Raw genomic sequence first — 57,541 nt, 5'->3', positions numbered from 1 at the left:
GGTGCCGTGGGTGTTGAGATAATCGATCGGCTGGCTGAGGCCTTGCATGGCCATGTGCATGCAGCGCACCGCACCTTCGCCGCTGGGCGCAACCATATCGGCGCCGTCGGAGGTCACGCCATAGCCGAGCAGTTCGGCATGGATGCGTGCGCCGCGCGCGATGGCGTGGTCGTAGTCTTCCAGCACCAGCATGCCGCCGCCGCTGCTAATCACAAAGCCATCGCGTTGCGCATCGTACGGGCGCGAGGCCACTGCCGGGCGGTCGTTGAAGCCGGTGGACAGCGCGCCCATCGCATCGAACATCACGCTCATGGTCCAGTGCAATTCTTCGCCGCCGCCGGCGAACATCACATCCTGCGCGCCATGCCGGATCAGATCCGCAGCCGCGCCAATGCAATGCGCCGAGGTCGCGCACGCGGCAGACAGCGAGTAGCTCAGGCCACGAATCTTGAACGCAGTGGCCAACGATGCAGACACTGCGGAACACATCGTGCGCGGCACCATGTATGGGCCCACCTTGCGCACGCCACGGTTGCGCAGCAGATCGGCGGTTTCCACCTGCCACTGGCTGGATCCGCCACCGGAGCCGGCAATCACGCCGGTACGCAGTGCGCTGACCTGTTCGGCGTCCAGCCCGGCATCGGCGATTGCATCGCGCATCGCCAGATACGCGTACGCCGAGGCATCGCCCATGAAGCGCTTGAGCTTGCGGTCGATCAGGCTGTCCAGATCCAGCGCCACCGCGCCGCCCACCTGGCTGCGCAGGCCGGCGTCGGCGTGATCGGGCAACGCGGTGATGCCCGAGCGGCTCTCGCGCAGTGCAGTGGAGACGGTGTCCAGATCATTGCCCAGACACGAATTGATGCCCATTCCGGTGACGACGACACGACGCATCAGAAATTCTCCGTAGAAGTGAACATGCCTACGCGCAGGTCTTTGGCAGTGTAGATCTCACGCCCGTCCACCAGCATGCGCGCATCGGTCTGCGCCATCACCAGCTTGCGGTTGATCACGCGGCTGACATCGATCTCGTAGCTCACCAGTGTGGCGCTCGGCAGCACCTGGCCGGTGAACTTGACCTCGCCGCAACCCAGCGCGCGGCCACGGCCCGGCGCGCCGATCCAGGTGAGGAAGAAGCCTGTCAGCTGCCACATCGCATCCAGGCCCAGGCAACCGGGCATCACCGGGTCGCCGATGAAGTGGCAGCCGAAGAACCACAGGTCCGGGCGGACATCGAGTTCTGCGCGGATCACGCCCTTGCCGTGTGCGCCGCCGGTGTCGTTGATCTCGGTGATGCGGTCGAACATCAGCATCGGGTCGTTGGGCAGGCGGGCACTGTCGGGTCCGAACAATTCCCCACGCGCGCTGGCCAGCAATTGGTCACGCGAGTACGCACTTTGACGAGTCATGACGAACGTTTCCTGCAAGAAGCGATAAGGCGAAGCCGGCAAGCGTGCATGAGGGCGCGCGGTTCAATCAAACGTTTTATCCGTACGCATGCGTGCTGTGTCCAACCGGTTGCGCGGTGCGGCAAGCGGTCTGTGCAGGCCGGATCAAGGCGTGAGACGCGGCTGATTTATCATGTGCTGACGCTTTTGGAGAGACGCCAGCTTGATGCGCAAGATCGTGCACGTGGACATGGATGCGTTCTACGCGTCCGTGGAGCAACGTGACGATCCATCGCTGCGCGGCAAGCCGGTGGTGGTGGCCTGGCGCGGTGCGCGCTCGGTGGTGTGCGCGGCCTCGTATGAGGCGCGTACCTTCGGTATTCGTTCGGCCATGCCGGCGATGCGTGCCGAACGTCTATGCCCGGATGCGGTGTTCGTGCCGCCGGATTTTGCGCGTTACAAGGCGGTGTCGCGGCAGGTGCGCGAGATCTTTCATCGGCACACCGATCTGGTCGAGCCGCTATCGCTGGACGAAGCCTATCTGGATGTCACGCAAGCCAAGACCGGCATGCAACTGGCCACCGAAATCGCGCAACTGATCCGCACCCAGATCCGCGAGGAAACCCAGCTCACCGCATCGGCCGGCATCGCGCCGAACAAATTCCTGGCCAAGATCGCCTCGGACTGGCGCAAGCCCGACGGGCAGTTCGTCATCGCGCCCAGTCGTGTGGATGCGTTCCTGCTGCCGCTGCCGGTCAATCGCATTCCCGGCGTGGGCAAGGTGATGGATGGCAAGTTGGCCGCATTGGGGATTGTCACCGTCAGCGATCTGCGGCTGCGCCCCCTGGAAGAATTGCAGGCGCATTTCGGTAGTTTCGGACAGAGCCTGTATCGCCGCGCGCGTGGCATCGACGAGCGTCCGGTCGAGCCGGATCAGGAGGTGCAGTCGGTCTCCTCGGAAGACACCTTCAGCGAAGATATCGCACTGGACGCGCTGGATCCGCACATCCTGCGCCTGGCCGAAAAAACCTGGCTCGCCACGCGGCGCACCGAGCGTATCGGGCGCACGGTGGTGCTGAAATTGAAGACCTCGAACTTTCGCATTCTGACCCGCTCGTACACGCCGGAGCAGCCACCGGCCTCACTTGAGGCACTGGCCGAGATTGCATTGGCGCTGACCCGGCGCGTGGAGTTGCCTGCCGACACGCGCTATCGCCTGGTCGGTGTGGGCTTGAGTGGTTTCAGCGATGCGGAAGAGGGCGCGGTGCAGGGCGAGTTGTTCGGCGAGGTGCCGCAGGCGCAGTGAGTGCGATGCGCGGTGCCTGCACTGCTGCGGCGTTGGCGTGATGCATGCAGCAATGACTGCATCGACGCATGCATCCACACTCCCCATCGCTCCACGGTGACACGCTGTGAATCCTGCACTTCGTACACTGCGCCTCGCCCCCCACACACAAGGCAGTCCGCATGTATCCGTATCCGCTGGTGATTTTCGACCTGGATGGCACGCTGGTGGACAGCGCACCGAATATCGCCGAAGCACTCAACGCCACCTTGCAGGAGCTTGGGCTGCAGCAGTTCAGCGAGGCGACGATCCGCAGCTGGATCGGCGAAGGGGTGCACGTGCTGCTCGCCACCGCGTTGCGCGAAGCCGGCGGCACGCACGATGCCGATACCGGAATGCCGGTGATGATGCGGAACTACGAAGCCTGCCTGCTGCACAACCCGCAGGTGTATCCCGGTGTTGCCGAGGCATTGACCGGCTTGCGCGAGGCAGGCGCCACGCTGGCGTTGTGCACCAACAAGCCGTCGCGCTTTATCGCGCCGCTGCTGGAGCATCTGGGCATCGCGGCGCATTTCAGTACGGTGCTCGGTGGCGATTCGCTGCCGCAGCGCAAGCCCGATCCAGCGCCGCTGCTGCACCTGGCCAACCAGTTCCGGCACACCCAGCAGCAGTGCCTGATGGTGGGCGATTCGGCCACCGATGCGGCCGCCGCAAATGCCGCTGCAATGCCGTTGGCGATGGTGCGTTACGGCTATCTGCGTGGGTTCGATGTACAGACCTCCGGCGCGGTGGCCATTGTCGATGACATGCGCGAGTTGCTTGCGTTGAAGTAGCGCGCAGCAGCGCAACCGCAGGTCGACCATTTGAGAATGAATCGCATCTGTGTAGAATGCGCGGTCAATCTTGACTGCGTTGTAGCGCCTTGCACGTACCCAGTGCACGTTGCACGCATCACCCCCACCGTGTCACCTCAAGCCGTCGCCAGAGGTCCATCTCCTGTCGAGAGGTTTGAGAATGTCCGCATCACGCCGGTCATGGATGTCTGTGCCTGCACGCCGTCCCGTGTTGTCCCACCGTCAGCTGGTGCTGGCCATTGCGCTCGGTTGTAGCAGCTGCATTTGCAGCGCATCTGCCGAAGACGCTGTAGCCGATCCGCAATCGCTGGACACCGTGCACGTCACTGCCGCACAGATCGCCCGGCAAGCATTGGGTTCGTCGGTCATCACCGCCGAAGACATCGAGCGGCGCCCGCCGGTCAACGACCTGTCGCAGCTGCTGCGCACCATGCCGGGCGTCAATCTCACCGGCAACAGTGCCTCTGGCCAGTACGGCAACAACCGCCAGATCGATCTGCGCGGTATGGGCCCGGAAAACACGCTGATTCTGGTCGATGGAAAGCCGGTGGGATCGCGCGATGCGGTGCGCATGGGCCGCAGCGGCGAGCGCAATACGCGTGGCGACACCAACTGGGTGCCGGCCGAAGCGGTGGAGCGGATCGAAGTGCTGCGCGGCCCCGCGGCGGCACGTTATGGCTCGGGTGCCTCCGGTGGCGTGGTCAACATCATCACCAAGAAGCCTACCGGCGATCTGACCGGCTCGATGACGGTGTTCGGTCTTGTGCCGCAGCACAGTGCCGAAGGCGGCGGCCAGCGCGCGGGATTCCAGCTCAGCGGCACGCTGTCCGACACGTTCTCGTTCCGACTCTACGGCAACCTCAACAAAACCGATCCGGATTCGCTGGATCTCAATCGCCGCTTCGCCAGCAACGCTGCCGCAGTGCCACCGGCCGGGCGCGAGGGCGTGCGCAACAAGGACATCAACGGCCTGCTGCGTTGGGACCCGATGGACGGCCAGGTGGTCGAACTCGATGCCGGTTTCAGCCGCCAGGGCAATCTGTACGCGGGCGATCGCGCGGTCAGTGCCGACGGCCTGGCCGGCGCGGATCTCAGCGCCTTGTTCGGCAGCGAAACCAATACCATGATCCGCCGCACCGCATCGCTGACCCATCGCGGCACCTGGGCGCTGGGCACCTCGCGCCTCACCGCTGCCTATGAAGGCACCGACAACACCCGCCTCAACGAAGGCCTGGCCGGCGGGCCGGAAGGCTCCATCGCCGCCGGTCTGCTCAACTCCACCGCTACGCTCGATAACCTCAACATCGATGGCGAATTCAACATGCCGTTGCAGGCCTGGGCCGAACAGGTGCTCACGCTGGGCTTCGAGCGCCGCCAGAGCCGCCTCAGCGATGCCTATTCGATGTCGCAGGCCGTCACCGCCGGCGGTGGCTTCCCCGGTCTGGCCGCAGGCGCACGCAGCCCGCGCAGCGAAGCCACGCTCAGCGCGGTGTATCTGGAAGACAACATCTACGCCACCGAGCGGCTGACGCTCACGCCGGGCCTGCGGTTGGATCACCACAGCCAGTTCGGCAACAACCTCAGCCCCAGCCTCAACGTGCAGTACAAACTCACCGAAGACTGGTTGCTCAAGGGCGGCATCGCGCGCGCGTTCAAGGCGCCCAACCTGTACCAGTCCAACGCCAATTATCTGTATTACACGCGCGGCAATGGCTGCCCGGTGTTGTTCCCCAATCTCGGCTCGGGCTGCTATATCCAGGGCAACGACAACCTCGATCCGGAGACCAGCATCAACAAGGAGATCGGCATCGAGTGGGCACCGCAGAGCGGTCACCACGCCTCGCTGACGTACTTCCATAACGCCTACGACGACAAGATCGTTGCCGGTATGACGCCGGTCAATATCACTGTCGACAGACGGGGGCAGGTGTTCCAGTGGACCAACGCATCGGAAGCGATCGTGCAGGGCGTGGAAGGCAATCTCACCTTGCCGCTGCTGGGCGAGCAGGGCCGCGAACTGAAGTGGAATACCAACGTCACCTACATGATCGAGAACAAGAACACCGCCACCGATCAGCCGTTGTCGGTGATCCCGGAGTACACCGTCAACACCACGCTGGATTGGCAACCGACCCAGGCCTTGTCGCTGCTGCTCACCGGCACCTTCTACGGCAAGCAGGAATCGGCCACCCAATCGAGCACCAGCGGCGGCGCCATCGCCCCCGACGCGCGCGACCCCTACGATCTGTGGGGCATCAGTGCGCGTTCCCGCATCACCCGCAAGATCAGCGTGGGGATGGGCGTGGACAACCTGTTCGACACGCGCCTGTTCCGCGAAGGCACCAACAACACCGGCGGTGCGGCAGGTGCGGCTACTTACAACGAACCGGGTCGCGCGTATTGGGCCAGCTTGAGTTTCGGCTTCTAAATAGCGATGCAGCGTCGCGTACAAACGTGCGCGGCGCACGAGGAGAGCGTGCAGTGATGCGACAGTCTCGTTGGCGGCTTGCCTGTGCCGGTGTGCTGATGTGGATCGTCGGCATGACGCCATTGTTCGCGCAGCCGGATCTGAGCCGCACGTTTGGCAGCACCGTCGCCGAGCGTCCCAGCGCCTCGTATGTCTTCAGTGACTTGCGTCTGGACTCGGTCGATGGCCAACGCCGTTACCGCGTGCGGATTGCCACACCCAAGGCAGCGTCGCCCGCTGCGGGATACCCGGTGGTGTATCTGCTGGATGGCAATGCGGCATTGATGGAACTGGATGAGCGTCTGCTTGATAGCCTGTCCACGCATGCCGCTGCGCCGGTGCTGGTGTTCATCGCCGACGACAGTACGCTGCGCATCGATGCGGTGGGGCGCAGTCTGGATTACACGCCTGCGCGTTTTACCGATGGCCGTGTGGAAACCGATCCGCTGAATCCGCAGCGCAGGACCGGCGGCGCTGCCGCATTCGCGCAACTGATCGCCACACGCGTTCGCCCGCAGGTGGAAGCGCGCGCGTCTGTGGATCGTCAGCGGCAAACGCTATGGGGCCATTCGTATGGCGGGCTGTTCGTGCTGCAGGTGTTGCTGACGCAGCCGCAGCTGTTTCAACACTACGTCGCGGTCGATCCCTCGCTGTGGTGGGGCGATGGGTTTATCGTCCAGCAGGCACGGCGCGTGGTGGATCATGCACAAGCAGCTTCTGCAGACATGCAGCCATCGAAGCGTCGTTTGACGCTGATGGCAGGCGAGGGCAGGCCACCGGGACAAGCTGCAGCACCAGATCGCCCCGGGCGGCCGCGTGCAGACCCACGCGCTGCACGGAATCTCGTCACGCTGTTGTCGTCGTTACCCGGCCTCACCGCCGAGTACCAACCGCTACCCGGCCTTACGCATGGTCAGACGCTGGGTGCATCGCTTGCGCCAACGTTACGGGATGCAGCGACGCGTTGATGACGCCATCGAGCGATCGATCGAAGATCGATCGCTAGAGAAAACCAACAATCACGCTGCTGCTGATCGCATCACCATCGCCACGTGCACGCAGCTACTGCAACCCGGCACAGACGCTCAATCGTCGTGCGTCTCGCCTGTTGCCGTATCGTCATCGGCAGCCTCAGGCATCTCGCCATGCGTATCGTCGTTATCGGCCCGCGCGTAGTGCACGGTCTCCACCGGCCCACCCACCGCGCGCCCACGCACCGGCAGCAAGGCGCTGGCCGCTTCGTACTCGGCCAGCAAGGCATGCCGCCGCGCTTCGGGCACTTCCTGCCAATGGCAGTCGGTCAACGCGCCCTCCAGCGAATACAGCAGATTGAGGCTGGGCTTGAAGCCGGCGCGGCGCACTTTGACGAACGCGCCCACCGCACCCGCCGCCTGCAGATCCTCCTGCGTGCGCAGGCCGACCTGACGCAGCCACGCTGCACTTTTCGGGCCGATGTTGCGCAGCCGTTCGGTGGTCACGTCAGCGCGCCGACAAAGACCTGCGCAATGGCTTCCAGGCCGCGCTGGTCGTCCGCATCGAAGCGATCCAGCTCCGGGCTGTCCAGATCCAGCACGCCGATCAGCGCATCGCCCTTGACCAGCGGAATCACCAGCTCCGAGCGCGACGCCGAATCGCAGGCGATATGCCCCGGGAAGGCGTCCACGTCGGCAATGCGCTGGCTCTGCCGGGTGCTGGCGGCCGCACCGCACACACCCTTGTCCAGCGGAATGCGCACGCAGGCCGGCAAGCCCTGAAATGGCCCCACCACCAGCTCGCGGCCGTCGTAAAAGTAGAAGCCGGCCCAGTTGAGCGACGGCAACGCGTTGAAGATCAGCGCGGCCAGGTTGGCCGCATTGGCGATCCGATCCGGCTCGCCATGCACCAGTGCCTGGGCCTGGGCGGTGAGCTGGGCGTATTGTTCCGGCTTGCTGCCGGTCAGCGAAGAAGTTGCGAACATGGTCGAAGTCTAGCAGCGGCCATCCGCAGGGTCGTTGCGACTCAGCGTTCCGTTTGGATCTGCACGCTATGCTGCGCGCCCTCACTGCAACCGCGGCGTGGCCGCAGGAACCAAACGCATGCAGCTTTCGGCGTTCTATGTCACCGGCACCGACACCGGCATCGGCAAGACCATGGGCAGCACCGCGCTGCTGCACGCACTGCGCGCACGCGGGCACACCGCCGTGGGCATGAAGCCCGTCGCCAGCGGCTGCGAGCAAACCGCGCACGGCTGGCGCAACGAGGACGCCCTGGCGCTGCAGGCCGCCAGCGACCCGCAACCCGACTACGCCACCCTCAATCCCTATGCCTTGCCGGCCCCGCTGGCGCCGGAACTGGCCGCCGCCGATGTCGGCGTCACCCTGTCGCTGGAGCCGATCGCCCGCGCCTTCGCGCAATTGCGCGCGCAGGCCGAGGTGGTGGTGGTCGAAGGCGTCGGCGGCTGGGCCGCGCCGCTGAGCGCCGATCTGGACCAGGCCGATCTGGTCCGCGCACTCAAGCTGCCCGTTGTGCTGGTGGTCGGCGTGCGGCTGGGCTGCATCAATCACGCGCGCCTGACTGCCGCCGCCATCGCCGCCGATGGGCTGGACTGCATCGGCTGGATCGCCAACGAAATCGATCCGCAGATGGAGCGCATCGAAGAGAACATCGACATGCTGCGCCAGCGCCTGACGATGCCGTACTGGGGCCGGATCGCATGGCGTTCGGGTGCCGACGCCGCGATTCAGGCGCAAGGGCTGCAGCTGCCGGAATAAGTGGAACCGAGGGTCTGGCGACTGCACAGCGGCCAGACAAGCGCCGCCACGGGCGGTGTCGGCAGCACGCAGGCCAATCGCAGACAATAAAAAAGCCCGACAGAGGGAGGGATCTGTCGGGCCGGATTGCATGGGGGGAGGGACCCATGCAAAGACGCTGAATTTTGGTGGCGGTTACTTGCGCCGGGTGTTGCCTTTGCTCGCTTGCTCGTTGTTGGCGTCGAACTGCTGCTTGGCCAGTTGGCCGAGCGCGTCCGATGCCTTCAACCCCAGGCCGACCACTTCCTGATTGACCGAGGCCAGACGTTCCAGGTTGTCGCGGGCCAGTTGCAGCCCCTTCGGCCAGAGCGTCTGGTAGGCGCCCAGGTCGCGTGCCTGTGCAAATTCACCGAAAAAGCTGGTGGTCGCGCTCACGTTTTGTTCCAAGGTCTTCAGCTGCAGGCCAAACGCGTTTTCTGCGTGTTCCATCGCCAACTGGTTGGCGCGTGCCGCTGCGGAAGCAAAGCTGCTGAAGCCGTTTTCGAACTGCGCCGACATTGCGAACCCCTTGGGGAATGCTGTGACTGTTTGTTGCGTTGCAGCATACGCGGATATTGCTGCGATGCAACACGCTTGCTGAAAATTTCCAAAACCGCTTCAAAAACCTTTTTGAATCAATCAATTATCCAGGCTGCAAAACGACAAGGCCGCCTATTAGGCGGCCTTGCGTCACACGATTGCGCCGGGCGATCAGCCGCGATAGCGGCAGCCGGACGTGCAGGTTTCGTGCACCACGATCTCGCTCAACTGCGGCAGCGCCGGCTTGAGCTGCTGCCAGATCCAGATCGCCAGACGCTCGCTGGTCGGGTTCTCCAATCCCTCGATGTCGTTGAGGTAGTGGTGGTCCAGGCGGTCGTAGATCGGTTGGAAGGCGGCCTTGATGTCGCCGAAATCCATGATCCAGCCGGTCTCGGCACCCGGCTCGCCGCTGACATGCAGTTCGATCCGGAAGGAATGCCCGTGCAAGCGGGCGCACTTGTGCCCGGGCGGCACATTGGGAAGCCGATGCGCGGCTTCGAGCGTAAAGACTTTGAAGATATCCATGCGCGCCATTGTAAGTGCGCCAATGCTTTTCGGGCTGTGCCAATCGCAGCGAGACAGCCCATCTGCGGGCTCTTGAAGACAAACAGCAGCGCGTTGTTCTCGATGTACTCAATCGCCACACGCAGCGCACGACGTCCGACACGCGTCTTACCGCGTCTGGCTGCCAGCGGGTGTCACAGCGCGTCATATCCCTATGCAGTTATGTAATTTTTGTTAATCAATCGCGCGTGGCCCACTGCAAAACCCCCATTCATGGATGCCGTGCGTGAAGCGCCCTACGCCGTACCTGCTGTCCCTTGCCGTTCTCTCGGCGCTGATTCCTCTCGCCCACGCCGACGACGCGACACCCGACACGGGCAAGACCCTGGCCACCGTCAGCGTCACCGGCTCCAACATCAAGCGCACCGACAGCGAAGGCCCGAACCCGGTGCAGGTGATCGACCGCCAGCAGCTGGAGCAGTCCGGCAAGGTCACTGTCGCCGACGCACTGCGCTCGATCTCCGCCAACACCGGCAACGCCACCAACGAGACCACCAATAACGGGTGGGCGTCTGGCTCGGCCGGGATCGGCCTGCGCGGGCTGTCGCAAAAGAACACGCTGGTGCTGCTCAACGGGCGCCGGCTGGCCAATTACGGGTTCCCTGCCAACGGCCTGGGCGACACCTTCGTCAACCTCAACGCATTGCCGCTGGTGGCGGTGGAACGCATCGAAGTGCTCAAGGACGGCGCCTCTGCCGTGTACGGCTCCGATGCGGTGGCCGGGGTGGTCAACATCATCACCCGCCAGGATTTCCAGGGCGCCGAGCTGGGCTTGAGCGGCGGCACCTCCGATCAGGGCGGCATGGACACCCAGCGCGCCACCTTCATCGGCGGCATCGGCGATCTGGACAACGACGGCTACAACATCCTTTTCAGTTTCGACGCCTATAACCGCGATCGACTGGATCAGGACCAGCGCGAACTGACCCGCTCGGGCATCTATACCGATCTTCCCGGCGGGCGCTGGAACGGCTGGTCGGCCAAGGGTGCGCGCTATCTGGTCGGCGGCCGCTCGGTGCCGATGCTGGATGCGCAAGGCAACTGCCCCGCCGGTACAGTACTCACCGCCAGCGCGCCGATCGACGGCCTGGCCGGCGACACCTGCGGCTTCAACCAGGCCCCGTTCACCACGCTGATCCCCTCGACCAAGCGCTATCAGGCCTACACCAATGCCACGTTCCGGCTCAGCGACAACGTCGAAGCGTTTGGCGAGGCGCTCTACAGCGAGGTCAAGGGCGTGTCGATCTTCGGCTCCAGCCCGTACTTCACCCTGGAAGGCGGCCGCTTCGCCTTGAACGCCAGCAGCGGGCTGGCCGAGCCGGTGTCCAACCTGCTGCCGGCCTCCAGCCCCTACAACCCGTACGGCACGGCGGTGCCGATCGAGTACACCTTCTTCGACCTGGGTCAAACGGTCAAAACCAATCGCTCGCAGTCCTACCGCTTTCTCGGCGGCGTGCGCGGCAAGACCGAACGCTGGGATTGGGAGGCGGCGGCGTTCGCTGCGCGCAGCACCGAGCACGAAACCGTCTCCGGCGGTTTCGCCAATCGCTTCACGTTGGCGCAGGCGCTGGCCGACGGCAGCTACAACCTGCTCAACCCGTCCGCCACGCCGCAATCGGTGATCGACGGCATCAACCTCAGCACGCTGCGCCCGGCGCAATCCACGCTGCGCGGCGTCGATGCCAAGCTCTCCGGCAACCTGTTCGAGCTGCCGGCCGGCAGCGTCGGATTCGCCGCCGGTGCCGAGTGGCGTCAGGAAGAATTGGTCTCGCGTAATCCGCTGCAGATCGATCAGGGCCTGCAGATCCGCCCCGCGATTGCCGCGGTGGACGGCGAGCGCAAGGTGTCGGCACTGTACGCCGAGGTCAACCTGCCGCTGCTGCAATCGCTGGAACTGCAACTTGCCGGGCGTGGCGATCACTACGGCGATTTCGGTAATGCGTTTTCGCCCAAGGCCAGCCTGCGTTGGCAGCCGCTCGACGCGTTGCTGGTGCGCGCGGCCGCCTCGCGTGGCTTTCGCGCACCGTCGCTGTCGGAGAATGCGGCCAGCACCAATATCTCCTACGGCTCGGTGGTCGATCCGTTCGATCCGGACGTGCCGGGCTCGCGCCAGAACCCGACCTTCTTCACCGTCGGCAACACCGAGCTCAACCCGGAGCGCACGCGCAGCTACAACTTCGGTGTGGTGCTGTCGCCATGGGCCGACACCAGCCTGAGCGTGGACTGGTACAAGATCGAACTGGAGAATCTGGTCGGCACCGGCAACAACGCCACCATCGTGCAGAACAACGACCCGGCCGATGTCATCCGCAACGAGCGCGGCACGCTGGTGGCGGTGTACAACCGTTATCAAAACCTCAGCGAGCTGACCACCTCCGGTATCGATGTCGAATTGCGCCAGCGCTGGCGCACCGAAGCGGCCGGCAACTTCGGTCTCAATACCGCTTACACCCACGTGCGCGATTACCGCCGCCCCACCGTGGTCGGTGGCCCATTGCAGGATTACGCCGGCAGCAACCTCGGTCCCTCGTTGCCGCGCAACAAGGCGACCACCACGCTGGACTGGAATCTGGGCACCGTCAGTGCCGCGCTGACCTGGTACTACACCGGCGGCTACGACCAGAAGGCCAGCGCGGCAGCGAGTGCATTGCAGTCGCGCGTGGACGACTACAACCAGTTCGATCTGTATCTGGCCTACACCGGCATCGACACCCTCACGCTCTACGCCAAGATCGAGAATCTGGCCGACAAGCAGCCGCCGGTGGATGCCTCGTTCCCGGGTATTCGCGCGCCGTACGACTTCACCCAGTACGACCTACGCGGGCGCTATTTCACCGTAGGCCTGGACTATCGCTTCTGATCGGCGCACGCACGGCCCGTGTGCGGCCGTGCGATGGTGGCTGTGTGCTCGCCAGCGCCCTGTATCAAACCAATCGCCGTTTACCCCGGACACTTTATTCAAGGAACTACGATGACCTCTTCGCAGCACGCCTGGCTACTCGCCCTGGCATTCGTCGCGCCTACCCTGGCCGCACAACCTGCGGCCCAACCCGCCGCGCTGCCCGGTTACGACGCCGACGCCGCACAGGCGCAACGCGCGCTGGAAGCACGTTTCGATAGCGGATTGAAGGACGCCGATTATCGCGGCTGGTTGAAGCAATGGTCGTCGGCGCCGAATCATGTCGGCTCGCCGCATAACCTGGAAAACGCCCGCGATCTGCAGACGCGCTTACGCAGCTATGGCTGGGATGCACGCATCGAAACCTTCGAAGTGCTGTGGCCCTCGCCCAAAACTTCGCAGCTGGAATTGCTTGGGGCCAAGCCGTATGTCGCACGTCTCAAGGAGCCGCCGCTGCCAGGCGACAGCACCTCCTCCCAGACCGAAAACGTCTTGCCGCCATATGTGATCTACGGCGGCAACGGCGATGTCACCGGCGATCCGGTCTACGTCAATTACGGTATCGCCGAGGACTACGAAGCGCTGGCGCGCAACGGTGTGGATGTGCGCGGCAAGATCGTCATCGCCCGCTACGGCAAGGGCTGGCGCGGGCTCAAGCCGCGCTTGGCGCAGGAACACGGTGCGATCGGCGCGATCATCTATTCCGATCCGCGCGACGACGGGTACTTCCAGGATCAGGCCTATCCCGATGGCCCGGCGCGCAACCAGTGGAGCGTGCAACGCGGCTCGGTCGCCAATTTCGCGATCTATCCCGGCGATCCGCTTACCCCGGGCGTGGGTGCAAGCAAGGGCGCCAAACGCCTGAAGATCGAGCAGGCCGGCAGCGTCTTGAAGATTCCCACGCTGCCGATCAGTTGGGGCGACGCGCAGCCATTGCTGGCCGCCCTGGGCGGGCCGGTGGCACCGGAGGACTGGCGCGGCGCCTTGCCGATCACCTACCGCATCGGCGGGGATGACACCGCGCGCGTGCACCTCAAGGTCGACGCGGAGTGGGGCAGCAAGACCATCTACAACGTCATCGCCACCCTACGCGGCATCGAGTATCCGGACCAGTGGGTGGTGCGCGGCAATCACCGCGACGGCTGGGTGTTCGGTGCGGCCGATCCGCTCTCGGGCACCACCGCATTGCTGGCCGAAGCCAAGGCAATCGGTGAGCTGGCCAAGCAAGGGCAGCGCCCCAAGCGCACGCTCGTCTATGCCAGCTGGGACGGCGAAGAAGCCGGCTTGCTGGGCTCCACCGAATGGGCCGAACAGCACGCCGACGAATTGCGCCGCAAGGCGGTGCTGTACGTCAACACCGACGGCAATGGGCGCGGCTTTCTCAATGCCGGCGGCAGCCATGCGCTGCAACGCCTGGTCAACGGGGTGGCGGCGGATCTGCGCGACCCCGACAGCGGCGTGAGCGTGCTCGATCGTCAACGTGCACGTGCCCGCATCGATGCCCTGGCGCCGACCGCCAAGCCGGCGCAAAAAGACATCGCCAAGCAGGTCGCGGCCGGTGGCGACGTGCCGCTCAAGGCGCTTGGCTCGGGCAGCGACTACAGCCCGTTCCTGCAGCATCTGGGGCTGTCGACGCTGGATCTGGGCTACGGCGGGCAGGGCGGCGGTAGCGGCGTCTATCACTCGCTGTACGACTCCTACGATTATTTCGCGCGCTATATCGATCCGGATTTCAGCTATCTGCCGCTGTTGTCGCAGACCGTAGGCCGCACCGTGTTGCGCGTGGCAAATGCACCGGTGTTGCCGCAGCGTTTCGGCGACTTTGCCGATGCGGTGGCCGGTTACGCGCAGGAGCTCAAGCAGCAGGCCGACAGCGATCGCACTGCCGCACGCACGCAGGTCGAGTTGTTGCAGGCCGGTGCCTACGCGGCGGTCGACAATCCCAACCGCCCGCAACGTGCCCCCGAGCCGAAAGCCGCTGTGCCGCAGATCGACTTTGCCGCATTGGATCAGGCGATTACGCGCCTGCAAACCAGCGCCAAGCGTTACGACGGTGCACTCGCATCGCGCGGCGGCAGCCTGGATGCAGGCGTGCGCGGCAAGCTCAATGCCTCGCTGCAACGCATCGATCAAACCCTGCTGGCCGAAGGCGGTTTGCCGGGGCGGCCGTGGTACCGGAACCTGATCTATGCACCTGGGCTTGCCACCGGTTACGAGGTCAAGACCTTGCCAGGCATTCGCGAAGCGCTGGAAGACCGCCGCTGGGAGGATCTGAGCAAATACATCGCGCAGACCGCCGCGGTGCTGGATCGGTATCGCGAGGCGATCGATCGCAATACCGCGTTGATCGAAGGCTAGGCAGCGCGCGCGCGGGCTGGCACGTGTCATCCGTGTGGAAGCAAGCTGCGTCGCACACCTTTGGAATGCGCCGTTAGCGACATGCCCACATTGCCCGGCGTGCGCCCACAAAAAAGCCGCCCCGAAGGGCGGCTTTTTCTTTCAGTTCACCGCATGCCTAAGCGCCGGTTGCACCGGCGCGCAGGATTCAGCGCGTGCCGCTCGGACGCTGGCCACCACGACCACCATCGCGACGGCCTGCGCCGGCGCCGGCGGCAACACCGGCCTGACGCGGACCGCTGCTGCGCTGGCCACCCGGCTTCTTCGGGCCGGCATGCGCATGCGCCTGACGCGGTGCATCGCCATGCGGACGACGGGCGTGGCTCTTGCGCGGCGCGCGATCGCCACCCGGCTGTTCGGCACGGCCCGGGGCGCTGTTGCCCCAACGGATCGGGGTCTGCGGCTCGTAGCCCGGCACGTCGCGGATTTCCACGTCGCGGCCCAGCATGCGCACGATCTGGCGCAGCAGCTTGGCTTCGTCCTGCGCCACCAGCGAGATCGCCTCGCCGGTGGAGCCGTTACGGCCGGTACGGCCGATGCGGTGCACGTAATCCTCGGCCACCATTGGCAGGTCGTAGTTGATGACCTTCGGCAGCTCGTTGATGTCGATGCCGCGCGCGGCGATATCGGTGGCCACCAGCACGGTCACGCGGCCGGCCTTGAAGTCGCTCAGGGCACGCATACGCTGACCCTGGCTCTTGTTGCCGTGGATCGCCGCGGTCTTGATGCCGGACTTTTCCAGGAACAGCGCCAGCTTGTCGCTGCCGTGCTTGGTGCGCGCAAAGACCAGGGTCTGCTCGCGGCTGTCCTGCGCCAGCAGGTGCAGCAGCAGGTCGCGCTTGCGGGCGCCATCGACCGGGTGCACGCGGTGGGTGATGCTCTCGGCCACGGTGTTGCTCGGGGTGACCTGGATCTGCATCGGGTTGCGCATGAATTCCAGCGCCAGCTGCTTGATGTTCTCTTCGAACGTGGCCGAGAACAGCAGGGTCTGACGGTCCTGGCGCGGCAGCTTGGTCAGGATGCGCTTGATCGACGGCAAAAAGCCCATGTCGAGCATGCGGTCGGCTTCGTCCAGGATCAGCACTTCGATGCCGGACAGGTCCACGCTGCGACGCTCGATATGGTCGATCAGCCGGCCCGGGCAGGCGATCAGCAGATCCACGCCACGACGCAGGGTGTCGAGCTGGTTGCCCATGCCCACGCCGCCGTAGATCACCGCGCTGGGAATACGCAGGTACTTGCTGTAGCCGCGCAGGCTGTCATGCACCTGGGTGGCCAGCTCGCGGGTGGGGGTCAGGATCAGCGCGCGCGGCTTGCGCGGGCCGTTGACCGGCTGCGGCGTGGTGCCCAGGTGCTGCAGCAGCGGCAGGCCGAACGCGGCGGTCTTGCCGGTACCGGTCTGTGCGCCGGCCAGCAGGTCGTGACCTGCCAGCACCAGCGGGATCGCCTGCTGCTGGATCGCGGTGGGGGTTTCATAGCCCTGCTCGGCCAACGCGCGCAGCAGGAAGGGCGCAAGGCCCAGGCATTCAAAAGACATCAGGAAGCTCCAAGTAAAGCGTCGCCACCAGGCGAAGCCCGGAGCGCAGACGCATTGCAGATGCAAAAAAGTGAGGCTCGGAGCGTTCCCGTGAACCGCGCTGCGAGATGGTGGAACAACCCAATCAAAGAGCGATGGGTTTGTCGGCACCACGAAAGGCGTCGGGTGGGGCGGGCGAGCGGATCGATCGATCCTGGCCTCGCCGGCTGTCCCTAAGGGAAACGGACGGCCGCATGCAGACCGGGCCAGTGTACGCGCGTTTGGCGCGCTGCACAAAAGGCGAGTTCATCGGTTGGGCTACGGGTCAGTTGTTTCAACTGCAACCAGTGTTGCAGCAGGCCGTACAATCGAACGATCAGCCACAGCACAGGATGGTCATGAAGCTAGGTTCCCTGAAGGAAGGCGGCCGCGACGGCAGCCTGATCGTGGTCTCGCGCGACCTGCGCACGGCGGTGCGCGCCACCGGTATCGCGCCCACGCTGCAGCGCGCGCTGGAAGACTGGAGCAATGTCGCGCCGCGGCTGAATGCCTTGTCCGCCTCGCTCAACGAGGGCAGTGCAGATGGCGTGTTCGATCTGGATCTGCAGGCACTGGCCGCGCCGCTCCCGCGCGCCTACGAGTTCGTCGATGGCAGCGCCTACCTGCCGCATGTGGAGCGGGTGCGTCGTGCGCGCAATGCCGAGGTGCCGGAGAGCTTCTATACCGACCCGCTGATGTACCAGGCCACCAGCGCCGGCTTCTACGGCCCGCGTGACGCCATCAAGGTGATCAGCGAGGAGCACGGCATCGATCTGGAAGCCGAGCTGGTGGTGATCACCGACGATGTGCCGATGGGCGCCTCGCCCGAGCAGGCCGCCGCGCATATCCAGCTGGTCGGCCTGGTCAACGATGTGTCGCTGCGCAATCTGATCCCGGCAGAGCTCGCCAAGGGCTTCGGCTTCGTGCAATCCAAGCCGCGCTCGGCGCTGTCGCCGGTGTTCGTCACCGTGGACGAGTTGGACGAAGCATGGCGCGACAACAAGGTGCATCTGCCGCTGGTCACCCACGTCAACGGCGCCTGGTTCGGTGCGCCGGAAGCCGGCAACGACATGCAGTTCGACTTCGCCCAATTGATCGCCCACGCTGCCAAGACGCGGCCGCTGTCGGCCGGCACCATCGTCGGCTCCGGCACCATCGCCAATCAGGACACCACGCTGGGTGCCTCGTGTTTTGCCGAACAGCGCGTGGTGGAAACCTTGCGCGACGGCAAGCCGAGCACGCCGTTCATGTCCTTCGGTGACGTGGTGCGGATCGAAATGTTCGATGCCGATGGCACCAGCATCTTCGGTGCGATCGAACAGCGCATCGAACGTCAGCCTCTGCCATGACATCGGCAAAAGCGTCTGCGAAGTTCGCTACGAACAACTGCACGCGGGGCAGGGCATGAGCGCACCACTGGAATTGTTTTCGTACTGGCGCTCCAGCGCGGCGTATCGCGTGCGCATTGGCCTGCAGTTGAAGGCGCTGGCCTACATCGCGCATCCGGTGCACCTGGTGCGCGATGGCGGCGAGCAGCACGCGCCGGCGTATGCGCAGCTCAATCCGCAGGAGCTGGTGCCCACGTTGCGGCATGGCGCGGTGGTGATTCCGCAGTCGCTGGCGATCCTGGAATATCTGGAGGAGGCGTTCCCGGACAGTGCGCGGTTGCTACCCGCCGCGCCGGCCGAGCGCGCCCGCGTGCGTGCATTGGCGCAGGTCATCGCCTGCGATGTGCATCCGCTCAACAATCTGCGCGTCGCCAAGTTTTTCGAACGCGAATGGCAACTGGCTGCCGCACAACGCCAGGAGTGGACGCAGCACTGGATGCAACGCGGGTTTGCGGCACTGGAAGCGCAGTTGGGCAATGACCTGCACACCGGCGCGTTCTGCCACGGCGACATGCCGGGTCTGGCCGATTGCGTGCTGATTCCGCAGCTCTACAACGCGCGCCGTTTCGCCGTCGATCTGACGCCGTATCCCATCCTGCAACGCATCAAACAGGCCTGCCTGGCACTGCCGGCGTTTGATGCGGCGCGGCCGGAAACGCAGCCTGACGCGGCAGTGTAGATGCGGGGAGTTGCCGGCCGCATCTGCCCTTCGGGCAGCCTCCCGCAATGCCGGGGCGCGCAGAGCGATCGACGCGCGTGCGGCCGCTGATGCTCACGCCGGTCTACTGCAGGGTGCTGATCTGTGGCTTGGCTGCAGGGCCCTTGCCCGCCCACCCTCGCGGGACACGCCGCAAGTACGTCCGTGTAGGCTCTTACGCGGCATCCATGCCGCGTAAGCTCCCGCGACGGTGGGCGGGCAAGGACCAGTCGAGATGGTCGGTATGCATGTTTTCAACAAAGCAGCCGACTAACTTTCTGGTGCGGTGTCCTCGCCGCTTGCGGGACCGTGTGGCGGCATGGATGCCGCCACCGAGCCTACATGGACGTACTTGCGGCGTGTCCCGCGAGCGGTGAGGGCAACGCGCCCTCGACCCGACTAGGCCTGTTGATCTGGACTTTTGACTGCAACCAACAAGATGCGACCAGCAAAACCACTGCGCTCACCGCCAGGCGGTCGCACGCTACATTTTGTTGGTCGCTCTAAACAAACCCGTGGCTGATCTTGGGCGCTGCGGCGGTCTCGTAATCCGCGTACGGGTCGTGCTCACCGGAGCCGCCTTCGGACAGGCGGAACTTCAGCGCCAGACCATCGCGCGAGTCGGCGGCGCGCAGCGCTTCCTCCTGCTCGATTTCGCCGGATTTGACCATGCGGAACAGGCATTGGTCGAAGGTCTGCATGCCTTCTTCCAGCGACTCTTCCATCGCCGCCTTGACCTCGTGCACCTGCCCGCGTCGCAGCAGGTCGCGAATCATCGGGGTGTTGAGCAAGACTTCGGTGGCGGGGCGGCGGCGTCCGTCCTGGCCCTTGACCAGGCGTTGCGACACCACCGCACGCAAATTCAGCGCCAGATTCATCAGCACGTTCTTGTGCGCGCTTTCCGGGAAGAAATTGAGAATGCGCTCGATGGTCTGGTCGGCGTTGTTGGAATGCAGCGTCGCCAGACACAGGTGACCGGTTTCGGCAAATGCAATCGCCGCCTCCATGGTCTCGGCATCCAGGATTTCGCCGATCAGGATCACGTCCGGCGCCTCGCGCATCGCGTTCTTCAGCGCGCTCTGGAAGGTGTGGGTGTCCAGGCCGACTTCGCGCTGGTTCACGATCGACATCTTGTGCTTGTGCAGGTATTCGATCGGGTCCTCGATGGTGAGGATGTGCCCGGTGGTGGTGCTGTTGCGGTGGTCGATCATCGAGGCCAGCGAGGTCGACTTGCCGGAACCGGTCGAGCCGACCAGCAGTACCAGGCCGCGCGGCGTCATGATGACGTCCTTGAGCACCTGCGGCAGGTTGAGTTCTTCGATGCTCGGGATCCGGCTGCGGATGGCGCGGATCACCATGCCCGCTTCGCCGCGCTGCTTGAACACGTTCACACGGAAGCGTCCGGCGTCGGGCAGCGAGATGGCCATGTTGAGTTCCAGGTCGCGCTCGAACTGCGGCACCTGGCCCTCGTCCATCAACGAGTAGGCGATTTTCTTGACCATCCCCGGCGGCAACCCCGTATTGCCGAGCGGGTAGAGCTTGCCTTCGATCTTGATGTACACCGGCGCGCCGGTGGTCAAAAACATGTCCGAGGCATTCTTTTCGGTCATCAGCTTCAGGAAGTAGCCGATATCCATGCGCAATGGTTCCCCAACAAACAGCAGCGTCTCGTTGCAAGTCCGCCGCAGGCTTCCGACAATGGCCGTGCTCGAGACTTCTCGCTACGGCTCCCCTAATGACGGCTAGCTTCGCATACTTGCGGCGATCCCTGTATGGCATCGCCTGTTTCATGGTTCTTTCCTCTCCCGCCGCCGCCCAGGTGGCACCGGAGCTCACCGCCGCCGAACAGGCCGTGCAACGCGCCACCCAGGCCGATGCCGACCAATACGCCCCCGATCTGGTCAATCTGGCCCGACAGGAATTGATGCAGGCCCAGCAGGCGCAACTGGACAAGCGCCAGCGCAAGCAGGTGCCGCAGATCGCCTTGCGCGCTGCTGCCGATGCCGATCTGGCCAAGGCCCGCAGCGAAGAAGCGGTGGTCACCGCCCAGCTGGAACAGCGGCGCAAGGAAGTGGCGCAGCTGCAGAACAGCCTCAACACCGGGGAGGGTGGCCGATGAAACTGCGTCCTCTTGTCTATATCGGTGTAATGAGCCTGGCCACACTGCCGTCGCTGGCCATGGCCGCCAAGGACGACCCGCAGGCCGACGCGCTCAACCGGCGCCTGGCCGCGCTGCAGAACGACCCGCAGACCAATGAGCTGGCCCGCTTCGAGCGGCTGCAGGCGCAGCAGATCGTGGCGGCGCTGGCCGAAGCCAAGCGGCGCGACCGCGACGAACTGGTATTTCTGGCCGACCGCCGGGTCGAAATCGCCGAACGCACCGCCCGCACCGCACTGGCACGGCGCGAGCTGGATCGGCTGGAAGGCACTCGCAACGACCTGCTGATCGAAGCCAGCCGCCGGGATGCCTCACGCGCCCGGCAAGAGGCCGAGCGTCTGCGCGTGCAGGCGCAGATCCAGGCCGAAGAGGCCGAGCGCATGCGACAGGCGGCCGAGCAGGAAACCCTGGCCCGCCAGGACGCCGAGCTGGCGCTGACCAGCGTGGCCGGCAAGCAGACTGCCAAGCTCAATGCGGCCCAGCAAAAAGCCGTGCAACTGGCGCACGAAGAAGCCGAACTGGTGTCCGGGGCCAAGTTGCCCTCCGCCAGGTTTGAACCCCGCGGCGAAGTGTTTTCGTTGGGTAGCGGCGCGTTCGGCGGCAAGACCGCGCTGTCTGGCGATGCTGCAGGGCAGGCCAAGGCGTTGGCCGAATATCTGAACATCGGCAAGAAGGGTCGGGTGAGCATTGTCGGCTTCGACAGCGATGCAGCCACGGCCAAGAAGCGGGCCGAAGCGGTGCGCGATGCGCTGGTCGCCGCCGGGGTGGCCAGTGCACGCTTGCAGGTCAGCGGGACCAAGGCTGCCGCCAGCAAGACGCGCGCTGCCGAGGTGGTCGTCTCGCCGTAATGCAAGTGGTTGGAAGTTAAGGTCTTTTAACCCGGGCATGACGCCCGGTTGAACCGCGGTCACTGATTGACACAGGGAACGGCAAAAGCAGCCGTTCTGGCCTTGAACCCCCTCCGCGACCGGCGTAGGGTCGTACTCCCGGGTAGCACTCCGCTGCCTGGAAGTACGGAGGGCCGGGCCAGTGACGCAAGGGCACGCAATAATGCAATTCGGTGGAAAGGTTGTCGGTTCCGCCAGTGCGCCTGCCATTGTGGTCCGCGAGTCTTCCATCCCCAAGCTGCGCCCCGTGCCATCCGTGGCCGGGGCGTTCTTGTTTTAAGTGAAGTAAGTGAAGGAGGTAACGCCATGTTCGAAGGGCAACCGCAGACCGAAATCGACGCATTGGTCAAGTCCGATCCCGAGTTCAAGCAGCTGTACCAACGCCACAAGCTCTTGAACAAGAAATGCATGGATGCCGAACTCGGGGTGCTCCCGATCGACGACGTGACCTTGGGCCAGATGAAACGCGAGAAATTGCAGGCCAAAGAAAAGCTCACCCGGATGTACGACCAGCTCACGCACTGATCCTTCCCCACATCCAGAACAAGTTCACCGCCGCGGGCGGTGGCAGCCTCCTCGTCGGCTCGCCACCGTCCGCGTCTTTATGTGTGCGGCCGTTGGAGCGGCGGCTGAGCACGCTCGTTCATAGGCGAGCGCGATCGTTTCCAGTCTGAATGAGCATTCCCCAGCCGTTCGTCGGATAATGGGCGGCCTAGCCCACGCGGCGCAGCGACGATATCCCGATGGCGATCCACTCCTCCGTACTCGAACTGATCGGCAACACGCCGATCGTCAAGGCACAGCACCTGGACACCGGCGTCTGCGAGCTGTTCTTCAAGCTGGAGGCGGCCAACCCCGGGGGATCGATCAAGGACCGTATCGGCCTGTCGATGATCGAAGCGGCCGAACAGCGCGGCGATCTGACCCCTGGCGCCACGCTGGTCGAAGGCACGGCCGGCAACACCGGCCTGGGCCTGGCGCTGGTGGCGCAGCAGAAGGGCTACAAGTTGATCCTGGTGGTGCCGGACAAGATGAGCCGCGAGAAGATCTTCAACCTCAAGGCCATGGGTGCCCAGGTGGTGCTGACGCGCTCGGACGTGGCCAAGGGCCACCCGGAGTACTACCAGGACCTGGCCGCCAAGATCGCCGCCGAGACGCCCGGCGCCTATTTCATCAACCAGTTCGGCAACCCGGACAACCCGGCCGCGCACGAATTCGGTACCGGCCCGGAAATCCTGGCACAGATGGACGGCAATCTGGACGCGATCGTGTTCGGTTGCGGCAGCTCCGGCACCATGACCGGCCTGTCGCGTGCGTTCGCCATCGCCTCGCCGCACACCGAGCTGGTGCTGGCCGACCCGGTGGGTTCGATCCTGACCCAGTACATCGAAGAGGGCACCGTCAGCGAAAAGTCCGGCAGCTGGCTGGTCGAAGGCATCGGCGAGGATTTCCTGCCGGATGTCTCCGATTTCTCGCGGGTCAAGAAGGCCTATTCGATCACCGATGCGGAAAGCTTCCATACCGCGCGCGAATTGCTGGCCAAGGAGGGCATTCTCGGCGGCTCGTCCACCGGCACCTTGCTGGCCGCGGCGCTGAAGTATTGCCGCGAGCAGACCACGCCCAAGCGCGTGCTGGTGTTCGTCTGCGATACCGGCAACAAGTACCTGTCCAAGATGTACAACGACTACTGGATGCTGGACAACGGTTTTCTGGAGCGCCCGCAGCACGGCGATCTGCGCGACCTGATCCTGCGCCCGTACAACAAGCGCGACACCGTGGTGGTGGGCCCGAAAGACCTGTTGACCACTGCCTATCAGCGCATGAAGTTGTACGACGTTTCGCAGCTGCCGGTGATCGACGACGGCGAGCTGGTCGGCATCGTCGACGAAAGCGACGTGCTGCTGCATGTGTACGGCGACGAGGCGCGTTTCCGCGACCCGATTTCCACCGCCATGGTCAGCAAGCTCGATCGTCTGGATGTCGCCTCCCCGATCGAAGCGCTGCTGCCGGTGTTCGACCGCGGGCAGGTCGCCATCGTCATGGACGGCAATCAGTTCCTGGGCCTGATCACCCGTATCGACCTGCTCAACTACCTGCGCCGCCGCGTGCAGTGATCGCATGCAGTGATCGGGTAGCGCCGCGCGCCCGGATGAGACGCGCGGCACCGGCCATTCAGACCTGCTTGTTACAATTCGCCACTTTTTCCGGGAACCTCCATGTCCAATCGCACCACAACCAGCCACGATAGCGAGCGCGAACTCTCGCTTGCCACGCTGGCGATCCATGGAGGACAGTCGCCGGATCCCAGCACCGGCGCGGTGATGCCGCCGATCTATGCGACGTCCACCTATGCGCAGTCCAGCCCGGGCGAGCACCAGGGCTTCGAGTACTCGCGCACCCACAACCCCACGCGTTTCGCCTATGAGCGCTGCGTCGCGTCGCTGGAAGGCGGCACGCGCGCGTTCGCGTTCGCCTCCGGCATGGCCGCCACCTCAACGGTGATGGAGTTGCTGGATGCCGGCAGCCACGTGGTGGCGATGGACGATTTGTATGGCGGCACCTTCCGCCTCTTTGAGCGCGTGCGTCGCCGCACCGCCGGCCTGGATTTCAGCTTCGTCGACCTGACCGACCCGGCCGCCTTCGAAGCGGCGATCCGCCCCGACACCAAGATGGTGTGGATCGAAACCCCGACCAACCCGATGCTCAAGCTGGTCGACATCGCCACCATTGCTGCCATCGCGCGCAAGCACGGCCTGCTGATCGTGGTCGACAACACCTTCGCCTCGCCGATGCTGCAGCGCCCGCTAGCGCTGGGCGCTGACATCGTCGTGCATTCGGCCACCAAGTACCTCAACGGCCACTCCGACATGGTTGGCGGCATCGCGGTGGTCGGCGACAATGCAGAACTGGCCGAGCAACTGGCGTTCCTGCAGAACTCCATTGGCGGCGTGCAAGGGCCGTTCGACAGCTTCCTCGCCCTGCGCGGCCTCAAGACTCTGCCGCTGCGGATGCGCGCGCATTGCGAGAACGCCCTGGCGCTGGCGCAGTGGCTGGAAACCCACCCCGCGATCGAAAAGGTGATCTACCCCGGCCTCACCTCGCACCCGCAGCACGCATTGGCGAAGACGCAGATGTCCGGCTTCGGCGGCATCGTCTCGATCGTCCTTAAGGGCGGCTTCGATGCGGCCAAGCGTTTTTGCGAACGCACTGAACTTTTCACCCTGGCCGAATCGCTCGGTGGCGTGGAAAGTCTGGTGAATCATCCTGCGGTCATGACGCATGCCTCCATTCCGGTCGAGCGCCGCGCGCAGCTTGGTATCAGCGATGCACTGGTGCGGCTGAGCGTGGGGGTTGAGGATGTTGGGGATTTGCGGGGGGATTTGGAGCGTGCGCTCGAGGCTTCCGGTTCTCCATGACGGCGTCTCCGCAACGTCAGGGCATCCTTGCCTTCTGGCGCACCGGGCTGGCTGGATTACATCTGCAGTCGTGGGTGCGTCAGCAGACTTGGCTGCAGCGCATCTATCGGGCGTTCCCGCAGCATTTGCGTGATCGCGTATCTGCTTCGCTGTCCGCTCGCTCCCTGACACAGACACGCTTTCAGCGAACAGAAGCCTGGGAGTTAAGTTCGAAAGACAGCGATGCGTCCCTGCGGTGCGCGAATGAGGACATTGCACCCGCGCTCGACGCCGCGATGGGAGTCAATATTCTCGGTTATATCCGCGGCGAGTTCGGATTGGCAGAAAGTGCCAGGATGTATTCACGCGCGCTGATCAATGCCGGTGTTCCTGTGTCGCTCTATGACTTGGATATGGGGTTGCCCCATTCCTGGCTGGACCGGAGCATGGATGCCTTCATTGATCAGCGAATGCCGCATCGGGTCACCATCGTGTTTGTTAATCCGGATTACCTGGAAGCCGCATTTGAGCAGGTCGGTCGCGCGCGGATGGATGGACATTACATTATTGCGTGCTGGTTCTGGGAGCTTGAAACGATACCAATGAATTGGATGAGCGCCATTGAGCTCGTGGACGAGATCATGGTTGCCTCACAGTTCATCGAGAATGCCTTCCGTCGAATTACCGATAAGCCGATCATGCGACTGCCTCTACCGCTGTCCGACTGGCGCGATAGTGGTTTGCAGAGGTCGGACTTTGGGCTGGATGTCGATAAGTTCGTATTTCTTTTTACTTTTGATTTTCATTCTTTCGTCACCAGAAAAAATCCTCAAGCTATTGTGCATGCCTTTCAACAAGCATTTCCACATGACCGTGACGACGTTCGTCTTGTTTTGAAGTCTAGCAACGGCCATCTGTACGCCGAGCAGATGCGTGAGCTCCTTACCCTTGTGGTGGGAGATTCACGCATCCTGCTGCGTGACGAGGTGATTGAGAAAGTACATGTGCGTGCACTTCAGCGATGCTGTGATGTCTATGTTTCGATGCACCGTGCGGAAGGCTTCGGATTGGGTCTTGCCGAGTGCATGTCGATAGGTAAGCCGGTGATCGCTACCGGATGGTCGGGCAACATGGAATTTATGACCGAGAGTAACTCCTGTCTTGTAGAGTACGATCTGGTCCCCGTTGCAGGTGGATACCCGGATTCGGACGGCACGCACTGGGCCGAGCCGCGAATCGCAAGTGCGTCTGACGCCATGCGCCGCCTTGCGGATGATCCTGCATACGCGCGCGCGCTCGGTGAGGTCGCAAAGAAAGATATCTGCTCGCAACTTTCACCAGGCAGCGTGGCGCGGCATCTGCTGGCAAAAATTGTGGAGGTCAATGAGGTCACGGACTGACCGCACAGGCAATGCATTGATCTCATGTCGGCATACAGCGGTTGGTGTTTATCCCGCTTCACGAAGATAGTAAAACATTCAGAGGTAGTAACGTTGGACATGATCAGGTCCGTATGGGCTTTCCGGTACTTCATCCTGTCATCGATCAGGAATGACCTGCGCGTCCGTTTTGTACGGAGCAAGCTGGGCGCGCTGTGGATGATCATCCATCCGCTCATGCAGGTACTGATCTTTGCGACGATCCTCTCCGAGGTCCTGGCGGCCAAGTTGCCGGGCGTCAACAACAAGTTTGCTTACGCGCTGTACCTGATGGCCGGAACGCTTTGCTGGACCCTGTTTGCCGAATGCATCGGTAAATGTGCTTCGTTGTTTGTGGATAACGGCAATCTCATGAAGAAGCAGGCCTTTCCCCGGATCTGTCTTCCGCTCATTGCCGGCGGTACCGTCATGGTCAACAACCTGCTGCTGTTCCTGGCGATCATCGTCGTTTTTGCCGTCTTGGGTCATACCTTGGGGCCGCAGGCAGGCTGGCTCCCGCTGTTGATGCTGCTGACGCTGGCATTTGCGATGTCGATCGGATTGCTGCTCGGGGTTTTCAATGTGTTCGTACGGGACATTGGGCAGGTGGTGCCAGTCGTCCTGCAGGCGTTGTTCTGGGTGACGCCTATCGTCTACACCATTGATATCCTTCCTGCGCAGACTCAGAAACTCTTCACGCTCAACCCGCTGTTCCCGCTTGTGAGCGCATATCAGGGGGTACTTCTTTACGGACGTTCCCCGGCGTGGATCGAGCTTATCCCTCTGATGCTGGCGACCCTCGTCTTGTGTGCCCTGTCGTTGGTGATTTTTCGCCGCGCGAGTGCCGAAATGGTGGATGCCCTATGAGCCCGGTGTTGATGGTTGAAGGGCTTGGGAAGTCCTACCGTGTCTGGGGTAGCGAGTGGCTGCGCGCTGCAAGTTGGTTCGGGTTGAAGGTCAAGCCGCGAGAGGAGCATTGGGTTCTGCGGAATGTCGGGTTTTCGGTCGTTCCGGGTGAGTCGATCGGGATCATGGGGCGTAATGGCGCTGGAAAGAGCACATTGCTCAAGCTGATCACAGGTACATCGCAACCCACCGAAGGGCGAATCATCCGGCATGGCCGTATCGCCGCAATTCTTGAGCTCGGCATGGGTTTCAATCCGGACCTGAGCGGCCGGGAGAATGCCAAACATTCTGCGGGGCTCATGGGTTACACATTGGAGCAAATCGATAAGGTATTGCCCGAGATACAGGAGTTTGCCGAAATCGGAGAGTACTTCGATGAGCCGGTACGCACTTACTCAAGCGGTATGCAGGTGCGCGTCGCATTTGCAGTGGCCACCGCATTTCGGCCCGATATACTCATCGTCGACGAAGCATTGTCAGTAGGCGACGCGTATTTTCAGGCGAAATGCTTCAAGCGCATTCAGTCTTACAAGGACGAGGGCATGACGCTCATCCTCGTCAGTCATGCGGTCGGAGATGTCGTTAAACACTGCGATCGTGCCATTCTGATCAAGGACGGTAGCGTTCACGCAGATGGGCCGTCGCGAGAGGTATCAAACCTTTATCTGGACGAGTTGTTCGGCAAGAAGCCTGCATCGCTTCAAGCGCAGGCAGATGACGCACCAAGCCAAATGCGCGCTGGCGATGAGGATATCTTCCATACACGGCCCTACTACAATACGGGCGAGCATCGTTGGGGACAGGGCGGCGCGCGAATTCTCGATTATGTCGTTGTCAGTGGTGGGGAGGAGTTTCCTGCTCGCGTGGAGAGTGGTGCCAGGACGGCATTTTACGTCAAGATCTCATTCGATCAGGATTTTGACAGCGTAGTTCCAGGGTTTTTGGTCAAGACACTCGAGGGTCTATTCCTTTACGGCACCAATTCCTTCCTTTCCAGTGAGGGGCGGGCCGGGATTTCAGTAAAGGCGGGACAGGTAATTGTCTGCAAGTTCAGCATGCCTCTCGACCTCAATGAAGCGAACTATCTGGTCTCACTCGGCATTTCCAGTGGTGACCCTCTTGTTGAGTTGACGCCGCTGGATCGTCGTTACGACGCCATCGTGCTGAACGTCGCAAGAGGGATGCAATTCTGGGGGATGATGGACCTCAAGGCCGATTTCGAAATCGTAGAAGCTTTGTCATGACGGCGTCAGAATCTACCATCACATCAGAGAACAACAGTCATGACTGAAACAACGCATATTGGCGCGCGGGTGGCCGCTCTGCCTGAGAAGTATCAGCCTATTTTCGGACACCCCGAGCTTTCGGAGGGAAGTTCGCGCGGCTGCGAAGACAGGTTTGTGCTGATTCGCGAATGTGCGCAACGGCTTCAGGGAGAGCTCGGCCGCCCACTGCGGGTACTGGATCTCGGCTGCGCCCAAGGATTCTTTTCCTTGAGCCTTGCGGCCGACGGGCATCGGGTTCACGGTGTGGACTTTCTGGATCTCAATGTCGATGTATGCCAGGCGTTGGCCCAGGAGCACCCGATGTTTGCTGCGTCTTTCGAGCATGGCACCGTGGAAGACGTCATCGCGCGGCTTGATCCAGACCAGTACGACCTTGTCCTGGGGCTTAGTGTCTTTCATCATCTGGTGCATTCTCAAGGAATTGCGCGTGTGGCTGGGTTATGCCGTAAGCTCTCCGAAGTCACGGATGCTGCGATCTTCGAGCTGGCATTGCGTGAGGAACCGCTGTACTGGGGGCCATCGCTGCCGCACGACCCCGCAGAGTTGTTGACCGATTATGCCTTCACTAGATTGCTGGCGAGGCAGGCAACCCATCTGTCTTCGATTTCCAGGCCGCTGTACTTCGCCAGCAGCAAATTCTGGTATGTGGGAGAGGCTTTCGGCAGATTTAGTTCCTGGTCGGGCGAGGCGCATGCGTATGGGCGCGGAACGCATCAGTACAGCAGGCGCTATTATTTTGGCGACAAGGTGTTCGTCAAGAAGATGACGATGGGCATCGGCGGGCGCGCCGAAATCAATTGGCAGGAATTCAATAACGAGGTCGAGTTCCTCAGAAATCCTCCTGCATCCTATCCCTCACCACGGCTTATTGCGGCCCTGGACGACGCATCGGATCTGTTTCTCGTCAGGGAGATGGCCAGCGGACGCCTGCTGTCGGAGTTGATCGACGATGGCTCTCCCTATGATCCGGATAAAGTTGTCTCTGAATTGCTCAAGCAATTGGTAATGCTTGAGCGCGCCGGTCTGTATCACAACGACGTGCGCTGCTGGAACGTTCTCATGTCGCAGGAAGGCAAGGCCATCCTGATCGACTACGGCGCCATTTCTGCCGAAGCTACCGACTGCTCCTGGCTGGGCGACTTGTTGTTGTCCTTCCTGATTACGGTCAAGGAGATTGTGCAACGTCAAATTGTTCCGGCCAGTCCCGGTCGGGAACCGGCGCTGGACTTCATGACGCTTCCGCCGCGTTATCGCAATGCATTTATCCAGGCATTTGGGAGTGACCAGGCGAGCTGGACGTTTGCAGAGCTCCAGGAGTGTCTGGCGCGTTCCGAATCCGTTGCATTGCATGCGCCCGAGTGGACATCGCTTTACAGCCACATGCAACAGGCGCTGCTGAGCTATAACACGCGCCTTGGAGCTCTCTACACCCAGAACGAGCATGGCCGCGTTGAACTTGCGGCACGCGCCTCCTTGATCGAGCGCATGCAGGTAAGTGCTCAGCAGGCTCAGGAAAAGCTTGCAACCTTTCAGCTGGAAGCGGAGACGGCCGATAAGCGCTATCGCGATCTGGAAAAGGCGAGTAGCCAACTGCAGGAATGGGCAAAAGACCTGGAAAAGCGCACTGCAGAAGCCGAGGACAGGGAGACACAGCTTAACGAGGGTCTGGCGGTTCGGGAGGCAGAGAACGCAAGGCTGGTATCGCAGATTTCAGTGATCGAGTCCGAGCTGGAAGAACGTCAACGGGTTCGTGAACTGTCGGAACTGCTTGCCGCTGACCTCAGTCGGTTGGTCGAAGAGCGCGATGGCATGCAGGTCAGCATGTCGGAGCTGGAGCGCGTCAATACGCAGCAGCAGTCAACCATCGACGAACTGCAGACAAAGATTGCTTCCCTGGTTCAGCGCGTCAACAGGTCGGAGAACTCCAATGCTGCCGACGCACGCAGGGTCAAGGAGCTGCAGATGGATCTATCCCATCGTTTGCAGGCACTTGAAGAGGCGCGTAGCCGCATTCGTGAGCTCGAGTTTGCGGTGGATACGCTGGAGGGGCAGATCGGAGAGCTTCACACGAGCCGCTCATGGCGTGTGACAGCACCTTTGAGATGGGTCACCATGAAGGTAACCAAGCGTGGTGGACCCGTTGTGGCCCATGCACCGCAGCGGCTGGAGCGCACCGAGCCGGTGCTTGCTGAGGACGAGGTGGCGACTCCCGCCGATGTAGCAATCGACAAGCAGCTGGCAGCGCTGGACCAGTTGGGCAGCCGGATCAGGAAAGCGAAGAAGTAAGGACAGGGATTGCTATGTACCAGCAAGGACATCATGAAGGGGAATGTAGGTGAAGAGAGTTATTGTGCTTGGCGCGCAAGTGCCGTTTGTCAGAGGCGGTGCAGAGCTGCTCAACGAAGAGCTGGTCAAGCAAATCAATCTGTGGGGTAAGCAGCGCCAAGTGGTCGCAGAGCTGGTGCAGTTGCCTTATAAGTGGTATCCGGAAACAGAAATTCTGTCCTCCATGCTGGCATGGAGGCTGTTGGATTTGAACGAAAGTAATGGTCAGAAAATCGACCTGTGCATCTGCACCAAGTATCCGACGTATGCTGCCTCGCATGCCAATAAGGCGCTTTGGCTCGTGCATCAGCATCGGGTGCTCTACGACTTGGAACGTACGCGCTTCGATCAGCCCCACCTGACCGCGAAGGATTCGGCGGTGCGTGATGCCCTGCGAGCTTCGGATCGGGAGCTGCTGGCGGAGATCGGGCCGCGATATACCATTTCTCAGACGGTTACCGACCGTCTGCAGCAGTACAGCGGTCTGGGCTCTGAAGTTCTTTATCCGCCGTCGAAGCTGGCGCCATTCATCACCTCGGGAGACTATGGCGACTACGTGCTGTGTATCGGTCGTCTTGAGTCGATGAAGCGTCCCGATCTGCTGATCCGGGCTGCAAAGCATGTCCCCCATGCGAAGGTGGTTATCGCCGGAACCGGTGCCAGCGAGTATGCCCACTCGCTGGCACCGCTGATCCACGAGCTTGGCCTGGCGGGTCGCGTCGAGCTTGCAGGCTTCGTGGAAGATGAGAAACTGCTCGAGCTGATTGCCAACTGCCGTGCGGTCTTCTATTCGCCGGTGGATGAAGATTACGGATTTGCGACGTTGGAAAGCTTCGCCGCCTACAAGCCGGTCATCACGGTGGACGATAGCGGTGAGGTGGGCAGAATCGTCGAGTCCACCGGTAGCGGTTGGGTCACAAGCCCAACGCCAGAGGCGATCGCTGAAAGCCTGCTTGATTGTTATGCGAAAGGACCGGCGCAACTTCGTTTATTGGCCGAGGCTGGTCAGCACATGAGTACCTCCATTACCTGGGATCGTGTGATAAGCAATCTGGTGGAGAGCCGGCTTTGAGTACGACGTTTCGCATCGCGATGGTTGGGCCGCATCCTCCGGAGCGCTCAGGCATTGCCGAGTACACGGCAGGCCTGTCGAATTTGCTGCGCAACCAGGGCGTGCAGGTCGATGCATTTACCCTGGACGATCTCACTCGCCTCGGAGTTGCCGTGGTCGTCGGCAGATTGCTTGAAGCCGATGCGATTGTTTACCAGATGGGAAACCACCCGGCGTTCCACGGCTGGATGCTGCCCTTGATGGCAGCAGCGCCGGGAATCGTGCATCTGCATGACCTTGTCCTGCATCACATGGCTGCCGGAGTGCTTAACGACGAAGGCCGTCTGCTTAACGGCGACTATCTTGGTCTGCTGGAAAAGTGGTGTTCGGTCACCGAGGTCCGGAGCGCTAGTCTGGCGCTTCGTAGTGGATCGCCTGTATGGAATCGGGAAGACGTGGTGCGTTTTCCGCTGCATCAAGTGGCCACCAAGCTGGCCACCGAGGTAGTGGTGCATTCACAGTATGCGGCCGATCGCGTCACCAGGGATTTCCCCTGGCTTCCCGTCACAGTGGTGCCGCAGCTGTACCCGGTCGTTGCTCCGCACCGCGTCCACGATGGCCTTCGCACCATCGCACTATTGGGTGGTGGACAGGCCAATCGCCGCTTTGACTGGGTCGTACAGGCATTGACGATGATCGACGCCGATCTGGATGAACCGATCACGCTGGAGATTGCCGGCCAGGTGGAAGCGGCCGTACTTTTACAGTTGGAAGCTCTTGCCGACCTGCGTAACGTGCGGTTGGTCAACCACGGTCATGTCGATGATGATCAGTTCTGGGAGGTCTTCGAGCGCGCGGATCTGATGATCGCGTTGCGCCAACCGACGATGGGCGAGGCTTCGGCAGTTGTGTGCAAAGCTATGCAAGCTGGCCTTCCAAGCGTCGTATCCGATCACGGGTGGTACGCGGAGCTGCCGGTTTCGGTCAAGAAGCTCGCGCCGGACACGCAGTGCCCGCAAGCCCTTGCCGCATTGCTGCGCCAACTGGCGCTTGACCCGGCAGCGTACGCCGCATGGGCCGAGGAGTGCTCTGATGCAGCGAGGCGGCCGGCGCTGGATCCGTATGTCGCCACCGAACAGTATGCGCGTCTGCTGAGACGGCATCGTGTCGTCTCCGACTTCAGGGACCAGGTTGCTGATGCAGTCGCGAGCCTGAAAGTCGAAATCGACTCGCCGCTTGTCGAAGAGCTGCATCGAATCGACGTGCTGAGCAGCCTGCGGGGGGACCGCTGGGTGAATCCAGCCCTGGCAGCATTAAAGGATCAGGAACTGGATTCGCATGCGCGTTTAGTGGGAGCAACAGTAGGACCCTATCCCTACAGTCAGCCGTTGCCGGAAGACGCCTTTCAGGGGCACGCTGCCGTTCCCGAGCAGGAGATGCTGGTTGCCCAACCATCCAGCATGGTCTCCTTGCGTGTCGAATTGACCAACAACAGCACGTACTCCTGGTTCAGTCCGCTCGGTCACGCACTGCGGCCGTTCGGTATTTACCTCGGACACTTCTGGATTCATGCCGAAACACCGACGGCAGTGACCGAACAGCCTCGTCATTTTATTTACGATGCGGTCGCGCCGATGTCTTCTGCAGTTCACGATCTCACCGTCCGCGCTCCGGCAGTTGCAGGCGACTATTATCTGGAGATTGATCTAGTCCAGGAGTCGGTCTGCTGGTTCAAAAGCCGTGGCTTCTCACCGGCCCGACTTCTCATTCGAGTAGAAGCCGCCCAAGATTGAGCGGCGTACTCATCCACCCCAGGTCCTTATCCATGAAAAACATTATGAAATCTCCTGTTTCCTTCGGCTCCGTTGCCGTCCTGGCGACGGTGATCGCATTCACTGGCTGCTCAAAAGCCCCAGAGGCAGAACAGCCAGTTAAAGCCGAGCCGCAGCCGGCTGCCCAGACCATCGAAGCTGGCGGCATGTCGACTCCGCTGACGCAAGATCAGGTTGGTGCACGCTACGCCATTGCCTCGGAGCCGGGACTGGTCAACAACGGCGAACTGGTACGGATTGCAGTGTCTGTCACCAATTCGAGCAAGGTCACCATCAACTCGAAGGGTACCTTGCCAGTCAACCTTGCAATCTCTCTGTTAGACAGTTCCGGCGCTGTATCGGCGAAGGATTTCATACGCGCTCAGCTTCCAGCTGATGGGATTCCTGCGGGTACCTCCGCCGAGGTGATCGCCGAGGTGCCCGCCCAGGCAGTTGTCGGAAAGAGCCTGCGATTTGGGCTGGTGCAGGAGGGCGTCGCCTGGTTCAGCGATTTCAAGATCGAGCCCCTCGACTACGGCCCGTTCACTAGCTGCGCCGATCAGGGCAAGCAGACGATATGCGGTGCGGGTGGGAAGCCGCTGTCAACGCGTTGAGCTGCACCGTGCGTCGGGCACAGCCCGATCCTGCATCGGCTCAAAGCCGGAACCAATACGTAAACAAGAGAATGTGTTAATGAAAACTGCGTTGATTACTGGAATCTCGGGTCAAGACGGCGCTTACCTGGCAGAACTGCTGTTGGACAAGGGTTACCGCGTATTTGGCACGTATCGTCGTACGAGTTCGGTCAATTTCTGGCGGATCGAAGAGCTTGGAATTGCAGCCCACCCTAACCTCAATCTGATCGAATACGATCTGACGGATCTAGGGTCGAGCATCCGTATGCTTGAAAGCACCGGAGCAACCGAGGTCTACAATCTGGCGGCTCAGAGCTTCGTGGGTGTGTCTTTCGATCAGCCGACCACAACGGCGCAGATCACCGGTATCGGTCCGGTCCACCTGCTGGAGGCGATCCGTCAGGTGAACCGGGATATACGGTTTTATCAGGCCTCGACTTCAGAGATGTTCGGCAAGGTGCAGGCGGTCCCGCAGATTGAAAGCACGCCGTTCTACCCACGCAGCCCCTACGGCGTCGCCAAGCTTTATGCGCACTGGATGACGGTGAACTACCGTGAGAGTTACGACATCTTTGGTTGCAGCGGCATCCTGTTCAACCATGAAAGTCCATTGCGTGGACGTGAATTCGTGACGCGCAAGATCACCGACTCGGTGGCCAAGATCAAGCTCGGCCTGCTGGACTGCATGGAGTTGGGCAACCTGGACGCCAAACGTGACTGGGGCTTTGCGCGCGAGTATGTGGAAGGCATGTGGCGGATGCTGCAGGCCGAGGAGCCGGATACTTTCGTGCTCGCGACCAATCGCACCGAAACCGTGCGCGATTTCGTCAGTATGGCGTTCAAGGGCGCAGGCATCGACGTCGAGTTCCGTGGAAAGGACGCTGAAGAGACTGCGGTGGACACTGCCACCGGCAAGGTGGTCATGCGCATCAACCCGAAGTTCCACCGCCCTGCAGAAGTGGAGCTGCTGATCGGCGATCCCGAAAAGGCGGCCCGCATCCTCGGCTGGAAGCCTGAGACCACGCTGGAGCAGCTGTGCCAGATGATGGTCGAGGCCGATCTGAAGAGGAACGAGCGTGGCTTCTCATTCTGACCTGACGGGCAAGCGGGTTCTGATCAGCGGAGCGTCCGGGTTCACCGGGCGCTACATGGCCCAGCAGCTCAAGGAACAGGGCTGCATGGTCGTTGGCGTCGGGACGCGTTCGAATGGTGCCGGCATGGGCGGTACCGACGAGTTCTGGCCGATGGATCTGCGCGACGCTGCCGACGTCGCTCGCGTCGTTGCGCAGGCCCGAGCCGACTACGTTGTGCATCTGGCGGCAGTGGCCTTTGTCGGTCATGGGGATGCCGACGATTTTTACCGGGTCAATCTGCTCGGCACGCGTAACCTGCTGCAGGCGCTGGCCGCAAGCCAACACCGCCCGGAGAGGGTGCTGATCGCGAGCAGTGCCAATGTCTACGGCAATGCAACCGAGGGCGTGATCGACGAGTCGGTCACGCCCGCGCCCGCGAACGACTACGCGGTGAGCAAGCTCGCCATGGAATATGTCGCCAGCCTGTGGCACGAGCGCCTGCCCCTGGTGATTGCCCGCCCATTCAACTATACCGGTGTCGGTCAGGCGACCAATTTCCTGATCCCCAAGATCGTTTCCCATTTCGCATCGCGTGCCTCTTCCATCGAGTTGGGCAACACCGAAGTGTGGCGGGATTTCGGCGATGTCAGATCGGTCGTACTGGCTTACCGCAAGCTCCTGCAGGCGCCTGCAGCCGAAGGGCAGATCGTCAATGTGTGTTCGGGCGTCGCCAATTCGCTAGGGGACATCATCAGGATCTGCTCGAAGATCACCGGCCACGACATCGACGTCCAAGTGAATCCCGCGTTCGTTCGGCAGAATGAAGTCAGGAAGTTGCTGGGCAGCAATGCCAGATTGCAGGAGCTGATCGGCGATTGGCAGAGTCTCGCGCTGGAGGACACGCTACGCTGGATGCTTGAAGCTGCCAGCGCCGAACAGTGAGCGCAATCGAAGAGCAGTGAGATCAATCGAGCTTCGGCCGGAAAATCCAGCCGAAGTCTCGCCTTGCGAATGCCTGGTATTTTTGTTCGGCGTTATCTTAAACGCCGATGCACCGGCGGCCGCAGAAGCCGCGCTAACTGAAAGGGGCAGGGACCGCACTGGCGATTGTGCGTCCCCGGCAGCTTATTTGTCGCAATCTGCCTTGCAGATTTCAAGACTGGTCAGCCCGAAGGCAAGCAGCCGCTGGTCAGCAGACATGCCGACCTGGGCGGGAGAGACCGGTGTTTCGTAGTTCAGGACGATATGCACCACCTCACCCGGCTGACGGGTTGTGACAGGAATCCGTAGTGTCAGCGGCATGGCTTGTGCTGCAGTGACACGGGTGTCGAGCGCCTGAACGCCATTGACCGTGGCACGGATGCGCAGCGCTTGCTGGGGGCCGGCCAGAAACGGGTTGCCACGCAGAATCACCGTTGTCCTGCCGACCGTCGTTGGGCTGACACGGTAGCGCAGCGATGAGCTTGTGCCTTCCGACCAGACACCCCATGCCTCGTCGGACGACCAGCCTTGTGTGAGCAGGCTGCGCAGCGAGGGGAGGGTGATGTTGGTAGCTGCCGCAGGCTCGGTGACCGCTGCGTCCTTGGCAGCCTCGACGCTTGCAGGCTTTGCACCACCTGGTAGACGGAAGACCACAACTGCGTCGTCTTCGCGCGTCATCGCCGGCGGCGCGCCAATGGCCTGTGTCCATTCGGCAATCACTTGCGCTCCTTGGTCGGCATAGCCGCGCTTGTCGATGTAGACAGCGTCGAAGCCGAAGCGACCGATCGCCTTGAGCTGTGCCGCAGCCGGTTGGGTCTCCAGATTCCGATAGAACAGGTCGCCCTCACGCCCCTTCATGCCCGCGTAGCTCCACTTCAGGTGCCGGGAGTGGACGAATCCCACCGCAAGGTCATATGCGTGCAAGCCATTCTTGGGCGGCACCTCCGGAAACGGCATGTAGGGCAACTGGTAAACCGCTGCACCAACAGGCAGGGCGGCTTCAATGCTGCGGATGAAACGCTTGTCCTGTTCGTACGCAGTGCGCGCGCTGGCTTGACACGGGCCGCATGCAGCCGAGGTCTGGTCCCAGATGCCGAAGACCAGCATGCCGGCGGCAGCGATGGAGGCGATGGTCATGCGGTGCCAACGCCCCACCTTGTCGGACAGCATCTGCACGGCGATGGCCACCGCAGCCAGCGTGCTGAACGTGATGAAGATGCTGGCCCGGTTCCAGCCGCGGATGGAGGGCGATACAACGTGCGCGAAGAGTGAGCCAAGCCCACCGATGGTCATGAATGCGAGAAGCACGCCAGAGAGTATCGCCAACAAGGCAATGCGTTCTTCGTTGCGCCGCTCGGACAGGCGCGCGAACGCGACCAGCGCCAGGATGGCAAGACCGAAGGAACCGATCAGGCCCAGGGAGGCAGTCGTGTTCTCGTTGATCAACGGTGTGCTGGCCATGTAGCTGGCCGTCACATTGGCCAGCTTCGGTAGCCTGTGGTCGGGCCGCGGCAGGATCAACTGCATCAACTTCACGCCGTAGATCTCGGACTCTGCCGGCGCGCGGGCCGCGACTTCCGGGTTGTGGCCGTTGATCCGCTCGTTGATCACGTTGGGTGCGACATTTGCCAGCGTGCCAAGCGCGAGGAAGAAAATGACGGGTGCTGCGAGGCGGGTGATGGACCCCCAGTTCTTCTGGAACAGCGCCATGAGGCACGCTGTTCCAATCAGGATCAGGCCGAATACCGTGTAGTAAACGCCGAAACAGCTCAGGACCAGGTACAGCACAGCAAGCGCGATCTTGCGTGCGGGTCGGGCGCTCCAGAAATCCAGCGATACGTCGGCGCGTGCAATCCGGATCGCGAGCATGAAGTAGATCGGGATGCCGAAATACCAGGTGTAGAAGATGTGCTGCAACCGCAGGAAATGGAACGGCGCCAGCGTAAAAAGCATGGCAGTGGTAAAGGACAGCGAACGACCGACGCGCAGCCAGCGCATCACCCAATATGCGGTCAGAAAGTTCGCCGCAAAGCCCAGCAGGAAGAACAGATTGAGTGCCGCGGCACTGCTGCCGGTCAGCATGCCGGCAAGCTTCAGGAACAGGAAGCTGCCGGAATCTGCTCCGGGATAATCCAGAAAGGAGGAGCCGAAGGGGAAGCCACTCCGGGCGTTCTCGAAGATCCATCCTTCCATCGCGCGCTGCGTCAGCCAGAGGCTGCTCAAGGCATCGCCGCTGTACGAGAGGGGGTAATCGAGCACGGGCAACAGGCCCGCCCGCCAGCCGACGACCAGGACGCTGCCTGCCACAACGGATAGTACGGCGCCTAATAGCAGGGGCAGCCATTCGGCCTTGATCAGGGGGCGGGCCGGCGTGGTATGGGGAAGTATGGTGCTCATGTAATCCACAGTTCAAGAAGGGATGCGCTGCGCAATCGGGTGCTGCAGGCATGTGCGCGGTGGGGTGAGGTTCTGCGCCGCGTCGGGTTGGCTCAGCTCAGCTCAGCTCAGTCCTGGGCGGAGTCGGTCTTGGGAGCCTGCAACAACAACTTGCTCAGAATGAACGACACGGGCAGTGTGACAACGATGGAGATCAGCGGACCGATTGCCGCCGGCACGCCCAGATGCCCTACGCTGACTTTCAGCGCCAATGCTCCAAGTGCGTATGTCACCAGATAGATGAGCGGAAACGCTGCAAACTTCAACCAACTGTGTTCAGCGCGAAAGACATAACGGGTGTTGATCAGGTAGCTGAGCAAGATGCCTGCACAGAAACTCGCAAAATAAGCCCACTGATAATGCATAAAGCGAAGGAGTAGCCAGTACAGCACCAAGGTCAGGCCGGTGTTGAGTGCTCCGCCCAGCAGGAAGCGGAGTGCTACAGAGACCAATGGCCGATGCCGCCGAAGCAGGGTATCGGCCTGTGGGGACTCATCCGCCCGCATTCGCCAGACTCTTGAAGGACGCGTAATCGCGGATGTACTCATCGGTGTCGTAGGGCTCGGACGCAAACACCAGCAGCACGGCGTCCTTGGAATACTTGTACTGCGTGCCCCAGATCATCGGCGGCAGATGGATGCCCTGGTTCGGCGAGTTGAGTTCGACATCAATGCGGCGCGTACCGTCGTCCGCGAGCACCCTGACCGAACCGGAGACGCAGACGAGAAACTGATGGCAGCGCTTGTGCGCATGCTCGCCACGGGTTTCCTGTGTAGGTACGCCGTAGACAAGAAAGTACCGCCGCGCATTGAAGGGCAGGAAGCTGTCGAAGTCGCCGACCGACAGGGACCCGCGCATGTCGGCAAAGCTGGGCATCTGGTAAAGCTTGACGCCGGGAACCACGGTATCGGTGATGCCCTGGCCGGCGGGCAGTGGAGCCGTCTTGCTCGCATCCTTGTCGGACACGTAACCCACGATGCGCGCAGGATTGCCAACCACGATCGCATTGGGCGGTACCGAGCGCGTGACCACCGCACCAGCGCCGATCATCGCGCCACTGCCGATGGTGGTGCCGGCCAGAATGGTCGCGTTGGCGCCAATCGAAGCGCCCGATTCCACGACGGTGCCGAGGAACTTCTCGGGATACACCCGGCTGCGCGGGAACAGGTCGTTGGTGAAGGTGGCGTTGGGGCCCACGAAGACATCGTCGCCCAAGCGCACGCCGTCCCATAGTTGCACGCCGCATTTGATGGTCACACGATCGCCGACCACAACGTCGGACTCAATGAATACGCCATCGCAGACATTGCAGTCGCGACCAAGGCGGGCGCCAGGCAGCACGTGGGCAAATGCCCAGACGCGGGTACCCTCGCCGATGGTGTCACTCTCGCAAAGAGCATTGGGGTGCACGAAATGACTCACGGATTATCCTTTTCGAAGTTTTCGACCGACTGCATGATCGACAGCGGACGTGCCTTGGTATTTTCGAACGCATGCCAGGCGTAGGTACCCACGATACCCAGGCCCAATGAATTGAGTGCGCCAAAAAAGAGAATGGTCAGGATGGTCAGGGTATAGCCTGGTACTGCGACCAGTCCGGAAAACTTAGCTGCCAGCACCAGTGCCCCGAGCAGCGCGGTAAATGCCAGTGCAATCAGGCCCAGCGCCGTCAGCATGCGGACCGGCAGGTCGGTGAAAGCAAAGACGCTGTCGGACAGATACCGCAGTTTCTTGCTCAAGGTCCAGGCGCTCTTGCCGTGCTGCCGCTCGCGCCGCTGATAACTGACAAATTCGCGCTTGCCGCCCAGCCAGAATAGTTGCGCAAGCAGGCTGGAGTGGGCTTCGTTCAACAGCAACAGCCGTTCGAGGAAGCCACGGCTGACAGCGAAAATATCCACGCCCCCCTTGGGAATGTCCTTGATGACCATCCGCCGGTAGGTTGCCCAGAACAAGGTCGACGCCAGCTTCGAGGCAGCCGGATCGCTGCGTGCTTCGCGCACGCCAAAGGCCACGTCGTAGCGTGCGTTGGCATAGCGCTGCCAGAAGTCGATTACCAGCGTGGGGGGTTCTTGCAGATCTGCGGCCATGACCGCCGTCAGCTCCCCAGAGCTGAGCTGTAGCCCGGTACGGATTGCCGGAAATGCGCCGAAGTTGCGGGTCAGCGTTGCCAGTTGCGAACGGAACGCGCAGCCAGGCAACCTTGCGCGCAGCAAGGCGTAGCTACGATCAGGGCTGCCGTCCACTACGAAAACCGCTTCGAAATCCCCATCCACGCTCCGTGCGATGAAGTCGACAGCCTGTAGCAGGTCGTCGATCGAACCCTCATTGCGATAGATCGGGACAACGAGGCTGAGGGAGGGTGGCCGCACGTCGCTCAGAACCGGTTGCATGCATCGATGACCTGGTCGACTTCTTCGTCGGTCAGCTCCGGGAAGCAAGGCAGCGTCATCACGCACGCCGCATCGGCTTCTGTGTTCGGTAGCACCACCGACTCAAAAGCGCCCTCATGGCAGGGCTGGCGATGGTCACACAGCGGGTAGTGGACGTCGGTCTGCACACCGGCCGCCTGCAGATGGGCGCGCAGTGCCTCGCGCTCGTCGCAGCGCACCACGTACAAATGGGCCACATTGTCTGCCCCTACCACGCCAGCTGCTGCAATCTTCGGGTTGGACAGCCCTCGGGCGTAGCGGTTGGCTATGTCCCGGCGGCGTTGGTTCCAGCCATCCAGCAGCACGAGCATGTGCCGCAGCATCGCGGCCTGCAGCTCGTCCAGGCGGCTATTGCGACCGCCGCGCAGACTGTTGGTGTACTTGGCCGTCCATCCATACTGGCGCAGCTGTGCCGCACGGGTGGCCAAGGCGTCATCGCTGGTCACGATGGCGCCGCCATCGCCCAGGGCGCCCAGATTCTTGGTCGGGTAGAAACTGAAGGACGAAATATCGCCGAAGCTGCCCGCGCGGCGGCCATTGCGTTCTGCGCCATGCGCCTGCGCGCAATCCTCTACCACTTTGATGCCGCGTGCCTGACAGAGCGCGACGATGGCCTCGATATCGGCCAACTGTCCGTACAGGTGGGTCACGATCACGGCTTTGGGGGGTGTGCCACCCGCCAGCGCAGCCTCCAGCGCGGTCACGGACATCAGTCCCGTGCCTGCACCTGTATCGACGAAAATGGGCGTCGCGCCACACGCCAGAACGGCGCTGGTACCGTACATGGCAGCATTGGCCACCACCGCAACCTTGTCACCTTGGCCCACGCCCAGCGCCTTCAAGGAGAGCTCAAGGGCGTCGGTGCCATTGGCTACGCTGACACAGTGAGCGGCGCCACAATAGCCCGCGAACTCCTGCTCAAAGGCCTTCACGTTCGGGCCGAGGACGTAGTAGCCGCTGGCGATGATGCTGCCGGCGATCTGAGACAGCGTGTCCTGCAAGGGAGCGATGTGGCGGGATAGCGAGTTAACAGGAATCAGAGCGTCCATGGGATCCGCAGAGTTTGAGTAGATGTGCAAGTTGGAATGACGTGCCGCCTAGTGTTGAAGCACCGTTGTACTGAATCTTTGAACCAGACGATGCCGTCTGGTTCCAGGTGGCTACCGGGTTGATTTCTAACAGTTCTGGTGGAACGTTGTCTGGGTTCTTCAAGCTGCGGTTAGCGCAATGCCCATGAACGAAAGTACGCCGCTGTTAAAAAGTACTCTCCCGAAGCGATGCAGGCCTCAGCTGCCGCCAGATCCGGCTTCTCCACAAAGCGGTTAGAGGCACAGGGATGAAATCAAAGGAGTCATTGTAGATTGGTCTGAAATTATAGCGATACGTTCTGCCACGACGGATCATTTGTGCGCCACTGCCGCTCGACCGCATCTGGATCCTTCAAGAAAACCGCGTAGTCCGGAAGAGTACGCGGGTGCTTGCCCGGCTCAGTTCAGCGCTTGTTCCAGCTGCGGAAGCAGCGAGAACAAATCCCCCACCAGGCCGATATCGGCAATCTCGAAGATCGGCGACTCCGGGTCCTTGTTGATCGCCACGATCGTCCCTGCGTCCTTGATGCCGGTCAGATGCTGGATCGCGCCGCTGATGCCGATCGCCACGTAGAGTTCGGGCGCGATGATCTTGCCGGTCTGGCCGACCTGCAGCTCATTGGGCACGTAGCCAGCGTCCACGGCAGCGCGCGAGGCGCCCACGGCGGCGCCGAGTTTGTCGGCCAAACTGTAGATGTGCTGGAAATTCTCGGCCGAGCCAACGCCGCGGCCGCCGGAGACCACGCGCTTGGCGCTCTGCAGGTCCGGGCGGTCGGAGCTGCCTGCGGCCAGGCCGACGAAGCGGGTGTGGGTCGGCAGCGCGGCATCAACGGTGACTGCCTCGACCGTCGCACTGCCGCCGGCTGCCGCTTCCGGCCACGAAGCGCTGCGCACGGTTGCAATCACGATCTGGTCAGTCGGCGCTTTCACGGTGATGATCGCGTTGCCGGCGTAGATCGGGCGCTTGAAGGTATAGGCATCCTCGACCGACATCAGGTCGGAGATCTGGTTCACGCCCAGCAGCGCGGCCACCACCGGCATCAGATCCTTACCGAAGGTCGTGGAGGGGCCGAACACATGGCTGTAGCCCTGGCCGGCGAGCTGTGCGATCTGCGGCCCAAGCACCTGGGCGACGGCGTGTTCGTTGGCGGCGTTTGTCACCGTCAGTACGCGTGCGACGCCTGCCAACTGCGCGGCCTGGGTGGCAACCGCAGCCGGATCGGCCGCCAGCACAACAATGTCGATGGACTCGGCCGACACCGCCAGCGCGGCGCTGAGGGTCTTGGCGGTGGCCGCATTGAGCTGGCCGTTGAGATGTTCTGCGACGACGAGGATCTTGGCCATTACAACAACCCCTTTTGCTTGAGTGCGGCCACCAGTTCGGCGGCGTCCTTGACCATCACGCCACGGCTGCGCTTGGACGGCGCGGCGTAGTGGGTGGTGCTGAGGCTGTCGTGCGCATCGACGCCCAGGTCGGCAAAGGCCAGCGTTTCCAGCGGCTTGCTCTTGGCCTTCATGATGTCCGGCAGCTTGATGAAGCGCGGCTCATTCAGGCGCAGGTCGGTGGTAATCACCGCCGGCAGGTCCACTTCCAGCGTTTCCAGGCCGGCATCGACCTCACGGGTCACGGTGGCCTTGCCATCGGCCACGACCAGCTTGCCGGCGAAGGTCGCCTGCGGACGGCCCCACAACGTGGCGAGCATCTGGCCGGTCTGGTTGGCGTCGTCGTCGATCGCCTGCTTGCCTAGGATGACCAGGTCCGGCTGTTCCTTCTCGACCAGCTTGAGCAGGGTACGTGCAGCGGTCAGCGGCTGGATGGCGGAGTCGGTCACCACGTGGATGGCGCGGTTGGCGCCCATGGCCAGGCCGTTGCGCAGATGCGCGGCCGCATCGGCCGGCGCCAGGGTGGCGACTACCACCTCGGTGGCGATGCCGGCATCGCGCAGGCGCAACGCCTCTTCCAGGGCGATTTCGTCGAACGGGTTCGGCGAGAGCTTGACGCCGTCGGTCACCACACCGGAGCCATCCGGCTTGACCTGAATGCGGACGTTGTAGTCCACCACGCGCTTGTAGGCGACGAGGATTTTCATCGTGTACGAGATCCTTCAGCTGTTGCGGGAAGGCCCGGCCGCGGCGGCAGGCTCGGGAGTGCTGCCATTCTAACCGGGGAGGGCGCACCATGCGATGGCGTATGGATGCTGCGCTGCGGCAGTCGGACACAGCGATGTGGGCGATGCTTAAGCTCGGCCCGGACCATATATCCTGTGTGGTTTGAAAATGCAGCGCGGGTGCGCGCGACCAGGAGGGGTAGACAGTGGCGACTTGGCTAGTAACCGGCGGGGCCGGCTTCATCGGCGGAAATTTTGTTCTGGAGGCGGTCTCTCGCGGGATCCGCGTGGTCAATCTCGACGCGCTCACTTATGCGGGCAATCTGAACACGCTGGCGTCGCTGGAAGGCAATGCCGACCATGTCTTCGTCAAGGGCGACATCGGCGACGGCGCGCTCGTGACTCGCCTGCTGCAGGAACATCAGCCGGACGCGGTGCTGAACTTCGCGGCCGAAAGCCATGTCGATCGTTCGATCGAAGGCCCTGGCGCCTTCGTCCAGACCAACGTGGTCGGCACTTTGGCCCTGCTCGAGGCAGTGCGCGACTATTGGAAAGCGTTGCCGGACACGCGCCGTGATGCGTTCCGCTTCCTGCATGTGTCCACCGACGAGGTCTATGGCACGCTGGGTGAGACCGGCAAGTTCACCGAAACCACGCCCTACGCCCCGAACTCGCCGTACTCGGCCTCCAAAGCAGCGTCGGATCACCTGGTACGCGCGTTCCACCACACCTACGGGCTGCCGGTGCTGACCACCAACTGCTCGAACAACTACGGTCCGTACCACTTCCCCGAAAAACTCATTCCATTGGTCATTGCCAAGGCGCTGGCCGGCGAGCCGCTACCGGTGTACGGAGACGGCAAGCAGGTGCGCGACTGGCTGTTCGTCAGCGATCATTGCGAAGCGATCCGCACCGTGCTGGCCAAGGGCCGGGTCGGCGAGACCTACAACGTGGGCGGCAATTCCGAGCGCCAGAATATCGAAGTCGTGCAGGCAATCTGCGCGCTGTTGGATCAGCATCGTCCGCGCGAAGACGGCAAGCCGCGCGCCAGCCAGATCACCTATGTCACCGACCGTCCCGGACACGATCGCCGTTACGCGATCGATGCCTCAAAGTTGAAGGACGAGTTGGGCTGGGAGCCGGCGTATACCTTCGAGCAAGGCATCGCGCAGACGGTGGAGTGGTACCTGACCAACCAGGCGTGGGTGCAGGGCGTGCTGGATGGCAGTTATCGTCTGGAACGGATCGGCGCCGCGGCATAACGCGCGTCCCTTGCAAGAGCCTGCGCGCGCGCGGGCCTCAACAGGAGCACCTCATGACACAACGTAAAGGCATCATTTTGGCGGGCGGGTCAGGCACGCGTCTGTATCCGATCACCAAGGGCGTCAGCAAGCAGCTGTTGCCGGTGTACGACAAGCCGATGATTTACTACCCGCTGAGTGTGCTGATGCTTGCGGGCATTCGGGACATTCTGATCATCAACACGCCGCATGAGCAGGCGCTGTTTCAGTCGCTGTTGGGCGATGGCTCGCAGTGGGGCGTCAATATCCAGTACGCGGTGCAACCCAGCCCGGACGGGTTGGCACAGGCCTATCTGATCGGACGCGACTTCGTCGACGGCAAGCCGAGTTGCCTGGTGCTGGGCGACAATATTTTCCATGGTCATGGTCTGACCGAGACCTTGCGCCGCGCGGATGCGCGCGAGCAGGGCGCAACGGTGTTCGGCTATTGGGTCAACGATCCGGAGCGCTACGGTGTTGCCGAGTTCGATCAACAGGGCAAGGTCATCGACATTGCCGAAAAGCCGGAAAAGCCACGCTCCAACTACGCGGTGACCGGCTTGTATTTCTATGATGGCAAGGCCAGCGACTATGCGGCTGCCTTGAAGCCGTCGCCGCGCGGCGAGCTGGAGATCACCGATCTCAATCGTTGCTATCTCGATGCTGGCGACTTGCATCTGGAGCCGCTGGGTCGCGGTTATGCGTGGCTGGATACCGGTACGCATCAGTCTTTGCACGAAGCGGCCAATTTCATCGAGACCATTCAGATGCGTCAGGGTCTGCAGGTGTGCTGCCCGGAGGAAATCGCATTTGGGAAGGGCTGGATCGATGCTGCGCAGCTGGAGCGCCTGGCCGCGCCACTGCTGAAAAACGATTACGGAAAATATTTGAATGCATTAGCCAAGCGCGGGGTTGTCCCTTGAAAGTGATCGAAACGACGTTGCCCGGCTGCGTCGTCATCGAGCCTGCAGTGTTTGGCGATGAGCGCGGTTATTTTTTCGAAACATGGAATGCGGAGCGTTTCGGACAGCACGGCCTACCGACAAATTTTGTGCAAAGTAACGTCTCCACATCCGCCAGGGGCGTACTGCGCGGTCTGCACTATCAGTGGCCTCGCCCGCAGGGCAAATTGGTGAGCGTGCTTGAAGGCGAGGTCTACGACGTTGCAGTAGACATCCGCAGTGGATCTCCTCACTTCGGGCACTGGACCGCAGTCTTGCTGAGTGCAGAAAACCGACGCCAAGTCTGGATACCTGAAGGCTTTGCGCACGGCTTCGCGGTGCTTTCGGAGAAAGCATTGTTCAGCTATCTGTGCACCGACGTGTACGTCAGGGAGGCTGATGCTGGCGTGCGCTGGAACGACGCGGAGATCGGGATCGATTGGCCGATCAGCGATCCATTGCTGTCCGCCAAGGATGCCAGCGCACCGTTCCTGAGCGAAGTGCCAGTAGATCGCTTGCCGGTGTATACGCCGTGACCACGTTGGTCTTCGGGGCAAACGGGCAGGTCGGGACGGAACTGCTGCGTGCACTGGAGGCCGATGGCGCGGTGCAGGCAACGACACGCAGTGGCCGGTTGCCTGATGGCAGCGCGTGCGAGACGGCGGACTTCGACGCACCGGAAGCTTTGCCAGCCTTGCTGGACTGGATTGCCCCGTCGCGGGTGGTCAACGCTGCAGCCTATACAGCAGTAGATCGCGCCGAGCAGGATCCCGATAGCGCCATGCGGGCGAATGCGCTATCGCCTGGCGTGATTGCGGCATGGTGTGCTGCCCATGAAGTGCCACTGGTGCACTATTCGACCGACTACGTCTTCGACGGTCAGGGCACCGAGCCGTATCTGGAGGATGCGCAGACCTCGCCGCTAGGCGTGTATGGCGGAACCAAGCTTGCTGGCGAGGACGCCATCCGCGCCTCCGGTGCGCAGCATCTGATCCTACGCACGGCCTGGGTGTACGCCTCGCATGGCGCCAATTTCCTGCGCACGATGTTGCGTGTCGGCGCCGAGCGCGATGAGCTGCGCGTGGTGGCCGATCAGATCGGAACGCCGACGCCGGCGGCATTGATCGCCGATGTCACCGCGCAGTTGCTGCGCCAACGCACACCCGACACCTCGGGCACATGGCACCTCACGGCTGCCGGGCAAACCAGCTGGCATGGCTTTGCCGAGGCGATCTTCGAAGAAGCCGTGAGCGCAGGTCTGCTGCCGCGTGCACCGCGCGTGGTGCCGATCACCACCGCCGACTACCCGACGCCTGCGAAGCGGCCGGCGTATTCGCGGTTGTCGATCGAAAAACTGCAGCGCGAATTCGACATCGTGTTGCCGGACTGGCAGCTTGGCCTGCAGCGCGTGATTGCCGAAATCGCCGCTGCCAGACGGTAGAAGTCGCGGCTCAGATCGGTGGCAATCACGCTACCTGCCGACGAAATGAAAGCCGCAAAAACAAACAGCCGGGAATCCCCGGCTGTTTGCTTATGTGTTGCAGAAACCTGCAAGCGACCGATCAGGTGCGCCCGTAGGTATCTTCGAAACGCACGATGTCGTCTTCGCCCAGATAGCTGCCGGACTGCACTTCGATCAGTTCCAGCGGCAATTTGCCTGGATTGCGCAGGCGATGGGTCACGCCAAGCGGAATATAAGTACTCTGGTTCTCGGTGAGCAGCAGCACCTCTTCGCCACGCGTGACTTCTGCGGTGCCGCTGACGACGATCCAGTGCTCGGCGCGGTGGTGATGCATCTGCAGACTGAGCACGGCACCGGGCTTGACGGTGATGCGCTTGACCTGGTGACGGTGGCCCATGTCGATCGAATCGTAAGCACCCCACGGACGATAGACCTTGCGATGCCAGGTCGCCTCGGAGCGACCGTCGGCCTTGATCCGGCCGACCACATCCTTCACTTCCTGGATGCGATCGCGGTGACCGACCAGAACGGCGTCTGGCGTCTCCACCACAACCACGTCCTCCAGACCGACCATGGCAATCAGGCGCGAGCCATACGCATAGGTGTTCTTGCAATCGAGCTGGATGACATCGCCATGATGCGCATTGCCCTGGCCATCCTGCTCGGAGACGTCCAGCAGCGAGGACCATGAGCCAACGTCATTCCAGCCGGCATCCAGCGGCACGACGACCGCATCGGCAGTCTTTTCCATCACCGCATAGTCGATCGAATCCGACGGGCTGGAGGCGAACGCATCCTTGTCCAGACGGGTGAAGTCGGCATCACGCTTGCCGCCTTCCCACGCCTTCTGACACGCGTCGGCGATGGCGGGATGGAATTTGCGCAGTTCTTCCAGATAGCGCGAGGCACGGAACAGGAACATGCCGCTGTTCCAGTAATACTCGCCGCTGGCCAGATAGCCTTGCGCGGTAGCCAGGTCGGGCTTTTCGACGAAGCGCTCGACCGCGGTGGCGCCGGTACCGGCACCGGCCTTGATGTAGCCATAGCCGGTTTCAGGCGCGGTCGGCTTGATGCCGAAGGTGACCAGCTTGCCCTGTTCTGCGGCAGCTGCCGCGACGGTCACGGCAGCCTGGAAGGCGGCCTCGTCACGAATGACATGATCGGAAGGAAGCACCAGCAACAGCGGATCGCCACCGTTACGGGTGGCTTCCAATGCAGCGACGGCAATTGCCGGGGCAGTGTTGCGGCCCTTGGGCTCAAGCAAAATGGCCGAAGGTTTCACGCCCAGCTGCTGCAGCTGCTCGGCCGCCATGAAGCGGTGTTCTTCGTTGGCCACCACGATGGGCGCGTGCGCGGCCACCGGAGCCGAACGCAGCCAGGTGGCCTGCAGCATGCTGTGCTCGCCGACCAGCGGCAGGAACTGCTTCGGGTACGATTCGCGCGACAACGGCCAAAGGCGCGTGCCGGAACCGCCGGACAAAATAATCGGAAGGACGTCGCTCATGAGCGGGGGAAACTCCAGTGCGTCAAAGTGGGGGATGATGGTAAATCAGCCGCGTAGCAGATCGGAAATCTCCTGCGTACGCGTTTCCAGCAGTGCGGCATCGCCGCGGGTTTCCACGTTCAGACGCAGCAGTGGTTCGGTGTTGGAACTACGCAGGTTGAAACGCCACTGGCCGAAGTCCGCGCTGATGCCATCGGTGTAATCCAGCTCGGGTGACAGCGACGCGTAATGCTCCATCACGCGCGCAACCGCGGCCTTGGCATCGTCCACCTTGAAGTTGATCTCGCCGCTGCAAGGGAACTTCTGCATGCGTGCTTCCACCAGATCTGCCAGCGAACGACCGGACTGCGACACCAGCTCGGCAATCAACAGCCACGGAATCATGCCGGAATCGGCGTAGGCGAACTCGCGGAAATAATGGTGCGCGCTCATTTCACCGCCATACACGGCATTTTCGCTGCGCATCTTTTCCTTGATGAAGGCATGCCCGCTCTTGCACAGCACCGGAATACCGCCGCTGTCTTCGACCATCTCCACGGTGTTCCAGGTCAGGCGCGGGTCGTGCACGACCTTGCCGCCCGGCTGCTTTGCAAGGATTGCCTGCGCCAGCAGGCCGACCAGGTAATAGCCTTCGATGAAGCGGCCGCTGTGGTCGAAGAAGAAGCAACGATCGAAGTCGCCATCCCATGCAATACCGAAATCGGCGCCGTGTTCCTGCACCGCCTTGGCGGTGGCAGCGCGGTTTTCCGGCAGCAACGGGTTGGGAATGCCGTTGGGGAAGTTGCCATCGGGTTCGTGGAAGACGCGCACGAATTCGAAAGGCAGATGCGGTGCGAGCAGATCGACGATCAGACCGGCGCCACCGTTGCCGGCGTTGACCACCAGCTTGAGCGGCTTGAGCGTGCTGCGGTCCACGTAGCTGAGCAAATGCTCAAGGTAGGCAGTCTTGTCGGTGCGGCTCTGTTCGCTTGCGGTCGGCTCGCCGGGTGCAGCGGTGTCGGCTGCGACGGTGTCGCGGATGGCGAACAGGCCGGTGTCGGAGCTGATCGGTCGCGCCTGCTCGCGCACCAGCTTCATGCCGTTGTAGTCCATCGGGTTATGGCTGGCAGTGACCATCACGCCGCCGGCGGCCTTCAGGTAATCGGTCTGGAAATAGACCTCTTCGGTGCCGCACAAGCCGATATCGATCACCTCGCGGCCACTGGCGCGCAGGCCGGCCGAGAGCGCTTCCTGCAAGCCGGGGCTGGCCAGGCGCACGTCATGGCCCAGGACCACCGGCCCTTGATCCAGCTGCGCCGCCAGCGCCACGCCGATGCGGCGAGCCAAGTCCTCGTTGAGTTCATCCGGCACGCGGCCGCGAATATCGTAGGCCTTGAAGGCGGGTAGCGTCATGGGCAATTCCTGGGGTGGGGGATGCCCGAGTTTAGCGGCTGCGCTGTGTCTTGGGTGTGGCGGAATTGCGAACGGGGACAGGGAACAGTCAGCGGCTAGAATGGCTGCTTCACATCAGCGAGGCGAGGGCGGTGATGCGCAATAGTGGACGTGGTAAGGCAAGCGGCAAACGCTACGCCGATGCTAGGGCGGCGTTGGATGGGGTGCTGGCCGACGGCCAGACCCTGGCGGTGGGCGGCTTTGGCTTGTGCGGAATCCCCGAAGCGCTGATCGCGGCAGTGCGCGAAAGCGGAGTCGGCGGGCTGACCGTGATTTCCAACAACGCCGGGGTCGATGGATTTGGGCTTGGCCAATTATTGGCCACCCGGCAAATCCGCAAGATGATTTCGTCGTACGTGGGCGAGAACAAGGAGTTCGAACGCCAGTATCTGGCCGGTGAACTGGAGCTGGAGTTCAACCCGCAAGGCACGCTGGCCGAGCGCTTGCGTGCGGGCGGTGCAGGAATTCCTGCGTTTTACACCGCAACCGGCTACGGCACCATCGTCGCTGAGGGCAAGGAAACCGGCGAATTCAACGGCAAGCACTATGTGCTGGAAACCGCGCTGCAGGCCGATGTGGCCTTGGTCAAGGCATGGCGTGCGGATACGGCCGGCAATCTGGTGTTTCGCAAGACCGCGCGCAATTTCAATCCCGCCTGCGCCATGGCTGGTCGCGTCTGCATCGCCGAGGTCGAGGAAATCGTGGCGTTGGGCGCGATCGACCCGGACCATGTGCATCTGCCCGGCATCTATGTCGACCGTTTGGTACTCAACGCCACGCCGGAAAAACGCATCGAACAGCGCACCGTGCGCGAAGGACAGCACTGATGGCCTGGACCAGAGATCAGATGGCCGCGCGTGCGGCGCGCGAATTGACCGATGGTGCCTACGTCAACCTGGGCATCGGCCTGCCGACGCTGGTGGCCAATCACATTCCCGATGGCGTGGACGTGTGGCTGCAATCGGAGAATGGCCTGCTCGGTATCGGCCCGTTTCCCACCGAAGACGAAGTGGATGCGGACCTGATCAATGCCGGCAAGCAGACCGTCACCGCGCGCGCCGGCGCCAGTTATTTCGGTAGCCACGATTCGTTCGCGATGATCCGCGGCGGGCACATCGATCTGGCGATTCTCGGTGCGATGCAGGTCACCGAGCGTGGCGATCTGGCCAACTGGATGGTGCCCGGCAAGATGGTCAAGGGCATGGGCGGCGCGATGGACCTGGTGGCCGGGGTCAAGCGCGTGGTGGTGCTGATGGAACACGTGGCCAAGGACGGCAGCCACAAGATCCTGCCCGAGTGCGACTTGCCGTTGACCGGCCTGGGCGTGGTCGATCGCATCATCACCGACCTGGCAGTGTTCGATGTCACCGATGGTGGGTTGGTGTTGGTGGAGGCGGCCGATGGGGTCGATTTGGAAGAGCTTCGGGCCAAGACAGGTGTTGCATTCGAGATGCCCAGTTAAATACGGTCATCGGATAATTGAAAAAAAGAGCCTTCAGGCGCCATGGCTGCAAAGCCTGGATGTAGTGCCCTTTCATGAGGTCATGAAGGCTTCCTACATCCAGGCATGCATAACCTCATTGCCCGATTAGAGCTGTTTTGGAGCTCTCCGAAAGTGCTTGAGGCTAAGAGGTATGGATGAAATAAGTATTACAGATAAACATATCCCAAAATTGCCTCGCGTACCGCGCCTGGAACTCCTTCGCAGTTGTCGGTGAGCGTGTCGTAATGATCCAGATTCGGTTTGTAGTAGCAGCGATAAAGCGGTACGGTGCCGGGTACCTGTACATCATTCAAGAATGCAATGTGATAGGCGAAGTCTTGCTTGAACCAACCCTCGCAGTTGGGATCGGTAGAGCTGAACATTTTTGATTTTTCACCCGTGTCGCGGCTCCGCATAATGCATGAGAAGACTTGGTGCGAACCAGGAAACCAAGTGTGAGATCCGATTCCTAAGCCGCCTTCCAGTTTCCAGCCGAGCTGCCCCCAATTCATTGGAAGCTCTCCGTGCGTCATATGATTTTTATCGCGAGCGTGATGGAGCGGTAAAGAGGCTTTGCAATCATCCCTTCTGGGAACTGCAGTGCCAGGGCGCCGCTGCCAAGTTCCAATTTACTGACGTCTCCAAGAGGCAATAAATTTCCGTATTCTCCCGCTCTCGAAGACGAGGCAATTCCATTGCTGGCGACAAATAAAGCGGCAACAAGTAAGATTTTCAAAATTAATTTCTCCTTGCGCGAGTTAATCTCGCAATAACTATTGTCTGTCTGTGGTTCAGTAAATTATGTAAGGAAAATCTGATAGTTTTGTGGGTAATTGCTGATCGGGGATGGTCGAGGGGAAGGCTATGTTGATGGCCACGGCCTTACAGGGGGGCTTTGTTTAAAGGGTGGTGCTGCCAAAAAGCTGCTTTGGCAGGGGTTTCCAAAAGACACATATATGATGACTTGAAACGCTAGCCGTGCAGGGATATGCAATGGGCGATGCTTTCTTACGCCCATAGTGCTTCCGTGCCGAAACTACATGCGTTGGGGTCAGTCGCTCAATCTGCTTCCATGGCGCATCACTTATCTGCAAGGCGCAATATTATTATATAATTTCAGATGTTGGGTGGTTTTATGGAAATGTTTAATTTGCGGATGTATTGGGGGGCGACTTTTTTGCAAAACGGTAAGGGGTTTTATGATTTTCTGTTGAAATTTCTAACGCCTGTCCGATCGTGGCGATTCGATAGCCTGATTGGATAGCGGAGATACCCATGAAGCGTTCGATCGCGTGCGCCAGCGTGCCATCTATCTGGCCTTGTTCGGTTTCGAACTCGCTTGGGTGCAGGTGCGCATCCAGCAGGGGGCGCAGCGCTTCCAGCCGTGCCCAGAACATGCTGCCGGAGGCGAACATGCCTTGTTCGATCGCCGTCTCCGTGCCGGTGCGGGCGCCAAGATAATCCAGTGCGTCGGTATTGCCGCCAATGAAGTCCGCGACCGGCAAGAGGTGGCCATCGGGCGCCGCGAGGCCGAGGAGCGGGTCGGAGGAAAATGCGTTCACGATTGCGTCGGCCCGTTCTGGTGCAAGCAACGCAGATAGCATTTCATGACGCCATGTGTCTCCATCGCTGCGATGGGTCGACTTCTTGGTGTGCAACTTCACGACCAAACAGACGCCTTCATCGAGCAACCGGTTGGCGACGTGCAGAAAGGGCAGGATGTCGCGGCCGCGGTTCTCGAAACCTTCCACCTCGGCCTGCATGCCGCGTTGTTGCACACGGTGGCGGACCTCCACGACCATGGTCAGATCGGTTGTGATGACCAGCCGCGGTGATATTGCGCAGTGGGCGACGGCATCGAGCATTTCGTCGAGTACGTCGAGATACCAGGCGTGCAACACCACGCATACGCGGTGCGGCGCCAACTCGGATACGACCTTGGAAGGGCCGATGAGTGCTTCTCGCGTCGCCTCCAGCCAGGCATGTCCCAGGCGAGCGTCTGGTTCGAGGACCGCACCTTCGGCCCACTCGTTCCACGCGTTGATGAACACCATGCGGTGCGCAGGCAACGCATTGGCGAGGCGCTGCTGGACAGTACGTGACAGCCAGTCGCGGTAGCGGCGCGGGGATGCATGCAGATAGATGCGTCCTTTGCCTGAGCGACGCGGCTCGTTGTCCCAGCCAGGATTCACGCCTGGATACAGCGTGTAGTCGCGCAGCGGACGTTGCTCCATATCGCTCGCAAGCTCCCGCCAATCCAGGGCTTCGCCGTTGAAATCGGGATTCACCAGGCGCTGCCTGGCGGTGACCGACGGCGGTGTACTCATGTTCGGTGGGAATTCGACCGCCGCATCGAACCCGATGTCGCGCGGGTCGGGGCGCTCGAAACCCTGGACATAGGCCAGATGGATCTCACCGATGCCATTGACGCGGCACCAACCGCGCCAGCGTGCCGCGGTCTGTGCGGGTTCGGGCAGCAGATGCGGTCGGTACACCAGCAGCAGCGGTCGCCCGTCCACGCGCAGGTATTTCGGATTGCGCATGTACGCCGCGACGTGTGCGATGAACGCAAGGTCGTCGTCTGCACCGTGCGCCTGATCGATCAGGATGTCGTCGCCGCGGCCATCCCAGCGGCGCGCCCATTTCTCATTCGCCCAGCACAGGCAGAATGGCAGGGTGATCGACGGGTCCTCGTGCCACTGGGTGATCGGCATTTCCAGCAAGGTCTTGCCGGCAAACCAGTAGAAATAGAAGCAGAAGGCACCGAGTCCGTACTCCTGCGCCAGGCGCGCCTGGTCGCGCATGGTCTGGGTATTGCGAAGATCGTAGAAACCCAGATCGGCTGGCAGCCTGGGTTGCAGGTGACCCTCGAACTGCGGAAGGGCACGGGTGACGTTGCGCCACTCCGTAAAGCCTTTTCCCCACCATGCGTCGTTCTCGGGGATGGGATGGAACTGCGGCAGATAGAACGCGATTAGTTGCGCAGGCAGCGTTTCGGGCAGTGCTGCCCGGCGATAAGACACATGGCCGATCGCCGCTTCGTCGCTGCGCGCGGCCGGACGCCGCGAGATACCGTGATTTGCGCGGCCCCGCGCGGGTTCAGGCACCCAGTCCGCATGCCGGTCCAGGAACCAGCTGCGCCACCGGTCGCGCGTTGCCTCGCTCAGGGGAATTGCGCGAAACCCCGCACGCATCAGCCCGAACAATCGAGCGCGCAGACGCGACTGCATCGAGCGACCGGCCGTGCTCACAGATTCTGGTAGTTCGGCCCGGAACCACCCTCCGGTGTGACCCAGGTGATGATCTCGTAGGGGTCCTTGATGTCGCAGGTCTTGCAGTGCACGCAGTTGGCGGCGTTGATCTGCAGGCGTTTGCCGGAGGGGCTATTGGTATCTGCGACCATTTCGTAGACGTTTGCCGGGCAGAAGCGCGTGCAGGGGTTGTCGTACTCCTGCACGCAGCGGGTGGCGCAGATGTCGGTGTCGAGCACCTTCAGATGCACGGGTTGGTCTTCGTCGTGTTCGGTGGCGGCAAAGTAGACCGCCTGCAGACGGTCACGTGGTGCGAGTTCGCGCGTGCCGTAGTCGCGCTTGGGTTGCTCGTACTCGCCGATCTTGTGCAACGCAGACCAGTCGGGCTTGTTCTTCAGCGTCCAGGGCGAGGCGCCCTTGAGCGCGGTTTCCCAAGCCGCATTGAGCAGGCCGAACCATAGGCCTTTCTTGAAACCAGGCTTGATATTGCGCACTTCTTTCAACTCGGCCATCGCATCGGAGGCGCGCAGTTTTGCGTCGAAGCCTTGCGGGGACAGTTGCGATTGCACCAGATGTTCGGCGGCCAGCATGCCGCTGCGGATCGCCTGATGGGTGCCCTTGATCTTGGGCACGTTGAGCAGGCCGGCGGTATCGCCGATCAACAAGGCCCCAGGCATGTCCACTTTCGGCAGCGACTGCCAGCCGCCGGTGACGATCGCGCGCGCGCCAGCCGACAGAATGCTGCCGCCTTCCAGCAACGACTTGATCAGCGCGTGGTTCTTCCATTGCTGGAAGGCTTCCCACGGCTGGTATTTGGGGTCGCTGTAGTCCAGACCGCTGACGTAGCCGAGCGCGATCTGGTTGTTGTTCAGGTGATACAGGAAGCTGCCGCCGTAGGTGCGGTTGTCGGCCGGCCAGCCGAGCGTGTGCACGATCTTGCCGGGGCTGACACGGCCCTCTGGCACCTGCCATAGCTCCTTGATGCCGATCGAATAGCCCTGCGGGTCGGCGTCGGCCGTGAGGTCGAAGCGTTTGAGCAGGCGCTTGGTCAGATGCCCGCGGGCGCCTTCGGCCAGCACGGTGACCTTGGCGCGGATGTCGATGCCGGCGGTGTAGCCGGGCTTGTGCGATCCATCCTTGGCCACGCCCATGTCGCCGATGCGCACGCCGATGACCTGGTCGTTGGCGTCGTGCAGGGTTTCTGCGGCGGCAAAGCCTGGGTAGATTTCCACGCCCAGCGCTTCGGCCTGCGGCGCCAGCCAGGCGCACATCGCCCCTAAGCTGACGATGAAGTTGCCGTGGTTGCGCATGCCCGGCGGCACCACCGGGAACTTGCGTGCACTGTCCTTGCCGAGAAACCAGAATTCGTCGTCGGTGGCGGCCACGCAGATCGGCGGCGG

General features: G+C 62.1%; 50 protein-coding genes (2 of these 50 only partly in view). 29 read left to right on the top strand and 21 right to left on the bottom strand.

Annotated features, from left to right (window positions below):
* Together fabB and fabA are read right to left on the bottom strand one after the other, a co-directional pair.
* A protein-coding gene (gene fabB / locus XcyCFBP4188_RS06065; protein ID WP_023902477.1) for a beta-ketoacyl-ACP synthase I crosses the window boundary here: on the bottom strand, window positions 1–894 show its 5' portion. 315 nt of this gene lie to the left of the window's left edge; 894 of the gene's 1,209 nt are visible here — the first part of the coding sequence; the start codon lies at window positions 892–894; its stop codon lies beyond the left edge, outside the window.
* Window positions 894–1,409 carry a 3-hydroxyacyl-[acyl-carrier-protein] dehydratase FabA gene (fabA, locus tag XcyCFBP4188_RS06060; protein WP_006450453.1) on the bottom strand — a complete coding sequence of 172 codons (516 nt, stop codon included), beginning with the start codon at window positions 1,407–1,409 and terminating at the stop codon, window positions 894–896. The genes fabB and fabA overlap by 1 nt, the downstream gene beginning before the upstream one ends.
* 205 nt (window positions 1,410–1,614) lie before the next feature.
* Here fabA and dinB point away from each other — a divergent pair, with 205 nt between their 5' ends.
* From dinB to XcyCFBP4188_RS06040, 4 genes are all read left to right on the top strand, one after another.
* Window positions 1,615–2,694 (top strand): DNA polymerase IV, encoded by a 1,080-nt coding sequence (dinB, locus tag XcyCFBP4188_RS06055; protein WP_006450454.1) that lies wholly within the window; start codon window positions 1,615–1,617, stop codon window positions 2,692–2,694.
* Between the two features lie 161 nt (window positions 2,695–2,855).
* Complete coding sequence (gph, locus tag XcyCFBP4188_RS06050; RefSeq protein WP_006450455.1) at window positions 2,856–3,506, top strand: phosphoglycolate phosphatase; 651 nt, start codon at window positions 2,856–2,858, stop codon at window positions 3,504–3,506.
* Between the two features lie 232 nt (window positions 3,507–3,738).
* A complete protein-coding gene (locus XcyCFBP4188_RS06045) occupies window positions 3,739–5,955 on the top strand; it encodes a TonB-dependent siderophore receptor (RefSeq protein ID WP_487403395.1) in 2,217 nt (738 codons plus the stop codon).
* Window positions 5,956–6,053: 98 nt separating this feature from the next.
* Complete coding sequence (locus XcyCFBP4188_RS06040; protein ID WP_006450457.1) at window positions 6,054–6,962, top strand: alpha/beta hydrolase; 909 nt, start codon at window positions 6,054–6,056, stop codon at window positions 6,960–6,962.
* Between the two features lie 117 nt (window positions 6,963–7,079).
* On the opposite strand, the gene XcyCFBP4188_RS06035 is transcribed toward XcyCFBP4188_RS06040, so the two are convergent.
* Both XcyCFBP4188_RS06035 and XcyCFBP4188_RS06030 read right to left on the bottom strand, forming a co-directional pair.
* Window positions 7,080–7,472 (bottom strand): TfoX/Sxy family protein, encoded by a 393-nt coding sequence (locus tag XcyCFBP4188_RS06035; RefSeq protein ID WP_006450458.1) that lies wholly within the window; start codon window positions 7,470–7,472, stop codon window positions 7,080–7,082.
* On the bottom strand, window positions 7,469–7,951 hold the full coding sequence (locus XcyCFBP4188_RS06030) for a GAF domain-containing protein (RefSeq protein WP_006450459.1): 483 nt from the start codon (window positions 7,949–7,951) through the stop codon (window positions 7,469–7,471). Before XcyCFBP4188_RS06030 ends, XcyCFBP4188_RS06035 begins: the two co-directional genes overlap by 4 nt.
* A 118-nt stretch (window positions 7,952–8,069) precedes the next feature.
* On the opposite strand from XcyCFBP4188_RS06030, the gene bioD reads away from it, so the two are divergent.
* On the top strand, window positions 8,070–8,744 hold the full coding sequence (bioD, locus tag XcyCFBP4188_RS06025) for a dethiobiotin synthase (RefSeq protein WP_006450460.1): 675 nt from the start codon (window positions 8,070–8,072) through the stop codon (window positions 8,742–8,744).
* Between the two features lie 174 nt (window positions 8,745–8,918).
* Here bioD and XcyCFBP4188_RS06020 read toward each other — a convergent pair whose 3' ends face one another.
* Entirely contained in the window at window positions 8,919–9,281 is a 363-nt protein-coding gene (locus XcyCFBP4188_RS06020) for a phasin family protein (protein ID WP_006450461.1), read from the bottom strand.
* Window positions 9,282–9,473: 192 nt separating this feature from the next.
* Window positions 9,474–9,827: a 6-carboxytetrahydropterin synthase QueD gene (queD, locus tag XcyCFBP4188_RS06015; protein ID WP_043908738.1), complete on the bottom strand. Its 354-nt coding sequence runs from the start codon at window positions 9,825–9,827 to the stop codon at window positions 9,474–9,476.
* Window positions 9,828–10,092: 265 nt separating this feature from the next.
* Between queD and XcyCFBP4188_RS06010 the strand changes: the two genes are divergently transcribed.
* Complete coding sequence (locus XcyCFBP4188_RS06010) at window positions 10,093–12,726, top strand: TonB-dependent receptor (protein WP_228996872.1); 2,634 nt, start codon at window positions 10,093–10,095, stop codon at window positions 12,724–12,726.
* 111 nt (window positions 12,727–12,837) lie between these two features.
* A complete protein-coding gene (locus XcyCFBP4188_RS06005) occupies window positions 12,838–15,123 on the top strand; it encodes a transferrin receptor-like dimerization domain-containing protein (protein WP_104591789.1) in 2,286 nt (761 codons plus the stop codon).
* A gap of 187 nt (window positions 15,124–15,310) precedes the next feature.
* On the opposite strand, the gene XcyCFBP4188_RS06000 is transcribed toward XcyCFBP4188_RS06005, so the two are convergent.
* Window positions 15,311–16,699: a DEAD/DEAH box helicase gene (locus XcyCFBP4188_RS06000; RefSeq protein WP_104591788.1), complete on the bottom strand. Its 1,389-nt coding sequence runs from the start codon at window positions 16,697–16,699 to the stop codon at window positions 15,311–15,313.
* Between the two features lie 308 nt (window positions 16,700–17,007).
* On the opposite strand from XcyCFBP4188_RS06000, the gene XcyCFBP4188_RS05990 reads away from it, so the two are divergent.
* The gene (locus XcyCFBP4188_RS05990; protein WP_172839291.1) at window positions 17,008–18,066 is read left to right on the top strand and encodes a fumarylacetoacetate hydrolase family protein; all 1,059 of its coding nucleotides are present in this window, start codon (window positions 17,008–17,010) and stop codon (window positions 18,064–18,066) included.
* Window positions 18,067–18,121: 55 nt separating this feature from the next.
* Window positions 18,122–18,784 (top strand): maleylacetoacetate isomerase, encoded by a 663-nt coding sequence (maiA, locus tag XcyCFBP4188_RS05985; protein ID WP_104591787.1) that lies wholly within the window; start codon window positions 18,122–18,124, stop codon window positions 18,782–18,784.
* Between the two features lie 521 nt (window positions 18,785–19,305).
* Here maiA and XcyCFBP4188_RS05980 read toward each other — a convergent pair.
* A complete protein-coding gene (locus XcyCFBP4188_RS05980) occupies window positions 19,306–20,439 on the bottom strand; it encodes a PilT/PilU family type 4a pilus ATPase (RefSeq protein WP_006449645.1) in 1,134 nt (377 codons plus the stop codon).
* 98 nt (window positions 20,440–20,537) lie between these two features.
* Between XcyCFBP4188_RS05980 and XcyCFBP4188_RS05975 the strand changes: the two genes are divergently transcribed.
* The 14 genes from XcyCFBP4188_RS05975 (at window position 20,538) to XcyCFBP4188_RS05910 (ending at window position 36,689) form a co-directional block, all read left to right on the top strand.
* Window positions 20,538–20,921 carry a DUF4398 domain-containing protein gene (locus XcyCFBP4188_RS05975; protein ID WP_006449646.1) on the top strand — a complete coding sequence of 128 codons (384 nt, stop codon included), beginning with the start codon at window positions 20,538–20,540 and terminating at the stop codon, window positions 20,919–20,921.
* Entirely contained in the window at window positions 20,918–21,808 is an 891-nt protein-coding gene (locus XcyCFBP4188_RS05970) for an OmpA family protein (protein ID WP_006449647.1), read from the top strand. The genes XcyCFBP4188_RS05975 and XcyCFBP4188_RS05970 overlap by 4 nt, the downstream gene beginning before the upstream one ends.
* A 345-nt stretch (window positions 21,809–22,153) precedes the next feature.
* Window positions 22,154–22,372, top strand: a complete 219-nt coding sequence (locus XcyCFBP4188_RS05965) for an HP1242/YdcH family protein (protein WP_002814034.1) — start codon at window positions 22,154–22,156, stop codon at window positions 22,370–22,372.
* Between the two features lie 218 nt (window positions 22,373–22,590).
* The gene (locus XcyCFBP4188_RS05960; RefSeq protein WP_104591786.1) at window positions 22,591–23,961 is read left to right on the top strand and encodes a pyridoxal-phosphate dependent enzyme; all 1,371 of its coding nucleotides are present in this window, start codon (window positions 22,591–22,593) and stop codon (window positions 23,959–23,961) included.
* Between the two features lie 102 nt (window positions 23,962–24,063).
* On the top strand, window positions 24,064–25,263 hold the full coding sequence (locus XcyCFBP4188_RS05955) for a cystathionine gamma-synthase (RefSeq protein WP_006449649.1): 1,200 nt from the start codon (window positions 24,064–24,066) through the stop codon (window positions 25,261–25,263).
* On the top strand, window positions 25,260–26,642 hold the full coding sequence (locus XcyCFBP4188_RS05950) for a glycosyltransferase family 4 protein (protein ID WP_074056615.1): 1,383 nt from the start codon (window positions 25,260–25,262) through the stop codon (window positions 26,640–26,642). The genes XcyCFBP4188_RS05955 and XcyCFBP4188_RS05950 overlap by 4 nt, the downstream gene beginning before the upstream one ends.
* A gap of 99 nt (window positions 26,643–26,741) precedes the next feature.
* A complete protein-coding gene (locus tag XcyCFBP4188_RS05945; RefSeq protein WP_074056616.1) occupies window positions 26,742–27,527 on the top strand; it encodes an ABC transporter permease in 786 nt (261 codons plus the stop codon).
* A complete protein-coding gene (locus XcyCFBP4188_RS05940) occupies window positions 27,524–28,810 on the top strand; it encodes an ABC transporter ATP-binding protein (RefSeq protein WP_074056617.1) in 1,287 nt (428 codons plus the stop codon). The genes XcyCFBP4188_RS05945 and XcyCFBP4188_RS05940 overlap by 4 nt, the downstream gene beginning before the upstream one ends.
* 39 nt (window positions 28,811–28,849) lie before the next feature.
* A complete protein-coding gene (locus XcyCFBP4188_RS05935) occupies window positions 28,850–31,138 on the top strand; it encodes a methyltransferase domain-containing protein (protein WP_104591785.1) in 2,289 nt (762 codons plus the stop codon).
* A 49-nt stretch (window positions 31,139–31,187) separates the two neighbouring features.
* Window positions 31,188–32,249, top strand: coding sequence for a glycosyltransferase family 4 protein (locus XcyCFBP4188_RS05930; protein WP_104591784.1), 1,062 nt, complete (start codon window positions 31,188–31,190; stop codon window positions 32,247–32,249).
* Between the two features lie 20 nt (window positions 32,250–32,269).
* A complete protein-coding gene (locus XcyCFBP4188_RS05925) occupies window positions 32,270–34,021 on the top strand; it encodes a glycosyltransferase (protein WP_074056620.1) in 1,752 nt (583 codons plus the stop codon).
* A 32-nt stretch (window positions 34,022–34,053) separates the two neighbouring features.
* Complete coding sequence (locus XcyCFBP4188_RS05920; protein WP_074056621.1) at window positions 34,054–34,653, top strand: glycosyltransferase; 600 nt, start codon at window positions 34,054–34,056, stop codon at window positions 34,651–34,653.
* 79 nt (window positions 34,654–34,732) lie between these two features.
* Window positions 34,733–35,767 (top strand): GDP-mannose 4,6-dehydratase, encoded by a 1,035-nt coding sequence (gene gmd / locus XcyCFBP4188_RS05915; RefSeq protein WP_074056622.1) that lies wholly within the window; start codon window positions 34,733–34,735, stop codon window positions 35,765–35,767.
* On the top strand, window positions 35,751–36,689 hold the full coding sequence (locus XcyCFBP4188_RS05910; protein WP_074056623.1) for an NAD-dependent epimerase/dehydratase family protein: 939 nt from the start codon (window positions 35,751–35,753) through the stop codon (window positions 36,687–36,689). Before gmd ends, XcyCFBP4188_RS05910 begins: the two co-directional genes overlap by 17 nt.
* Window positions 36,690–36,872: 183 nt before the next feature.
* Here XcyCFBP4188_RS05910 and XcyCFBP4188_RS05905 read toward each other — a convergent pair whose 3' ends face one another.
* The 7 genes from XcyCFBP4188_RS05905 to XcyCFBP4188_RS05870 all read right to left on the bottom strand — a co-directional run bounded on the left by XcyCFBP4188_RS05905 (window position 36,873) and on the right by XcyCFBP4188_RS05870 (window position 44,771).
* Complete coding sequence (locus XcyCFBP4188_RS05905; RefSeq protein WP_104591783.1) at window positions 36,873–39,125, bottom strand: sugar translocase; 2,253 nt, start codon at window positions 39,123–39,125, stop codon at window positions 36,873–36,875.
* 107 nt (window positions 39,126–39,232) lie between these two features.
* Window positions 39,233–39,670 (bottom strand): GtrA family protein, encoded by a 438-nt coding sequence (locus XcyCFBP4188_RS05900; RefSeq protein ID WP_104591782.1) that lies wholly within the window; start codon window positions 39,668–39,670, stop codon window positions 39,233–39,235.
* A complete protein-coding gene (locus XcyCFBP4188_RS05895; protein ID WP_104591781.1) occupies window positions 39,657–40,586 on the bottom strand; it encodes a WxcM-like domain-containing protein in 930 nt (309 codons plus the stop codon). Before XcyCFBP4188_RS05895 ends, XcyCFBP4188_RS05900 begins: the two co-directional genes overlap by 14 nt.
* Window positions 40,583–41,554: a glycosyltransferase family 2 protein gene (locus tag XcyCFBP4188_RS05890; RefSeq protein WP_074056627.1), complete on the bottom strand. Its 972-nt coding sequence runs from the start codon at window positions 41,552–41,554 to the stop codon at window positions 40,583–40,585. Before XcyCFBP4188_RS05890 ends, XcyCFBP4188_RS05895 begins: the two co-directional genes overlap by 4 nt.
* Window positions 41,539–42,642: a DegT/DnrJ/EryC1/StrS family aminotransferase gene (locus XcyCFBP4188_RS05885; protein ID WP_104591780.1), complete on the bottom strand. Its 1,104-nt coding sequence runs from the start codon at window positions 42,640–42,642 to the stop codon at window positions 41,539–41,541. Before XcyCFBP4188_RS05885 ends, XcyCFBP4188_RS05890 begins: the two co-directional genes overlap by 16 nt.
* 438 nt (window positions 42,643–43,080) lie before the next feature.
* Entirely contained in the window at window positions 43,081–44,025 is a 945-nt protein-coding gene (locus tag XcyCFBP4188_RS05875; protein ID WP_104591779.1) for an electron transfer flavoprotein subunit alpha/FixB family protein, read from the bottom strand.
* A complete protein-coding gene (locus XcyCFBP4188_RS05870; RefSeq protein ID WP_104549286.1) occupies window positions 44,025–44,771 on the bottom strand; it encodes an electron transfer flavoprotein subunit beta/FixA family protein in 747 nt (248 codons plus the stop codon). Before XcyCFBP4188_RS05870 ends, XcyCFBP4188_RS05875 begins: the two co-directional genes overlap by 1 nt.
* 224 nt (window positions 44,772–44,995) lie before the next feature.
* On the opposite strand from XcyCFBP4188_RS05870, the gene rfbB reads away from it, so the two are divergent.
* The 4 genes from rfbB to rfbD are packed head-to-tail and all read left to right on the top strand — an operon-like array spanning window position 44,996 to window position 48,451.
* Window positions 44,996–46,051, top strand: coding sequence for a dTDP-glucose 4,6-dehydratase (gene rfbB, locus XcyCFBP4188_RS05865; protein WP_006449666.1), 1,056 nt, complete (start codon window positions 44,996–44,998; stop codon window positions 46,049–46,051).
* A gap of 53 nt (window positions 46,052–46,104) precedes the next feature.
* Window positions 46,105–46,992, top strand: coding sequence for a glucose-1-phosphate thymidylyltransferase RfbA (gene rfbA / locus XcyCFBP4188_RS05860; RefSeq protein ID WP_006449667.1), 888 nt, complete (start codon window positions 46,105–46,107; stop codon window positions 46,990–46,992).
* A complete protein-coding gene (rfbC, locus tag XcyCFBP4188_RS05855; protein ID WP_006449668.1) occupies window positions 46,989–47,546 on the top strand; it encodes a dTDP-4-dehydrorhamnose 3,5-epimerase in 558 nt (185 codons plus the stop codon). The genes rfbA and rfbC overlap by 4 nt, the downstream gene beginning before the upstream one ends.
* Window positions 47,543–48,451 (top strand): dTDP-4-dehydrorhamnose reductase, encoded by a 909-nt coding sequence (gene rfbD / locus XcyCFBP4188_RS05850; RefSeq protein WP_006449669.1) that lies wholly within the window; start codon window positions 47,543–47,545, stop codon window positions 48,449–48,451. The genes rfbC and rfbD overlap by 4 nt, the downstream gene beginning before the upstream one ends.
* A gap of 121 nt (window positions 48,452–48,572) precedes the next feature.
* On the opposite strand, the gene XcyCFBP4188_RS05845 is transcribed toward rfbD, so the two are convergent.
* Together XcyCFBP4188_RS05845 and XcyCFBP4188_RS05840 are read right to left on the bottom strand one after the other, a co-directional pair.
* Entirely contained in the window at window positions 48,573–49,976 is a 1,404-nt protein-coding gene (locus tag XcyCFBP4188_RS05845; protein ID WP_006449670.1) for a mannose-1-phosphate guanylyltransferase/mannose-6-phosphate isomerase, read from the bottom strand.
* Between the two features lie 45 nt (window positions 49,977–50,021).
* Window positions 50,022–51,368, bottom strand: a complete 1,347-nt coding sequence (locus tag XcyCFBP4188_RS05840; protein ID WP_006449671.1) for a phosphohexomutase domain-containing protein — start codon at window positions 51,366–51,368, stop codon at window positions 50,022–50,024.
* A gap of 134 nt (window positions 51,369–51,502) precedes the next feature.
* Here XcyCFBP4188_RS05840 and XcyCFBP4188_RS05835 point away from each other — a divergent pair, with 134 nt between their 5' ends.
* Window positions 51,503–52,234, top strand: a complete 732-nt coding sequence (locus XcyCFBP4188_RS05835) for a CoA transferase subunit A (protein ID WP_043907939.1) — start codon at window positions 51,503–51,505, stop codon at window positions 52,232–52,234.
* The gene (locus XcyCFBP4188_RS05830) at window positions 52,234–52,869 is read left to right on the top strand and encodes a CoA transferase subunit B (protein WP_006449673.1); all 636 of its coding nucleotides are present in this window, start codon (window positions 52,234–52,236) and stop codon (window positions 52,867–52,869) included. The genes XcyCFBP4188_RS05835 and XcyCFBP4188_RS05830 overlap by 1 nt, the downstream gene beginning before the upstream one ends.
* A 188-nt stretch (window positions 52,870–53,057) precedes the next feature.
* On the opposite strand, the gene XcyCFBP4188_RS22500 is transcribed toward XcyCFBP4188_RS05830, so the two are convergent.
* The 4 genes from XcyCFBP4188_RS22500 to XcyCFBP4188_RS05815 all read right to left on the bottom strand — a co-directional run.
* Window positions 53,058–53,402, bottom strand: a complete 345-nt coding sequence (locus XcyCFBP4188_RS22500; protein ID WP_139051551.1) for a hypothetical protein — start codon at window positions 53,400–53,402, stop codon at window positions 53,058–53,060.
* A 17-nt stretch (window positions 53,403–53,419) separates the two neighbouring features.
* Window positions 53,420–53,626 carry a hypothetical protein gene (locus XcyCFBP4188_RS22495; protein ID WP_139051552.1) on the bottom strand — a complete coding sequence of 69 codons (207 nt, stop codon included), beginning with the start codon at window positions 53,624–53,626 and terminating at the stop codon, window positions 53,420–53,422.
* Between the two features lie 409 nt (window positions 53,627–54,035).
* Window positions 54,036–56,120 (bottom strand): glycoside hydrolase family 99-like domain-containing protein, encoded by a 2,085-nt coding sequence (locus XcyCFBP4188_RS05820; RefSeq protein ID WP_046932008.1) that lies wholly within the window; start codon window positions 56,118–56,120, stop codon window positions 54,036–54,038.
* A gap of 17 nt (window positions 56,121–56,137) precedes the next feature.
* Window positions 56,138–57,541 carry the 3' portion of an electron transfer flavoprotein-ubiquinone oxidoreductase gene (locus tag XcyCFBP4188_RS05815; RefSeq protein WP_006450373.1) on the bottom strand. It continues 246 nt past the right edge of the window, so the window shows 1,404 of its 1,650 coding nt (coding positions 247–1,650); the start codon falls outside the window, past its right edge; it ends in the stop codon at window positions 56,138–56,140.

It is taken from the genome of Xanthomonas hortorum pv. cynarae (genome assembly GCF_002939985.1).
Lineage (GTDB): Bacteria > Pseudomonadota > Gammaproteobacteria > Xanthomonadales > Xanthomonadaceae > Xanthomonas > Xanthomonas hortorum_D.
This window is presented reverse-complemented; position numbering and strand designations above follow the sequence as displayed.

Excerpts from the sequence above, each read along its gene's own strand:
- XcyCFBP4188_RS05885 (WP_104591780.1), bottom strand. The coding sequence starts at position 42,642 with ATGGACGCTCTGATTCCTGTTAACTCGCTATCCCGCCACATCGCTCCC.
- maiA (WP_104591787.1), top strand. The coding sequence starts at position 18,122 with ATGAGCGCACCACTGGAATTGTTTTCGTACTGGCGCTCCAGCGCGGCG.
- XcyCFBP4188_RS05950 (WP_074056615.1), top strand. The coding sequence starts at position 25,260 with ATGACGGCGTCTCCGCAACGTCAGGGCATCCTTGCCTTCTGGCGCACC.
- XcyCFBP4188_RS06005 (WP_104591789.1), top strand. The coding sequence starts at position 12,838 with ATGACCTCTTCGCAGCACGCCTGGCTACTCGCCCTGGCATTCGTCGCG.
- XcyCFBP4188_RS05840 (WP_006449671.1), bottom strand. The coding sequence starts at position 51,368 with ATGACGCTACCCGCCTTCAAGGCCTACGATATTCGCGGCCGCGTGCCG.
- XcyCFBP4188_RS05940 (WP_074056617.1), top strand. The coding sequence starts at position 27,524 with ATGAGCCCGGTGTTGATGGTTGAAGGGCTTGGGAAGTCCTACCGTGTC.
- XcyCFBP4188_RS05980 (WP_006449645.1), bottom strand. The coding sequence starts at position 20,439 with ATGGATATCGGCTACTTCCTGAAGCTGATGACCGAAAAGAATGCCTCG.
- XcyCFBP4188_RS06030 (WP_006450459.1), bottom strand. The coding sequence starts at position 7,951 with ATGTTCGCAACTTCTTCGCTGACCGGCAGCAAGCCGGAACAATACGCC.
- XcyCFBP4188_RS05970 (WP_006449647.1), top strand. The coding sequence starts at position 20,918 with ATGAAACTGCGTCCTCTTGTCTATATCGGTGTAATGAGCCTGGCCACA.
- XcyCFBP4188_RS05835 (WP_043907939.1), top strand. The coding sequence starts at position 51,503 with ATGCGCAATAGTGGACGTGGTAAGGCAAGCGGCAAACGCTACGCCGAT.
- XcyCFBP4188_RS05905 (WP_104591783.1), bottom strand. The coding sequence starts at position 39,125 with ATGAGCACCATACTTCCCCATACCACGCCGGCCCGCCCCCTGATCAAG.
- XcyCFBP4188_RS05900 (WP_104591782.1), bottom strand. The coding sequence starts at position 39,670 with ATGCGGGCGGATGAGTCCCCACAGGCCGATACCCTGCTTCGGCGGCAT.
- XcyCFBP4188_RS06000 (WP_104591788.1), bottom strand. The coding sequence starts at position 16,699 with ATGTCTTTTGAATGCCTGGGCCTTGCGCCCTTCCTGCTGCGCGCGTTG.
- XcyCFBP4188_RS05965 (WP_002814034.1), top strand. The coding sequence starts at position 22,154 with ATGTTCGAAGGGCAACCGCAGACCGAAATCGACGCATTGGTCAAGTCC.
- XcyCFBP4188_RS05920 (WP_074056621.1), top strand. The coding sequence starts at position 34,054 with ATGAAAAACATTATGAAATCTCCTGTTTCCTTCGGCTCCGTTGCCGTC.
- XcyCFBP4188_RS05830 (WP_006449673.1), top strand. The coding sequence starts at position 52,234 with ATGGCCTGGACCAGAGATCAGATGGCCGCGCGTGCGGCGCGCGAATTG.
- XcyCFBP4188_RS05870 (WP_104549286.1), bottom strand. The coding sequence starts at position 44,771 with ATGAAAATCCTCGTCGCCTACAAGCGCGTGGTGGACTACAACGTCCGC.
- dinB (WP_006450454.1), top strand. The coding sequence starts at position 1,615 with ATGCGCAAGATCGTGCACGTGGACATGGATGCGTTCTACGCGTCCGTG.
- XcyCFBP4188_RS05845 (WP_006449670.1), bottom strand. The coding sequence starts at position 49,976 with ATGAGCGACGTCCTTCCGATTATTTTGTCCGGCGGTTCCGGCACGCGC.
- rfbA (WP_006449667.1), top strand. The coding sequence starts at position 46,105 with ATGACACAACGTAAAGGCATCATTTTGGCGGGCGGGTCAGGCACGCGT.
- gph (WP_006450455.1), top strand. The coding sequence starts at position 2,856 with ATGTATCCGTATCCGCTGGTGATTTTCGACCTGGATGGCACGCTGGTG.
- gmd (WP_074056622.1), top strand. The coding sequence starts at position 34,733 with ATGAAAACTGCGTTGATTACTGGAATCTCGGGTCAAGACGGCGCTTAC.
- XcyCFBP4188_RS05945 (WP_074056616.1), top strand. The coding sequence starts at position 26,742 with ATGATCAGGTCCGTATGGGCTTTCCGGTACTTCATCCTGTCATCGATC.
- XcyCFBP4188_RS06040 (WP_006450457.1), top strand. The coding sequence starts at position 6,054 with ATGTGGATCGTCGGCATGACGCCATTGTTCGCGCAGCCGGATCTGAGC.
- fabA (WP_006450453.1), bottom strand. The coding sequence starts at position 1,409 with ATGACTCGTCAAAGTGCGTACTCGCGTGACCAATTGCTGGCCAGCGCG.
- queD (WP_043908738.1), bottom strand. The coding sequence starts at position 9,827 with ATGGATATCTTCAAAGTCTTTACGCTCGAAGCCGCGCATCGGCTTCCC.
- XcyCFBP4188_RS06020 (WP_006450461.1), bottom strand. The coding sequence starts at position 9,281 with ATGTCGGCGCAGTTCGAAAACGGCTTCAGCAGCTTTGCTTCCGCAGCG.
- XcyCFBP4188_RS05975 (WP_006449646.1), top strand. The coding sequence starts at position 20,538 with ATGACGGCTAGCTTCGCATACTTGCGGCGATCCCTGTATGGCATCGCC.
- XcyCFBP4188_RS05820 (WP_046932008.1), bottom strand. The coding sequence starts at position 56,120 with ATGCAGTCGCGTCTGCGCGCTCGATTGTTCGGGCTGATGCGTGCGGGG.
- XcyCFBP4188_RS05960 (WP_104591786.1), top strand. The coding sequence starts at position 22,591 with ATGGCGATCCACTCCTCCGTACTCGAACTGATCGGCAACACGCCGATC.
- XcyCFBP4188_RS22500 (WP_139051551.1), bottom strand. The coding sequence starts at position 53,402 with ATGAATTGGGGGCAGCTCGGCTGGAAACTGGAAGGCGGCTTAGGAATC.
- XcyCFBP4188_RS05890 (WP_074056627.1), bottom strand. The coding sequence starts at position 41,554 with ATGCAACCGGTTCTGAGCGACGTGCGGCCACCCTCCCTCAGCCTCGTT.
- bioD (WP_006450460.1), top strand. The coding sequence starts at position 8,070 with ATGCAGCTTTCGGCGTTCTATGTCACCGGCACCGACACCGGCATCGGC.
- XcyCFBP4188_RS05955 (WP_006449649.1), top strand. The coding sequence starts at position 24,064 with ATGTCCAATCGCACCACAACCAGCCACGATAGCGAGCGCGAACTCTCG.
- XcyCFBP4188_RS05875 (WP_104591779.1), bottom strand. The coding sequence starts at position 44,025 with ATGGCCAAGATCCTCGTCGTCGCAGAACATCTCAACGGCCAGCTCAAT.
- XcyCFBP4188_RS05935 (WP_104591785.1), top strand. The coding sequence starts at position 28,850 with ATGACTGAAACAACGCATATTGGCGCGCGGGTGGCCGCTCTGCCTGAG.
- XcyCFBP4188_RS05925 (WP_074056620.1), top strand. The coding sequence starts at position 32,270 with ATGGTTGGGCCGCATCCTCCGGAGCGCTCAGGCATTGCCGAGTACACG.